At 45.2% G+C, this 57671-nt stretch carries 55 protein-coding genes (2 of these 55 running past the window's edge); 23 read left to right on the top strand and 32 right to left on the bottom strand.

Annotated elements, in window-relative coordinates:
• A protein-coding gene (locus BFP72_RS15050; RefSeq protein ID WP_099599926.1) for a glycosyltransferase crosses the window boundary here: on the bottom strand, nt 1–462 show its 5' end (the start). Its footprint begins 591 nt before the window's first position; the window shows 462 of its 1053 coding nt (coding positions 1–462); its start codon is at nt 460–462; its stop codon lies off the left edge, out of view.
• Between the two features lie 472 nt (nt 463–934).
• Between BFP72_RS15050 and BFP72_RS15045 the strand changes: the two genes are divergently transcribed.
• The gene (locus tag BFP72_RS15045) at nt 935–1339 is read left to right on the top strand and encodes an HU family DNA-binding protein (RefSeq protein ID WP_099599925.1); all 405 of its coding nucleotides are present in this window, start codon (nt 935–937) and stop codon (nt 1337–1339) included.
• Between the two features lie 233 nt (nt 1340–1572).
• Here the strand turns inward: BFP72_RS15045 and BFP72_RS15040 are convergent, their stop codons facing one another.
• The 15 genes from BFP72_RS15040 to BFP72_RS14970 form a co-directional block, all read right to left on the bottom strand.
• Nucleotides 1573–2481, bottom strand: a complete 909-nt coding sequence (locus tag BFP72_RS15040; RefSeq protein ID WP_099599924.1) for a glycosyltransferase family 2 protein — start codon at nt 2479–2481, stop codon at nt 1573–1575.
• The gene (locus BFP72_RS15035) at nt 2478–3431 is read right to left on the bottom strand and encodes a glycosyltransferase family 2 protein (protein ID WP_099599923.1); all 954 of its coding nucleotides are present in this window, start codon (nt 3429–3431) and stop codon (nt 2478–2480) included. The genes BFP72_RS15040 and BFP72_RS15035 overlap by 4 nt, the downstream gene beginning before the upstream one ends.
• On the bottom strand, nt 3428–4462 hold the full coding sequence (locus BFP72_RS15030) for a glycosyltransferase (RefSeq protein WP_158233426.1): 1035 nt from the start codon (nt 4460–4462) through the stop codon (nt 3428–3430). Before BFP72_RS15030 ends, BFP72_RS15035 begins: the two co-directional genes overlap by 4 nt.
• Nucleotides 4452–5837 carry a DapH/DapD/GlmU-related protein gene (locus BFP72_RS15025; RefSeq protein ID WP_099599921.1) on the bottom strand — a complete coding sequence of 462 codons (1386 nt, stop codon included), beginning with the start codon at nt 5835–5837 and terminating at the stop codon, nt 4452–4454. Before BFP72_RS15025 ends, BFP72_RS15030 begins: the two co-directional genes overlap by 11 nt.
• A 125-nt stretch (nt 5838–5962) precedes the next feature.
• Nucleotides 5963–7147 (bottom strand): hypothetical protein, encoded by a 1185-nt coding sequence (locus BFP72_RS15020; protein ID WP_099599920.1) that lies wholly within the window; start codon nt 7145–7147, stop codon nt 5963–5965.
• Between the two features lie 17 nt (nt 7148–7164).
• A complete protein-coding gene (locus tag BFP72_RS15015; RefSeq protein ID WP_099599919.1) occupies nt 7165–7731 on the bottom strand; it encodes an acyltransferase in 567 nt (188 codons plus the stop codon).
• Nucleotides 7731–8843: a DegT/DnrJ/EryC1/StrS aminotransferase family protein gene (locus tag BFP72_RS15010; RefSeq protein ID WP_255397228.1), complete on the bottom strand. Its 1113-nt coding sequence runs from the start codon at nt 8841–8843 to the stop codon at nt 7731–7733. The genes BFP72_RS15015 and BFP72_RS15010 overlap by 1 nt, the downstream gene beginning before the upstream one ends.
• The gene (locus tag BFP72_RS15005; RefSeq protein WP_099599917.1) at nt 8795–9550 is read right to left on the bottom strand and encodes a sulfotransferase; all 756 of its coding nucleotides are present in this window, start codon (nt 9548–9550) and stop codon (nt 8795–8797) included. The genes BFP72_RS15010 and BFP72_RS15005 overlap by 49 nt, the downstream gene beginning before the upstream one ends.
• Nucleotides 9551–9554: 4 nt before the next feature.
• Entirely contained in the window at nt 9555–11270 is a 1716-nt protein-coding gene (locus BFP72_RS15000) for an ABC transporter ATP-binding protein (RefSeq protein WP_099599916.1), read from the bottom strand.
• Entirely contained in the window at nt 11260–12573 is a 1314-nt protein-coding gene (locus tag BFP72_RS14995) for a hypothetical protein (protein ID WP_099599915.1), read from the bottom strand. The genes BFP72_RS15000 and BFP72_RS14995 overlap by 11 nt, the downstream gene beginning before the upstream one ends.
• Nucleotides 12574–12727: 154 nt before the next feature.
• A complete protein-coding gene (locus BFP72_RS14990; RefSeq protein ID WP_099599914.1) occupies nt 12728–14623 on the bottom strand; it encodes a PAS domain S-box protein in 1896 nt (631 codons plus the stop codon).
• A complete protein-coding gene (locus tag BFP72_RS14985; RefSeq protein ID WP_099599913.1) occupies nt 14620–14901 on the bottom strand; it encodes a hypothetical protein in 282 nt (93 codons plus the stop codon). Before BFP72_RS14985 ends, BFP72_RS14990 begins: the two co-directional genes overlap by 4 nt.
• A 230-nt stretch (nt 14902–15131) precedes the next feature.
• Nucleotides 15132–17336, bottom strand: coding sequence for a T9SS type A sorting domain-containing protein (locus BFP72_RS14980; protein ID WP_099599912.1), 2205 nt, complete (start codon nt 17334–17336; stop codon nt 15132–15134).
• Between the two features lie 191 nt (nt 17337–17527).
• A complete protein-coding gene (hslV, locus tag BFP72_RS14975; protein ID WP_099599911.1) occupies nt 17528–18079 on the bottom strand; it encodes an ATP-dependent protease subunit HslV in 552 nt (183 codons plus the stop codon).
• A 101-nt stretch (nt 18080–18180) separates the two neighbouring features.
• Nucleotides 18181–19806: a dihydrolipoamide acetyltransferase family protein gene (locus tag BFP72_RS14970; RefSeq protein WP_099599910.1), complete on the bottom strand. Its 1626-nt coding sequence runs from the start codon at nt 19804–19806 to the stop codon at nt 18181–18183.
• Between the two features lie 184 nt (nt 19807–19990).
• Here BFP72_RS14970 and BFP72_RS14965 point away from each other — a divergent pair, with 184 nt between their 5' ends.
• From BFP72_RS14965 to BFP72_RS14940, 6 genes are all read left to right on the top strand, one after another.
• Nucleotides 19991–20956: a YheT family hydrolase gene (locus BFP72_RS14965; protein WP_099599909.1), complete on the top strand. Its 966-nt coding sequence runs from the start codon at nt 19991–19993 to the stop codon at nt 20954–20956.
• A complete protein-coding gene (locus BFP72_RS14960) occupies nt 20953–21654 on the top strand; it encodes an SOS response-associated peptidase (RefSeq protein WP_099599908.1) in 702 nt (233 codons plus the stop codon). Before BFP72_RS14965 ends, BFP72_RS14960 begins: the two co-directional genes overlap by 4 nt.
• Before the next feature lie 144 nt (nt 21655–21798).
• Nucleotides 21799–22809, top strand: coding sequence for a 3-oxoacyl-ACP synthase III family protein (locus BFP72_RS14955; protein WP_099599907.1), 1011 nt, complete (start codon nt 21799–21801; stop codon nt 22807–22809).
• 59 nt (nt 22810–22868) lie between these two features.
• Entirely contained in the window at nt 22869–24134 is a 1266-nt protein-coding gene (locus BFP72_RS14950; RefSeq protein WP_099599906.1) for a toxin-antitoxin system YwqK family antitoxin, read from the top strand.
• A gap of 472 nt (nt 24135–24606) precedes the next feature.
• Entirely contained in the window at nt 24607–24876 is a 270-nt protein-coding gene (locus tag BFP72_RS14945; protein ID WP_099599905.1) for a hypothetical protein, read from the top strand.
• A gap of 180 nt (nt 24877–25056) precedes the next feature.
• A complete protein-coding gene (locus BFP72_RS14940) occupies nt 25057–25569 on the top strand; it encodes a hypothetical protein (protein WP_099599904.1) in 513 nt (170 codons plus the stop codon).
• Here the strand turns inward: BFP72_RS14940 and BFP72_RS14935 are convergent.
• Nucleotides 25562–26164 (bottom strand): trimeric intracellular cation channel family protein, encoded by a 603-nt coding sequence (locus tag BFP72_RS14935; RefSeq protein WP_099599903.1) that lies wholly within the window; start codon nt 26162–26164, stop codon nt 25562–25564. The two genes, BFP72_RS14940 and BFP72_RS14935, sit on opposite strands and share 8 nt — an antisense overlap.
• Nucleotides 26165–26174: 10 nt before the next feature.
• Complete coding sequence (locus BFP72_RS14930; RefSeq protein WP_099599902.1) at nt 26175–28301, bottom strand: cation:dicarboxylate symporter family transporter; 2127 nt, start codon at nt 28299–28301, stop codon at nt 26175–26177.
• A 186-nt stretch (nt 28302–28487) separates the two neighbouring features.
• Here BFP72_RS14930 and BFP72_RS14925 point away from each other — a divergent pair, with 186 nt between their 5' ends.
• Nucleotides 28488–30890 (top strand): caspase family protein, encoded by a 2403-nt coding sequence (locus BFP72_RS14925; RefSeq protein WP_099599901.1) that lies wholly within the window; start codon nt 28488–28490, stop codon nt 30888–30890.
• Nucleotides 30891–31139: 249 nt separating this feature from the next.
• Here BFP72_RS14925 and ade read toward each other — a convergent pair whose 3' ends face one another.
• Complete coding sequence (gene ade / locus BFP72_RS14915) at nt 31140–32765, bottom strand: adenine deaminase (RefSeq protein WP_099599899.1); 1626 nt, start codon at nt 32763–32765, stop codon at nt 31140–31142.
• A gap of 95 nt (nt 32766–32860) precedes the next feature.
• Between ade and nadC the strand changes: the two genes are divergently transcribed.
• From nadC to BFP72_RS14890, 5 genes are all read left to right on the top strand, one after another.
• On the top strand, nt 32861–33727 hold the full coding sequence (gene nadC / locus BFP72_RS14910) for a carboxylating nicotinate-nucleotide diphosphorylase (RefSeq protein ID WP_099599898.1): 867 nt from the start codon (nt 32861–32863) through the stop codon (nt 33725–33727).
• A complete protein-coding gene (locus BFP72_RS14905; RefSeq protein ID WP_099599897.1) occupies nt 33727–34203 on the top strand; it encodes a YcxB family protein in 477 nt (158 codons plus the stop codon). Before nadC ends, BFP72_RS14905 begins: the two co-directional genes overlap by 1 nt.
• 191 nt (nt 34204–34394) lie before the next feature.
• A complete protein-coding gene (locus tag BFP72_RS14900) occupies nt 34395–35582 on the top strand; it encodes a DUF418 domain-containing protein (RefSeq protein ID WP_099599896.1) in 1188 nt (395 codons plus the stop codon).
• Nucleotides 35583–35672: 90 nt separating this feature from the next.
• Nucleotides 35673–36311, top strand: a complete 639-nt coding sequence (gene def / locus BFP72_RS14895) for a peptide deformylase (protein ID WP_221406527.1) — start codon at nt 35673–35675, stop codon at nt 36309–36311.
• 103 nt (nt 36312–36414) lie between these two features.
• Nucleotides 36415–37155, top strand: a complete 741-nt coding sequence (locus tag BFP72_RS14890) for a DUF5995 family protein (RefSeq protein ID WP_099599894.1) — start codon at nt 36415–36417, stop codon at nt 37153–37155.
• Here the strand turns inward: BFP72_RS14890 and BFP72_RS14885 are convergent.
• Nucleotides 37152–37514, bottom strand: coding sequence for a hypothetical protein (locus BFP72_RS14885; protein ID WP_099599893.1), 363 nt, complete (start codon nt 37512–37514; stop codon nt 37152–37154). The genes BFP72_RS14890 and BFP72_RS14885 overlap by 4 nt on opposite strands.
• Nucleotides 37515–37651: 137 nt before the next feature.
• On the opposite strand from BFP72_RS14885, the gene BFP72_RS14880 reads away from it, so the two are divergent.
• From BFP72_RS14880 to BFP72_RS14860, 5 genes are all read left to right on the top strand, one after another.
• The gene (locus BFP72_RS14880) at nt 37652–38203 is read left to right on the top strand and encodes an NADPH-dependent FMN reductase (RefSeq protein WP_099599892.1); all 552 of its coding nucleotides are present in this window, start codon (nt 37652–37654) and stop codon (nt 38201–38203) included.
• Between the two features lie 39 nt (nt 38204–38242).
• Complete coding sequence (locus BFP72_RS14875; protein ID WP_099600804.1) at nt 38243–38728, top strand: regulatory protein RecX; 486 nt, start codon at nt 38243–38245, stop codon at nt 38726–38728.
• 87 nt (nt 38729–38815) lie between these two features.
• Nucleotides 38816–39325, top strand: a complete 510-nt coding sequence (locus tag BFP72_RS14870) for a hypothetical protein (protein WP_099599891.1) — start codon at nt 38816–38818, stop codon at nt 39323–39325.
• The gene (locus BFP72_RS14865) at nt 39326–40426 is read left to right on the top strand and encodes a hypothetical protein (protein WP_099599890.1); all 1101 of its coding nucleotides are present in this window, start codon (nt 39326–39328) and stop codon (nt 40424–40426) included.
• Nucleotide 40427: 1 nt separating this feature from the next.
• Complete coding sequence (locus BFP72_RS14860) at nt 40428–41030, top strand: LysE family translocator (protein WP_099599889.1); 603 nt, start codon at nt 40428–40430, stop codon at nt 41028–41030.
• On the opposite strand, the gene ppk2 is transcribed toward BFP72_RS14860, so the two are convergent.
• The gene (gene ppk2, locus BFP72_RS14855; RefSeq protein ID WP_099599888.1) at nt 40998–41750 is read right to left on the bottom strand and encodes a polyphosphate kinase 2; all 753 of its coding nucleotides are present in this window, start codon (nt 41748–41750) and stop codon (nt 40998–41000) included. The two genes, BFP72_RS14860 and ppk2, sit on opposite strands and share 33 nt — an antisense overlap.
• Before the next feature lie 148 nt (nt 41751–41898).
• On the opposite strand from ppk2, the gene BFP72_RS14850 reads away from it, so the two are divergent.
• Complete coding sequence (locus BFP72_RS14850; RefSeq protein ID WP_099599887.1) at nt 41899–43236, top strand: saccharopine dehydrogenase family protein; 1338 nt, start codon at nt 41899–41901, stop codon at nt 43234–43236.
• Nucleotides 43237–45270 carry a TonB-dependent receptor gene (locus tag BFP72_RS14845; protein ID WP_099599886.1) on the top strand — a complete coding sequence of 678 codons (2034 nt, stop codon included), beginning with the start codon at nt 43237–43239 and terminating at the stop codon, nt 45268–45270.
• Nucleotides 45271–45361: 91 nt separating this feature from the next.
• Here the strand turns inward: BFP72_RS14845 and BFP72_RS14840 are convergent, their stop codons facing one another.
• The 4 genes from BFP72_RS14840 to BFP72_RS14825 form a co-directional block, all read right to left on the bottom strand.
• Nucleotides 45362–46489: an ATP-binding protein gene (locus tag BFP72_RS14840; protein ID WP_099599885.1), complete on the bottom strand. Its 1128-nt coding sequence runs from the start codon at nt 46487–46489 to the stop codon at nt 45362–45364.
• A gap of 123 nt (nt 46490–46612) precedes the next feature.
• Nucleotides 46613–47461: an HAD-IIA family hydrolase gene (locus BFP72_RS14835; RefSeq protein ID WP_099599884.1), complete on the bottom strand. Its 849-nt coding sequence runs from the start codon at nt 47459–47461 to the stop codon at nt 46613–46615.
• 3 nt (nt 47462–47464) lie between these two features.
• Nucleotides 47465–48508, bottom strand: a complete 1044-nt coding sequence (locus BFP72_RS14830) for a hypothetical protein (RefSeq protein ID WP_099599883.1) — start codon at nt 48506–48508, stop codon at nt 47465–47467.
• Nucleotides 48508–49857, bottom strand: a complete 1350-nt coding sequence (locus BFP72_RS14825) for a glutamine synthetase family protein (protein ID WP_099599882.1) — start codon at nt 49855–49857, stop codon at nt 48508–48510. The genes BFP72_RS14830 and BFP72_RS14825 overlap by 1 nt, the downstream gene beginning before the upstream one ends.
• 205 nt (nt 49858–50062) lie before the next feature.
• Between BFP72_RS14825 and BFP72_RS14820 the strand changes: the two genes are divergently transcribed.
• Entirely contained in the window at nt 50063–50980 is a 918-nt protein-coding gene (locus BFP72_RS14820; RefSeq protein WP_099599881.1) for a TerB family tellurite resistance protein, read from the top strand.
• On the opposite strand, the gene BFP72_RS14815 is transcribed toward BFP72_RS14820, so the two are convergent.
• Nucleotides 50977–51417: a hypothetical protein gene (locus BFP72_RS14815; RefSeq protein ID WP_099599880.1), complete on the bottom strand. Its 441-nt coding sequence runs from the start codon at nt 51415–51417 to the stop codon at nt 50977–50979. The two genes, BFP72_RS14820 and BFP72_RS14815, sit on opposite strands and share 4 nt — an antisense overlap.
• 55 nt (nt 51418–51472) lie before the next feature.
• Between BFP72_RS14815 and BFP72_RS14810 the strand changes: the two genes are divergently transcribed.
• The gene (locus BFP72_RS14810; RefSeq protein ID WP_099599879.1) at nt 51473–52180 is read left to right on the top strand and encodes a YebC/PmpR family DNA-binding transcriptional regulator; all 708 of its coding nucleotides are present in this window, start codon (nt 51473–51475) and stop codon (nt 52178–52180) included.
• A 50-nt stretch (nt 52181–52230) separates the two neighbouring features.
• Here the strand turns inward: BFP72_RS14810 and BFP72_RS14805 are convergent, their stop codons facing one another.
• From BFP72_RS14805 to BFP72_RS14790, 4 genes are all read right to left on the bottom strand, one after another.
• A complete protein-coding gene (locus BFP72_RS14805) occupies nt 52231–52548 on the bottom strand; it encodes a DUF721 domain-containing protein (protein ID WP_099599878.1) in 318 nt (105 codons plus the stop codon).
• Nucleotides 52545–53360 carry a zinc-dependent peptidase gene (locus tag BFP72_RS14800; RefSeq protein ID WP_255397227.1) on the bottom strand — a complete coding sequence of 272 codons (816 nt, stop codon included), beginning with the start codon at nt 53358–53360 and terminating at the stop codon, nt 52545–52547. Before BFP72_RS14800 ends, BFP72_RS14805 begins: the two co-directional genes overlap by 4 nt.
• A gap of 69 nt (nt 53361–53429) precedes the next feature.
• On the bottom strand, nt 53430–54974 hold the full coding sequence (locus BFP72_RS14795) for a glycine--tRNA ligase (protein ID WP_099599877.1): 1545 nt from the start codon (nt 54972–54974) through the stop codon (nt 53430–53432).
• Between the two features lie 176 nt (nt 54975–55150).
• Entirely contained in the window at nt 55151–55951 is an 801-nt protein-coding gene (locus tag BFP72_RS14790; RefSeq protein WP_099599876.1) for a DUF1338 domain-containing protein, read from the bottom strand.
• Nucleotides 55952–56088: 137 nt separating this feature from the next.
• Between BFP72_RS14790 and BFP72_RS14785 the strand changes: the two genes are divergently transcribed.
• On the top strand, nt 56089–56553 hold the full coding sequence (locus BFP72_RS14785; RefSeq protein WP_099599875.1) for an Lrp/AsnC family transcriptional regulator: 465 nt from the start codon (nt 56089–56091) through the stop codon (nt 56551–56553).
• Between the two features lie 314 nt (nt 56554–56867).
• Here BFP72_RS14785 and BFP72_RS14780 read toward each other — a convergent pair whose 3' ends face one another.
• Entirely contained in the window at nt 56868–57293 is a 426-nt protein-coding gene (locus BFP72_RS14780) for a DUF1987 domain-containing protein (protein ID WP_255397226.1), read from the bottom strand.
• A gap of 264 nt (nt 57294–57557) precedes the next feature.
• A protein-coding gene (locus BFP72_RS14775; protein WP_099599874.1) for a Rossmann-like and DUF2520 domain-containing protein crosses the window boundary here: on the bottom strand, nt 57558–57671 show its 3' portion. The gene runs 660 nt beyond the window's last position; the window shows 114 of its 774 coding nt (coding positions 661–774); the start codon falls outside the window, past its right edge; the stop codon is at nt 57558–57560.

Here is a 57671-nt window from a genome sequence, read left to right as displayed (position 1 = left end):
GTGGCTTTGGAGACGTTCTACAATTTGTGAAGTGTTTCCCAAACAGATATCAGCAGTACGAGCGGCTTTGGCGGTTTCGAAATCCTGATTCAAATCGACGATGTGCGAAATGTTGTAGGTGTCCAGCAGGGTAAAGTCAAAGAATACCGAATTGTCAAAAGACCAGATGAGATCAAATGTCAGGTCGCAGTGTTTTTCGATTTGTTTCAACTTGTGACGAATGAGTCGCTGACTCACCCAAGTCGGGAGTTTTCGCAGTCCCTTGACGAATTTGGGGTAATCCAACACCTGTAGGCCTGCAACACCAGAGTCCTTCAACTGCCAGCGGTCCCCCGCAGGATTGGCAAACACTACCCGGTTGTCCCGCTCCGCGAGGTGTCGTGCATAGTGATGCTTCGACACGAAGATATGATCCCAAGGTTCGGGAGAGATCAGTAGGATGTTTTGGTCTCTGAGTTTCATCAAGCTGCAAGATAAATATTACTTGATCAACACAACTTTCCCAAAGTTTCAAACTTTGGGAAAGTTTGCCTCAGTTGTTTTTGTCATAGCCCGACGAGAGATCGGATTATCTCTATCGGTGAGTTCAGGTGCTGGCTCTTTTGTCTTTCTGCGATTAGTAGGAGATAGACCTTATCAGCTAATGATGATTGTGAAAAACGGTACAATCTCAAAAAGGGTGTACAGCCTTTAGTCAAAGGGTGTACATGGTTTGCCCTTTGGTTGCGCAACCTCGGAGGGTTTGTCGTACACCCTTTACCCTTTGGTTGCGCAACCTTTTCAAGACTTCTTCAATACGGTGTGTTTTTTAACGTTTTTTAGCATTTAATGTCGCCTATTTGGCATTATAATGGCTTTGTACAAGTCAAATCCCACAGAGCGCTCGGTTAGGATTTCAAATCAATAAATGTTTAACTTTTAAATTTTATCAATTATGTCTGTAACATATAAAGTAACTGAGCGCGTAGATCCAAGGGATTTGTCGCTCCCCAAAAAGTACTATGCAAGAATCGTCAATGGGGACGATGTGAGTTTTGATGAGTTGGCTGGGATTATCAGCAAGGTGTCCAATCTCAACTATGGTTCTGTAGTAGGGACATTGGCCACCTTGATAGAGGTGATCGAGATGCAACTCATCCACGGTAGACAGGTGAGACTTAGTAATCTAGGTACTCTCTTTTTGACACTGAGTAGCAAAGGTGCAGATACCGAGGAGGATTTTCGCACTGCGAACATTATAGCTGGTAGAATCAGGTTTCGTCCAGGTGCTAAACTCAAAAAGACGGTGAAAAATCTGGAGTTTGAAAAGGCCAGTACATCCTCCGATGTAGCCGAATAAGTACTCACAAAGTATAGGTCATAAAAAGCAAATGCAATGTTGAATACTACACAATGAAACGGTCTCACGATGTGAGGCCGTTTTTTATGGCTTCTTTTCCATAACTTTCTCTATTGACGTCATAGCCCAAAGTGGATCGTGTTATCACCTTAAAGGTGAGAGCTTCTGATTGGTTGCTTAGATTTTGTCTATCACCGAAAGTAGTACTGCTACGGAGATATTCATGTTTTGGGCTATTTCAAGTATTGTACATTGACTGTGATGCAAATGTCATATAGCTTAAAGGCGATTTTTTGTGGTACTATTCTTATATCAAGTGCTTTTTCGACTAGTTGTAGAATAGGTGTACTTCTAAATATTCGCTTGGCCAATCGAAATTTGAGGCTTTTCGGAGCTTCTATTTGAAACCGATTTGGATCAAAATCTGCAATGGACGGGTCTAATGAGCGGAGTTTTTGCTCTTCTATTCGTGATTCTCTCCCACGTGCGATGTAGTCGACGAGGTTTCGGAAGTCATCATGGTACACCCAGGTTTTGGGGGCAGAGAAGGTCGGGATATTGTGATAGTGAAAAGCATCATAGGCTAGCTTGAAGTCCTCCTTGTCTGTCAGTCGACTGTCAAAGCCTCCTATTTTATCAAAGGCCTCTCGAGTGATTGAAAAATTTCCACCATTTATTCTCAATGAATCAGACTGACTTGATGTAGAGTCTTTGGAGTACCATTGGTCCTCCATATATTTTCGGAAGGTGTTGAAAGAATTGGTGAATTTACTATTGTCATAGTAATAGGGGCCCCCAGCAATAACGGGGCTGTCATGTTGCTGATGGATACTCAGATGCTCGTAGACAGCATCGGGATTGGGTCGGACATCGTCATCAAAGAAAACAAGTAACTCTCCCGAAGATTTTGATACCGCGAGATTACGGGCTTTTGATCTTCCAAGATTTTGAGAATGGATTACTTTAACGTTTAAAGTACTTTTTTTTGCAAGCCTATCCAAGGTTTCTCGTGTATTGTCAGATGATCCGTCATTGAGCAAAACGAGTTCAAATTCTTTATGGTTCTGGTTTTCGACAGCATCAACCAGGGACGTGAGTTGAGCACATCTGTTGTATGTCGGTATGATTACGCTAATGGTCATCTTCTGTAGATTGCTTGTTTGCAAACATACAGAAAGAGCCGAATGGTTTTTGGGTTGACTCCATTTTCGGTCACGTTGGTGAGTGCTGCGCGTAATGCTGATCTATATTGTTTCCAGTAGAGCATCTGGCCTATATTATGCTCATGCAAAAGGAAGGGGTTGTTCTCGTACTTTTTTCTTAGGGAGTTTTCATAGTCATTCAATGAAGCCATATCATTACTCTCAATCCAGTTGGTGCCAGTTTCTCGTAGGTCGGTCAAGAGTTTAACAGTGATCTGGTTGATATATAGTCTGCGGAGATCTGACTGCTGTCCTAGTTTGGTCAGGGATTGGTCATTGAGACGATAGTTGTAGAGGGGGGCTGGGATGTTGATGAATTTGTTATTCAAAATCAATTTCCCCATCAAATACAGGTCTTCATTGCCACTGTTGCCAAAAAAATCCGCATAGGGGTTCTTTTTCAGGTAAGTGGCCTTGAACATGACAGAAGGGCATTGCAAAGGGAAATCATTGGGTATTTCGGACAGAATGGATTTGTGATCAGTGGGAAATACTTTGGAGAATAGTACTTTGTTTTTGTTGTCAACTTTATTGAACCCTGTCCCACAGGCAACCAAACCCTTGTCTTGGTCAAAGGCCGCAACCTGTTTTTCTATTCTAGAGGGAGCAGACCAATCGTCACTATCCTGCAGTACGATATAGTCTCCTGATGCTAGGGATATGAGTTTGTTGCGAGTTGCTACGACTCCAAGGTTGGTGGTATTGTGATATTTTTTTACTCTAGTATCACTGTATTGATTGATCAGTGATTTGGTATTATCAATTGAACCGTCATCAGCGACGAGGATCTCAATGTTGTCATAGGTTTGTACTAGCAGGCTGTTCAGACACTGCTTGATGTATCTGGAGGCGTTGTATGCGGGCACGATGATGGAAATTAGTGGCTTCATCTGTCTTTCATGATTCGCTTGAAGGTAGTAGGGTTGGCCCAGAAGTGTCTTTTCTTAAAAGCAGAGAGTATTTTATCTATGACGCGTTTGAGAGGGGCTCGGAGTTTACTTTGCTTGTAGAATTCTTTTTTTAGATAGATCAACCATAGGTAATGCCAAAAGGGAGGTATGAGGTGTGAACTTTTGACTTTACTCCAAATAGAGAGGTGCTCAGCCTCTTGTTCTTTGAGAAAAACGCAAATTCTGAAATACTGTAAGGCTATAGCTTCAGTATATTGAGGGTTGGAGACGTTGGATCGGTGTAGAACCGAAGAAAGATTGTTCAAAGTACTTACTCGTGACTTGAGATGCTGTATTTGCCTTTCATTTTTACTAATGGCTATTTCTTCATGATCACATCTGAAGAAACAATCTTCTTTACTGTCTATTTTGATGTAGCTATAACCTGCTATTAATGCCCTTATGTGAAATTCCCAGTCTTGCCAATTTTTTGCATTCACGTCCCATCCTCCGAGTCTGATCAAGCTATCTTTTTTCCATATGGCGGACGGGGTTGCCCATGGAGTATCGCTGATTAGAAATCTGTATAAATCGTCCTCATCTTTATCTAGAACATTCCATAGGAGGTTGTAGTCCCCAGGTTTCTTTTTGAACCCAAGAATGTTAAACACTACAAAATCAAGAGTTGGATTCAAACGGAAGTGTTCAACTCTTTTTTCCAAGCAAAAATCAGCTAGCAGGTCATCACTATCTAGAAAGATTACATATTCACCTTCGCTTATTTCAATCCCAATGTTTCGACAAGTAGGTGCTCCTTTGGGTTCTCTGTGGCGCTCCACCCACTTGAACCGGGAGTCTTTGTCTACAAAGCTGTGTACTACGACCTTGGTGCCATCTGTTGATCCATCGTCGATGATCAGGCATTCCCAGTTGGTGTAGGTTTGATTCGATACTGATTGTAGCGTCTCAGTGATGAGTGCTTCTCTGTTGAAGGAGGGGATGATGACCGATACAATGGGGCTATTTTCCATACCATTCATTCATTTTAGTACTACACCATCGGGTATACACTTCGTACTCTGTTTGGCTCCAATTTTGTTTTTTTTGATGTTTTGCAGAGTTGGATGTTTTTGCGTTTAATTGTTCGCCAGATGATGCACCAATACTATCAACAAGTGATTCTAGTTGGAGGTCTAATTCCTCAATTCGAACCGTAAAGCTGTTCGATACTTTTCCAAGTTGCATCTCAATCATTGTGTTCCAAAACTGCCAATACCAGCAGTTTCGTTCAAAGGGAGACATGGTTTTCCATTCTTCTTTTGAGAGTGACGGGTCGGCCAGATGTCCGTTTATTCTGTTTTGACTGTATATAGTGCTGGAATAAATGGATTCAACAGATAAACGGGCTCTATATGGCAGGCTAAATTCACGGTCGTCAAACCACCCTCTCCCATACGCGGAGCTAACAAAAGGTTTAGCTTCTCTTAAACACCAAATGAATTTGGCTTTAGGGAAAATGTCATGGTAGATGTCTATCAAGTTAGATATTTTTTGGTCGGATTCTCCGTAGTACTCTGTTGTGATATTGGAAGCTGCATCATACAGCGCGACAATTCTTTTTCTTGTTTCTTCTCTCGTCAATATGCCATGAGCATAATCGGTAGAAAGCTTGATTAGTTCTCCTTTAGGTTCATGTAGGCATTCGATTGATGGGTGTTGATTTAGAGTGTCGGCGAGAGCTTTGCTTCCACATCGTCCTGTTCCCACTACGAAGAATAATTTACTTCCTAGTTCGAATGCATTCTTTCCTTTGGCTAACATTCGTTGACCATTTACCCCACCTACGTTTTTCTCTCCAACAAGTGAATTGTAATGTTGTTGGTTTCTTGATTTTATAATTCTCTGAGGTGCGTTGCCTACGATAGAAAAGGCGGGGACATCCTTGGTGACTACTGTCCCGAGACCAATAATCGCTCCTTCTCCGATCGTCACGCCAGGAGTGATGCATACGTTCATGCCTATCCAGACATTCTTTTCAATTCTAACAGGTTTATATACTCTGGATTCATCATAAGGTAGTACCGATCCTTCGTACTGGTGGTTACTGGTATAGAGTACCAAATTTCTACTTATATGAGTGTTGTCGCCTATGACTACCCCGCCATCAGAATGAATATATGTGTTGTCCCCAAGGTGGACATTATTGCCCAGTGTAACCATTAGGGGATGGGTAATGGTTATGCTTCCATTTAGTTTAATGTCACACCCCTTGCTTTTGATCATGTGGAGAAGGTTTGCATTGGTTTTGGCAAGGGTTTCTTTTTCTGTTTGCTGTATCGTTTGTGTCAAAAGAAACCTGCTTTTATGGAGTAGGGCGATAAGTAGTCTTCTAATCAGGGCTTTCATTTTTGTTATGTTATGAGAGGGTAGTGAGTTTCTTGCTTGACTTCTGCTTTATGTATGCCTGTCAGTTCTTGGTGTACTTTTGGGAGGTTTATTGGGATTGTTTTTCAAGTTTTATCAGAGAACTACTACTCCAACTCTTTTATGGTTGATTGAGTGTGGTAAAGTAAATTGACAATATTTAATGTTTTTTGAAGTACCACTTTCTTTGAGAGTACATGATCAAGTATTTTTCGGTTTTTGATGGTGAGGTCCATCTCTTGAAGATCTTCAATAGTGGTTGAGTTAAAATCCTTTTGAAAGGAGTAAACTTTTAAACCTAAGCTTTTACAATACATGAAGAGCAAGCCTTTTTCATTTAAGAAAACTTTCATGCCCATATACAGGCCCATGAGTAAATTCCCAACTCCTTGTTGATGGATGGTGTTAAGAACCATGACGTGGTTGGACGCGAGCAGCTTAGTGAATTCTAAGTAGGGTATAATCGTAGAGAGTGTATTGATTCGATTATCAAACAATTGCTTGTTGAGGTCCTTTATCACGTTCGCACATTCTTTTTCTCCGTATGATATGGGGCATAATATATCACCATTGTACGCAATGGAATGAAGCTTGTGCAATACATCGATTTGATTGTTGCTATAAAACGATGCATGGCCCACATATACCCCTTTGGATAGTTGGTCACGCTCTGCCGAATAACCTCTAATTAGGTGATCGATGTATCCATAATTGTATTCGACATAGGTTGCCTTCAGCGTTTTTAAATGATTGAGCAAAGGCCTTTCTTGAGGCAGTACGGTTGAAATAAAATCAACTTTACTTAAGGATTTCGCTTTTATGTGTAGAGGATGATGGTTCCCATTTCTTAAAAAATAGAACCATTTGTGGATGTGAGTATGTCTTTCTAGAAGCGCATAAAATTTGTTTTTGATTGAACTTAATTTTTGCTGATGTTGTAAAGTAATGGGTTCTAAATTTTTAGTTTCGTCATTATTACTGCCTAAATAATTTAGATCTGCACCCCAACTAAACCATGCAATAGTTTTTCTTTTCGGAAGTACGGATAAAAACCATAGGTTAGAATGGAAAAGCGAATGTAAGATGAAAATGGAGTTATTGAAAACGAATTTTTTCACCTCTTTGCGCGTGAGAGTAGTGATTTTAGGATGGCTAAACTTTAAGGGGGAGCCAATTTTTTCGGTTAAAACAAGATATATGTTTTGAGAGGGGTTGACTTGTTCGAACTGATCAATTATAAATTCATTGAACAAGGAGTCATTGCAAACATGAACGATGGTCGTTTTGTTCATAGGGGAAGGTGTTAAGTCTATTGGTGTTTTAATGTTATTTCACGTTCAAATTTTTCGTAACCGGTTTTTCTTGATTTTATTTTTTTTAAAGGGGAACCTAGGTAAATGGATTGTCCGTCGCAGTTTCTGGTCACTAAAGATAAAGAACCTATAGCAGTACCCTCTCCTATGGTGGTATTGGGCAGAACAATACTCCCCGCTCCAATGATCACATGTTTTTCGAGTGTTACATCACCATGTGAGACATTGGTGTATTCTTCGGGGACCGTAGGGTTAGTTAAGTAATTTCCACTATAGTCGTCATTGCTTGAATAAAGAGAGACACGCGAAGAGAGTCCAGAAAAACTTTTCATAGTGATTTTTCCCTTCCCGATCAATGAGCAAAAGCAAGCAATGTGTACATAATCTTGAATCTCAATACCTCCTGATCCAGCGGAGAGCACGCAGAAGTCATCGATTCTGACGTGGTTACCTATAGAGATGTTTTGAGTGCCGTATAGGGTAGCTTTGTCTGAGATTAGAACATCCGTCCCATAGCTATGAAGACCTAATTCGGATATTTCAGTTTCGGATAGGAATCCCATTATGTTATATTTTGAATGATCACCTTACAAAGGTGACTAATTTCTTCTTTAGTTAGCGAGTAATAGAGAGGTAAACAAAGTATTCTGCTAGCTATATTGTCGGAGATAGGGGTGTGAGTTTTTGTTACATAATTTAGGCTTGACAATGAAGGGAAGAAGTATCTTCTAGGATGTATGTCATGACTAGAAAGAATGTTTAGCATTCGTTTGCATTCTTTTTGGCTAGAGAAGAGAACTGGGTAATATGAATAATTGGCACTACTATTTGGAGAAACATGTTGTTTTGTAAGATTCGTTTTACTCAGCTCTGAATCGTACCATTCTGAATCAGACTTTCTCTTTGCTAATATTGCATCAATGTACTCTAAATTACAAAGCCCCATGGCAGCATGAAATTCAGAGTTTTTACCATTGATTCCAACACCGTTGAACTTTTCAGGGCCATCATGTCCAAAGTTGCGCATGTATTTTGCTCTAGCTATAATCTCTGGAGACCTGCATATGACAGCCCCTCCTTCGGTTGAGTGAAATACTTTAGTTGCGTGAAAACTGATTGTACTGATATCTCCGAAATTAAGTACCGAACTACCTTTGTAGGTAGAACCAAAGCAGTGGGCAGCATCATATATCACTTTTAGCCCGTGTTTTTGAGCAATAAGTTGAATCTGGTCGATCTCGCAAGGGGTGCCAAATACGTGGGTAGCAAGGATCGCTGTTGTTTTAGGAGTAATAGATGCTTCAATGAGGTGGGGGGAAATATTGAATGTTTTTTCATCAACATCTACAAACACGGGGGTACAGCCCTCCCAAACGATACTTGATGTGGTCGCAACGTACGAAAATGGTGTAGTTATGATTTCTCCACTCAATTGGAGAGTTTTGATAGCTATTTGTAAAGCGACGGTACCATTACTGACGTAGGCCAATTGCTCTACGTTAAGCTTATCCATTAGTTTTTTTTCCAATGCTTGAACCAAGAGGCCGTCATTAGTTAACCAATTCCGCTCCCATATACCTTCAAGGTATTTGTTGTATTCCTCAATAGGGGGTAAAAATGGAATGTTTACCGGTGTTTTTGCCATGCCGTGGTGTTTGACGTTTTGTTTTTCCATTTAAATGTTTCTCTTAAAGGAACTTCTCCTAGAAAGTCACAAAGTTGTTTGTAACTGTCCCTTTCTGAAACATTGATTATGAGTAATTTTTCAGGGGCGTTTTTGAAATGATTTGTAACTTCTTCTATGTGACGTTCATATACTTCTTTGTATGTGGTGGAGTCATATAGTTTCTCTCCGTAACTTTTTTGTAATATACGGAGAGCATAACCTCTTCTTATCCAGTTTAGTTCTTTTAGTTGGTGATAAGATGGTGTATGTCCATTACCCCATAACTTTGAATGAAATGATACTAGGGACTTGAACCACTGGTCAGGATTGTCTCGAATGGAAAGAATAAATTTACTGTCAGGGTATAAGGAATCTAATGTTTTGTAGAAATCAGGAAGGGAAAATGGGACGTCTTGAAAAGCTTCACCTGTCAAGCAATATAGTCTAAGAATGGTTTTACTTTTTAGTAGTTGATCTGTTAGTCTTTGGGCAATAACTTGATCTCCTAGGACAAATCCAAATTCATTTAATGCATGTTCAATAGTGGTTGTGCCTGTTTTGTTCAACCCAATTACGAATGTTTTCTTTTTGTGCTTTCTTGTTTTTTTTATTGAATAGATGATTTTCTTTCGGGTTCCGGGATGCCGATAGAGAATAAGAATGGTGTCAATAAGCCAGTCTATTCCAAGAGCTCTAGTTACTCCAAATAATTTCATTTTTTTAAGCTAGGCGAAATATAGAATCACAATATTTTAATGTGCTCTCTCTATGAGCAATAATAACCATCGTCAAATGGCTTTCGTGTAAACTACGAATGGACTCGGTGATCTCCTCCTCTGTAGTACTGTCCAAAGCAGAGGTCGCTTCGTCAAAGAAAAGTATTTCTGCACCATGATATAATGCGCGTGCGATACCAACTCTCTGCCGTTGTCCTCCAGATATTTTGGCTCCTCGTTCACCAATATTTGTATCTTTTCCTGAGGGGAGTGTGTCTAGCAGCGTACTTAATTGTGCTTTCTGAATGGCGGCCTCAAGTCGGATGGGGTCTACGTCAGATTTAGGGACGCCAAAGGCAATGTTGTCTTCTAAGCTACCATCAATTAAAAAGACGTCCTGTCTCACGTAACCACATTTTTGTTGCCAAATTTCACGGTTTGTGTTATCGACTAATATTTCGTCGATAGAAAAATGACCTGAGGTTGGTTGAAGAAAGCCTAATAGTATATTCATCAACGTGGTTTTCCCAGATCCTGAGGAGCCCATGATGCCTAGCGATTCCCCTTTCTTGATTTCTATAGAGATGTTCTTTAGTACAGGGTTATTTGCATCAGGGTATGAGAAGCTCAGGTTCTTGACGCATAGTTTCTCCTTGAAAAGGATAGGGGTGGTGTTTTTCTCGGTGCTTGAAGTATTCAAATAGTCTTCTAAGTAGTCAAGAGTGTAATGAAAATTTTTGATGTTCATTACAGCCAGTATGAGTCGGTTGATAGAAGGGATTGTTCTATATGCAGCAAGTCCAAATATACTCATGAGGGTTAGTATTTTGTCTGTTTCTTGTAGTTGGAATAGGCCATATAATAGTATGATTAAAACTGCCAGTATAACACATGTTTCTATGAGTCGGTTGGGGATGTTTTGAATGATAAGTACAGTTATTCTCAATGATTTGGCCTCTTTGATTTTACTCAAATATTCCTTTTTGAAATTGGGAAAGATGCCATTGACTACTACGTCTACATACCCAAAAACCACTTCGTATACGGGTTTGACTATTTCTGGACCTAGTTCGTTGAGACGAGTACCATAGGATGCAATTCTTTTCTTTGTTGTTTGGTAAAAGAAAACGAATACAGGTAATACTATTCCGCCAAGGAGTAATAATATAAGGTAGTCATAGACAAGTAGAGATCCAATAATTAGGATAAGAATTAAGAATTCATTGATAAGTTGAAATACATTGATCAACATTTGTTGGGCAAATTGTTGGGGTATTCCGTTGATTCTATTGAGGATTCTATTTGAGTTGTTTTGACTGAAAAACAAATAGCCTCTTTTGAATGCATTCTCGAATACTTGTGATGAGATGGATTCGTGTAGATTCCAACTGAAATGTGCTTGCTTAGTTTGTACCCAAACACCAAACAGGTTTTTGATGAGAATGAACAGTAAAATCATCAGGCACATAGCAACAATAAAGTGTTTCGGATCATTAAATGCTAGTTGCTGATAGAGGGCATGTAGAATGGGTTGCTGTTCAACAAATCCTTTTTTGAGAATGGCAGCTAACACGGGGAGAATGGCAGCAAGGCCTACGATTTCAAACAATGAATTGACTAGAATGGCAAGCGTAAGCAGGATAGATTTTCGGCGATATGTTTTAGGAAGAATTTTATATATTCTTCCTAAAGTTGAAAAAATTGAGTGGCTAGAATTCATTTCTTTTTATTGACATGATGGTTAGAAATACCCCATAAAATGGCATCACTGGGATCTTGTACCTCATCAACGTGCCAAAGTTGAAGGTGCTGACGCCTACGGCGAAAGCAAACATGAGTGCAAAACTAAGACAAAACAAGGGAATGGGCTGGGTCATCGTCCGAAACAAAGTGGGCCCATTGCTTTGGTAGAGGATATAAAAGGTGAGGCATAAAAAACTAAGGCTTTCTAGGGCAGACAGCAGCATCAGTGGGTTTTTGACTTCCCAGGGCCATGGGCGAAAGAGGGTCACAATGATGCCCTGAGGGGCAAGCTTGACGAGGCTGCCTATGCTGCCGTCGAGTTCGCCTAGGGTATAACCCGAGTTGTCTCCCTGCCGGGCTCCCCAGCCGTAGCGGATGTCGTAGGCCGTGACCATGGCGGTCTCGCCGATCTTGTCTAGGGCATAGCGCGAATCGTCTTCGCTGATTTTTTCGAGGGCCATGTAGCCTCCTCCCAAGAATACTGCGATGAGGACCGGGGCGACCATGATTTTGATGGCTGTATTTCGGACTTTGGAGATATACTGTAGATAGAGAAAGATGGATGTGCCTACCAAAAAACAAAGGAGGATGTAGATTTTGATGGAATATATCGTCCATGCCATGAACACAAAAAGAAGAAGGTTGACTAGGGTAAAGCGACCAAAGATCGTCATGCGCAGGACTGCGTAGGTCATCCAGCAGAGTGCAGCGAGGGTGATGCTGTCCTTGAGAATGCCTGAGCCCCAAAATACCACGGAGGGGATGAATAGGATGGCCAGTGCCAAGTGGCGTGTGGCATGTGGAAATAGCTTTTGAAAGACAGTGTATAGTGCCCAATGGCCACTGAAGGCGAAAGCCGCAAAGAAAAGTGCTGTAGCACTGTAGGTAGAGAAAGTGAAGAAGTCGATGAATGCAGCAATGCGAATGATGACCATGGAGGCCTTGTCTCGAAACATCCAAATGTGCGAGCTGTAAGGGAAGGTTTGGCCGTTGTAGTCACCGGCTTTTTGGAAGAATAAATCAATACCAACCGCTGGGTCATCCATGAAGGCCTGCCAGATCCACCGACTGCCGTGGGTGTGGTAGGTGAAAGTGTCCCCTCCCCCGTAGTAGAACTGGTAGATCATGCCGAGAGCAATCGCTCCGACAAATTTGACCAGCAGCCCTGGTATGAAATAAGGTTGAGTTTGGGGAGTGGTGGCATAGGGACGCAGGACATAAGCTACTGCCAGCAGTAGAATCAGGTATAGGGGTGTTATGAGTAGATCCTGATAGGTCAATGTGTTGCGTTGTGATCGTGGATGCTGAGGTTGTGGTCAGACTGGGTTCGAATTTAGTGGTTTTCTGCGGATTTGGAAACACGCCGGGCTAAGATTGATGGCGGCTGATTTTGTAGTGCTTGGACTTCTTGTGTCCAGGAGCAAGTAGGAGGTCTCACGGCAGAGGAAACCGGACAGTGACGGTGGTGCCGTGATTGAGCTGAGAATCGAATGTCATGGAACCCTGATGCTCTTGGATGAAGTTGTAGGTTATGGATAGCCCTAGCCCAGTGCCTTTCCCTGGTTCCTTGGTGGTGAAGAAGGGGATGGTGATCTCGGGGAGGTCCTTTTGGGCGATTCCTTTTCCTGTGTCCGCGAGCTGGATGATGACTTCTTGGTTTGAGCGCTCTGTGGTGATGGTGATGGTCCCTTGCTCCGCTATGGCATGAATGGCGTTGGTGATGAGGTTGATGAAGATTTGATGCATTTTGCCTACGTTGCCTTTGAGGTGTGGGAGATTGGAGGCGTAGTGTTGGTGTACGTGGATGCGACCCTTGAGCTCGCTATTGAGTAGGAGTAGGCAGTTGTCGAGGATGGCATGGAGGTCGCAATCTTCGTCGTAGGATTCTTTGGTGCGGCTAAATTGATTGAGTCCTTTGACGATGTTGATGGCTCGGTCGGCTCCTGTTTTGATGCTATGTAGCAATTTTTGGAGGTCCTTGTCTGCCTTGAGGTCTGTGTGGTTGAGGTAGACTTCTAACCCGCGGTACCCTCCCATGATGAAGTTGAGGGGGTTGTTGATTTCGTGTGCGATACCTGCCGTCAAGATACCTAGTGAGGCCATTTTTTCGGATTGGACCAGTTGGGACTGGGTGTCTTTGAGGTGCTGCATGGTTGCGGTCAACTCTGCGTTGGCTTGCGTCAACTCGAGGGTGCGTTGATCGACGAGACGTTCGAGGTTGTGTCGGTATTGATCGAGTTCTGCTGCGACGCGTTTTTTTTCGGTGATGTCACGCAGTACGGCTTGGACATATTGTACATCGTCCAGTTCGACGATGTTGAGGTTGACAGAGACATCAAAGAGCTCTCCGTTTGGGCGTTGGTGCTGCCAATCAAACATCATGGGGTTTCCCATTTGGATTTCAGCAAAGAGCGCTTGCGCTTTTTCAAAGGAAGGGGCACCGTCTGGTTGAAATTCGGGACTGAATGTATGAGGCTCTTTGCCTATCAAGTATTCTTCGTCGCATTTGAAAAGTTGGTAGGCCATCTGATTGCAATCAAAGTACTGTTGGTCTTTGATCAGAATGATGGCGTCATGTGAGTTTTCATAGAGTACACGGTATTTTTTTTCATTGTCTGCCAGTTTGTTGTTTTGTAGGCGGTAGCTTTCGTTGAGCACCACGTTTTCGTTGATCTGAGACTTCAGGTCTAGCTCCAATTCTTTTTGGGCCGTCATGTCTATCAAGATGCCGGTCATTCGAGTCGCTTCGCCGTTGTGATTGTGCTCGACTATTTTGCCTCTGTTTTGTGCCCAGATCCACGACCCGTTTTTGTGTTTGATTCGTTGGGTCAGTTCAAAAGTCACGTTGTTGTTTTCGATATGCTTTCTGAGCATAGACCGGGCTTTTTCTTGGTCGCTGGGGTGGATCAGCTGTTCCCACACTTCTAGGGTGACAGGGGAGAGTTCTTCGGGGGAGTATCCCATGATCTCAAACCATGCGTCGTTGATGACAAACTCGTAGGTACAGAGGTTCAAGTCCCATAGTCCTACTTTGGTGGACTCTATGGCGAGTCGTAGACGCTCTTCACTTTCTTCCGTTTTTTTGTTGTTGTGGATTTGGATCATGGAGTAAAACACGAAGGCAAACATCACCGGGACGAGTGCTCCCAATATATCCTCGAATTGATCAATGTATAGGAACAGCATGCTGTAATAACCACCCAAGAGAGTCAGAAGGCCATAAAATAGCACGGGGTCTGTCGCCTTGAATTGTTTGTGCCGCAGCATGACCAAGAGAATGGATACTAGAGTGCAGGCCAAAGAGAGCGAATCGATGTAGGGGGTGGTCATGGTTTGCGAGGGCTGGGGTTGGTGTAGGTCGTTTTCCAAATCCAGAGGAGAATCAGTACGGAACTCAACGCGTAAAAGGAATGCTCCAAGGAATCAAGGAGTACTGGCCAGATGAACCCTTCGGCAATGGTGAAGGTCCAGGCAAGAACCAAAATGATGTAACTGGTAAACAGGTACTTCCAGTGTGGAAGGGAGGAAAGAGTTTTGATGTATACGAGGGCAAAGATCAGGACGATAATCCCAATCAGTAGCATCAGTACTTCATTTTCGTATAGCATGGTTTTCTAGTAGTTGAAAGCGTCACTTTAAGATACTTATTGCTTTCTCTTTTTTCTCCTATTTGGGAGAAAATGTTTTGTTGACAGGTTTTTAGCTGTTATCGGTTGCTGGAGGGGCTGTCGTTTGCAAAGCTTTGTGGGCACTCTTGAAAATGGAGCAAACTGTGAAGTTCCTACTGAGGGAGTGTCTTGACCGACAGCTGTAGTTGGGTGTGCGAAGGCTTCCTAAGCTAGGGGGTCACGATCAGTTTGAGGCGGTCGTTGTAGACTTTGGTCTCCAGAGTGAGTAGGTATACCCCCTTTTTTAGCCCTACTGTATTGAGCACGATTTCTTGTACATAGTGTTCGGTTTGGCGTAGGACCAATTGTCCAGAGCTGTCGTATAGACTCACCGTTTTCGGGAGATCGTCAGGTTGGGTGAGCGTGATGGTAAGTTTTGGGTTGGTGCTGCTGACAGGGTTGGGCCCATAGACGAAACGCGGGATGTCATGAGATTGTTCGCTGGGAGGGATTGTTCCGTTGAAGTATTTTTCGGCCAACGCGAAGGCTTGGTGCCCGATCTCGTACCCCATCAAGCGCCCTGCTATATCGTCTACTGGGGGATGGATGCCTCCCCAAATTCTAGATAGGCTGCATTGGTCCGAAGCGTCTTGGTAGCGGGCCCATTGCAGAGTGATGTCTTCGCTAGGCCCGGTTTCAAACACCAAAAAATTGTTTTGCGCGGCAAGAAATTCTCCGACTCCTCCTGGGAAGTACTCACTCCCTGTGAGTAGCGATAGCATCTCTGCAGCAGCTCTCGAAAAGGTAGAATGCCCAGAGACATACCCCGCAAAGGGAGGCGTCACAAAAGTAGGGCGCTGGTAAGGTTGCCAGCGTGTAGCTTCGATCCAGTCGACATGTGTCGCCGTGTCACTGCTCTCGTAGTAGCGCCCAGGGACTTTCCATGCTCTGATTTTGATTTTGTTTTCCAAGTGCCCGTAGGCGTTGAGAGGGTCGTCTGCGGTGATCAGTTCGACCTGGCCTGGAATCAACGGGAGTCCAGCAGGGTGATAGTGCGGGGCATTGGGGTCTGTACTTTGTCCTCTTTCGGCCATGGATCGTATCGCAGAGATTGGACGGATATAGTCGTAGTAGCCTTTGGCTCCCCATGCGGCGATGGCCGCATCGTGTAGCGCACCACTTAGTGCAAAGTAGCTCTTGATGTTCCATTCTAGGGCGTCCATTGTTGTGCCTTGTCCTTGGTACAGCCTTTCAAATTTGTCATGGTCTGTGACATAGTTGAGTAGGACATGCCAGTGCCCTGGTGGGGTTTCAGAGTCTGGACCATCTGCCCAAAACTCAGCCAGTACTCGGGTGTAGTCAGCACGAAGTACAGTTTGTGTAGGATAGGGTTGGCCTGTGGAGGGGTTGGTCGTGTAGCCTGTACTGATGTCTCCACCATTTTCAAAATCATAGAATTGTGGATAGTCACTTGGAGACTTTGGGAGTTGATCCAAAGGTATGTTGCCAATCGCGTTGGGCGAGATGTCCCAGCGGACACTGTCGGCAGGGTCGTGATGCGAGGACCATTGTGCGACGAGCCCAAAACCCCACTGGTAGTCTTGCAGAGAGGGGCGATCAGGGGATAGTTCGAGGTAGGTTGGGGGACCTGGGTCCAAGTGTAGCAAGTAGTCATGGCCGTCTCGTCGCTTGATGCTGAGGGTTGATTCGTCTAGCGCAAAAGGGGCAACTTGCCCCCATTCAGCTCCGACAAATTTGGGTGTACCAGGACCTTCGCTGATGCCAGATTGTCCGACAAATTCATCGAAGGCCAAAGGTTGCCAGCGGTTGGGGTCGGAGATGTTGGAGCTGCCATTGCCGTCCGGATACATCGGGTTGTTGGTCGGTTCGTAGAATCTACAGAGGTAATCGGACGCTTCGTTGGACCCGTCCATGAGCCCAAAGGCGATGATCTGCTCGGCGATGTAATTGCCCAAATCGGCAGGGCTAGTGAGGTAGTTTGTGCTTTGCGTGTAGTCTGTATCGGCGTAGACCGTGCGTAGGAGTACACGTGCAGGAAATTCGATGTGAGCCAGGGCGGGCGATCGCTCAAACCGGTGCTTGAGCAAACGATAATAGGCCATGCTGAGTGCTATTTCTTGTGCTTCGCGTTTGCTCATGCCATCGGGTACTTGCGCCCCTTCGAATGCGATGTGGAACCCGCGATGGGTTTGCCCTAAAAAATAGGGGGTTGCACCAGACTCGTAGGCAGCCCATGCATCGTATTGGGCTGCAGACAGGTGAAATAGGTTGCGTGCATGGACAGTAGGTCGGGCGAGATCGTTTCGTATGGCTTTGAGCAGTAGCTCGTTCCAGTCCCGAGCGATAGACTGAGCGTGACAGGTCACAGGGCGGAGGGTGAAAAGAAGAAGTAAGGAGAGTAGCTGGATTTTCATGAGTCCAAATTAGACAAAATCCGAAAAAGAAAGGCTATAGAACAGAAGGGTCAGTTTTCGCGGAGAGAACTGACCCTTCTTTGTGTTGTTTTGGCTGGAGGACATTTCTTCTTCGGGGAACCGATACTTGGGGAGGGCGTGCGAATTGCTTCGCAGGGCTCTTTGTCCAAGTGTGACCTCCTGTTTTTGGATTAGCCGACGGTCTCTACGACCAAGTTGTGGTTGGTGTAGATGCAAATGTCTGCGGCGATGTTGAGACTCTCTCTGACCATTTCTTCAGCGGTCATTCGGTCTCCGGCGTGTTTTTTCATGGCGAGGGCCGCAGATTGAGCGTACATGCTTCCAGAGCCGATGGTTGCGATATCATGATCGGGCTCTAGTACATCTCCAGTACCTGATACGATCAATATTTCTTCTTTGTCTGCGACGATTAGCATGGCTTCTAATTTGCGGAGGTAGCGATCGGTGCGCCAGTCTTTGGCGAGTTCGATCGCTGCGCGCTTCATGTTGCCTCCGTACGAGTTGAGTTTCTCATCCATGCGCTCCAGGAGTGTAAAGGCATCTGCGGTAGAGCCTGCAAACCCGGTGACGATTTTGCCGTCTTGGAGTTTACGGATTTTTTTGACGTTGCTCTTCGCGACAGTGTTGCCGAGGGTGGCTTGCCCATCTGCGCCGATGGCGACTTGGCCGTTGTGCTTGATGGCGCATACGGTGGTAGATCTTATTTTTGGATAGTTTGACATGTCTTCGTAGTGTTTAGACCCAAGTGAACGAAATAAAAAAGCGACTGTTTCAAATACACTGGGGTGATTGAAACAGTCGCTTTACAATTAAATGCTAGGGTTTACACCAAAATCCTAACGGGATCTTCGATGAAACCTTTCAATGTCTGCAAGAATGCTGAACCTACTGCACCGTCTACAGTCCTGTGATCACATGTCAACGTCACTTTCATGATGTTGCCTGGTACGATTTCCCCGTTTTTGACCACTGGAGTTGCTTTGATGGCTCCTACAGCAAGGATACAAGATTCTGGGGCGTTGATGATAGATGTGAATTCAGAAATACCAAACATACCCAAGTTGGATACAGTGAAGGTATTGCCTTGCATTTCGTCTAGTCCGAGCTTTTTCGCTTTGGCTTTGCCGCCAAACTCTTTGACTTCTGCAGAAATCTCAGCCAATGACTTGTTGTCTGCGAATTTGACGACAGGTACGACCAACCCATCTTCGATGGCCATGGCTACCCCTACACTGATGTGGTGGTTCATGCGGATGCTGTTGGTTTCACTGATCCATGAGCTGTTGACCGCTGGGTGCTTTCTGAGGGCAGCAGCGACTGCTTTGATCACGATATCGTTGAATGAAATTTTTACTGGAGCGATCTCGTTGATGCTTGCACGCGCTTCCATTGTTTTGTCCATGTCTATTTCCATGGTCAAGTAGAAGTGAGGAGCACCAAATTGGCTCGCATTGAGGCTTTTGGTGATGGCCTTTCTCATCTGAGTCGCAGGGATGTCTTCGTAGCTTTCTACGCCAACTGCAGAGGCTACTGCTCCTCCTGCTGCTGGAGTAGCTGCAGGTACGTATGCTTCTACGTCTCTTTTGATGATACGTCCACCGTCTCCTGATCCAGGGATTTTAGCAATGTCAAAACCTTTTTCTTCGGCCATTTTTTTCGCCAATGGCGAAGCAATTACTCTGCCGTTGGGAGTACTAGGAGCTGGTGCAGGCGCAGCACTTGGCGCTGCGGTTGGTGCAGGAGAGGCTTTGGGAGCCTCCGCTACTGGAGCAGGAGCTGCCTCTGCTGCAGGGGCAGCCTTCGCTGCTTCTGCTTTCAACAGAGTCTCGTAATCCGCGCCTTTTTCTCCAATGATAGCGATCACGCCATCTACTGGTACGCCTTTGCCTGCTTCGACAGCAGTATATAGTAGGACTCCATCGTCGTATGATTCGAGTTCCATGGTTGCTTTGTCGGTTTCGACTTCAGCGAGGATGTCACCAGACTTGACGTCATCCCCTACATTTTTGACCCAAGATGCGATGACCCCTTCTTCCATGGTATCACTCATCTTTGGCATTTTGATGACTGTGGCATTGATTCCTGAGGTATCGATTGATTCGGCAGGAGCCGCTGCAGGAGCAGGTGCTGCTGCTTTTGGCGCTTCTTCGGCTGCTGGAGTTGCACTGTCTCCACTACCGATTGATGCGATCAAGTCGTCCACATTTTCACCTTTGTTTCCGATGATTGCAATCACACCGTCGACAGGCACAGAAGCTTTTTCCTCAACTCCGATATACAATAAAGTACCATCATCATATGATTCAAGCTCCATAGTGGCTTTGTCGGTTTCCACTTCTGCTAAAATATCTCCTGATTTTACTGTATCTCCTACTTTTTTGAGCCAAGACGCGATTACACCTTCTTCCATGGTGTCACTCATCTTTGGCATTCTTATTACTTCTGCCATGTTTTTGATTAGTTAAAAATCGAGCCGCTAAATTAGCTTTAAAAGCACCTTATTTCAAATATATCCCGATCTAAAATTGGAAATGCCGTTGGGAGTAATCCCAAAACGTATAGTTTTCAAAATGAATCGAGTAGATAATTCAAAAAATCTAAATTTGAGGCTTGCAACTAAGTAGTTTTTTTAAATGCCACTAATACCAGAGTCAAATTATAAGCGTCCCTCATGGCTGATCAATCGTCATCTGGAGACGATCGTGCCGAGTACATTGCGTAGCATCAAAGGGCCAACCAAGAAAAAGAGGGTCAGAATGGAGACGAGTGATCAAGATTTTTTGGATTTGGATTGTTATACTCAAGGAGCCAAAAAACTATTGATCGTGTCGCATGGACTGGAGGGGGACAGCGAGCGCCCGTATATACTGGGGATGGTGAATAAGTTTTTTGCAGAGGGTTGGGATGTGATCGCTTGGAATTACCGGGGGTGTAGTGGGGAGCCCAACCTTCAGGAGCGATTTTATCATAGTGGAGCTACGTCTGATTTGGATGAGGTCGTGCAGTATGCTCTAGGCAGGGGATACGAGGGGTTGGCACTTTCGGGTTTTAGCCTCGGAGGCAACTTGACCTTGAAGTACCTGGGGGAGTACGAGGTAGACCCTCGGGTCAAAACTGCCGCGGTGTTTTCTGTACCTCTTGATCTGGCGGGATGTGCGACAGAGATCGACAAACGACACAATTGGGTGTATTCGCGACGTTTTTTGAAGGCACTCAAAGAAAAAGTACGGAGAAAAAGTGAACTGCTGGTGGGAAAAGTAGATCTAGTGCGTATTGCCAAAGCAAGATCTGTCTACGTCTTTGACGATTGCCTGACGGCTCCTTTGCATGGGTTTGGTACGGCCGACAATTATTATGCGACCTGTAGCTCGATGGGATTTGTGCCAACTATCAAAATTCCGACACTGGTGGTCAATGCTCTCAACGATCCATTTCTCTCTCCGTCGTGCTATGAGACAACAAATTTTGAAACATCCGACAATGTTTATTTTGAGATGCCTAAATTTGGAGGTCATGTAGGTTTTAGTTCGTTCGGTACACAAGGCGTGTATTGGTCCGAGCAGCGTGCCTTTGACTTTATTTCCAAGACTATTTCATGATTGATCGCTACGCCATATTCTCAGATTTCAAAGACATCAACCAACGGTTTGGATTGGAAGGGGAGGAATTTACAGTGCCCAACTACAATGCTTCGCCAGCGCAGCAGCTTCCTGTGATCGTCAACACTTCCAAGAAGGGGATTTCTTTTTTTTACTGGGGGACCAACAAGCAGTGGTCCAACAATAAGAGTATCTCTCCTAAACTCCTCTCTGCGACGCAAGATAAATTGGTGCAGACGACTACACTTCGTCATGCGCTCGATAAGCGTCGTTGTATCATTCCAGTCAATGGATTTTATCAATGGAAGCAATACAGTAAGAGACGTCAAACCCCGCATTATTTTCATGTGGCTCATGAGCCGATTCTCGCACTGCCGGGGATATGGGAGGAGTACGAAGACATGGATGGCAAGATCAACTATACGTTCAAATTTGTGGAGGTGGCCAACTATGCGAATGTGCCTGAGTTTGGAGAGTCAATGCCAGCTGTGCTACCCAAAGACATGGAACGCAAGTGGCTCGATGATTACAGTTCGACGGACGAACTCCTAGAGATCCTGTCGAGCAAAGAGGGAGTGAACCAGCTGTCCAATCACCCCGTCTCTCCGCATATCACGATGATCAGCAACAATTCGGAGGACCTGATCAAGCCGCAAGCCCAAGTCGATCAACTTGGAAACTATACCCTTTTTGATTAGTCACATTTGATTATTCTTTTTTCTCCTTTATATTATCAATATCTAGCACCTATTTTGCTAGGTACGGTAATGCATTGACTTATTTTGCCTTTTGGGTGGATTGGAGGAGTAAGCCAATTGTATCTAAGGATAAGACGAAATGACATGAAGCAAGCTAGGATTATAGGGACTGGACACTATGTGCCCGAGAATGTGGTAAAAAATGCCGATTTGGAAAAGCTCATGGATACCAACGATGCGTGGATTCAAGAGCGTACGGGAATCAAAGAGCGCCGGCACATCGTGCCTGGGGGCGAGGATACCACCTCGACGATGGGTGCCAAAGCAGCACGGATGGCTATCCAAAATGCAGGAATAGCCGTGGATGACATTGATTTCATTGTGTTTGCTACATTGAGTCCGGATTATTATTTCCCTGGACCTGGAGTCATGTTGCAGCAGCAGCTCGGTTTTCGAGAGGAAATCGGCGCATTGGATGTTCGCAATCAGTGTTCTGGGTTCATCTATTCGCTTTCGATCGCAGATCAGTTCATCAAGACGGGGATGTATAAAACGGTCCTTGTAGTAGGTAGTGAAGTGCATAGTGGAGGATTGGATATGACTACTCGTGGCAGGGGTGTGTCGGTGATTTTTGGAGATGGAGCTGGTGCCGTGGTGATGCAGGCGACAGAGGAGCAGGGGCGTGGTGTACTATCGACACACTTGCACTCGGAGGGCCAACATGCTGAAGAATTGGCGCTGATTGCACCAGCGACGACCGATTGGATTCCCAACTATATCGAACGAAACGATCCAGAGGATATCCGCTATTACCCGTACATGAATGGGAATTTTGTATTTAAAAATGCAGTGATGCGTTTTCAGCAAGTGATCGGAGAAGCACTAACGGCCAATGCGTATAGCGCAGATCAAATAGATATGCTGATTCCTCATCAAGCCAATTTGCGGATCAGTCAATTCATACAGAAGCAAATGAATTTACCAGACGATCGGGTGTTCAACAACATACAGAGATATGGCAATACGACGGCTGCATCTATCCCATTGGCGTTGAGTGAGGCTGTGCAGGAAGGTAAAGTCAAAGAAGGTGATCTGATTTGTTTGGCTGCATTTGGCAGTGGTTTTACATGGGCTTCTGCTTTGATTCGCTGGTAGTTTGATACATATCCCTTGCCCCCATTCATTCGTATAAACCAACTGATATTTCTTTTATTATGCATAGGATTCGACGTGCACTCGTAGTGGTGTTTTTATTGGCAGCATCAACTGCTTTTTCTCAGGACTTTTATTTACAGGTTCTTTCTGATTCTTCATTGGTGAGGTCGGGTAAGAAAACCAACGGGTTCAAGCAGGGGTTGTGGGTGTACAAGGATACACGTGGCAAGTACGTGGCAAGTGGGTACTTTTCTGACGGTACTCCCGACAGTACATGGTACTTGTATGAAAACAATCGTGCGTCGGAAGTGATCGAGCTTGAAAATGGAGAAAAGAACGGGATCTATATCGTATACGATGAATACGGGTCGGCGATTATGCAGACCTTTTTCAAAAACAACAAGTTGGACGGAGAGTACATAGAGTTCTACCCCAATGGCCGAGCGGCACTCACAGGGTACTACCTCGAAGGCAAAAAGGACAGCGTCTGGATCGAGTACAATGAATACAATCGCAGGACATTCGTGCAGCGGTACAAGAAGGATGTGCCAGTCGGACAATGGGAATACTACTATGCCAATGGAGGAGTGTCTATCAAAGAAAACTACCTCAATGGCTATTTGCATGGAGAGTATATCGAGTACAACCAAAACGGACAGGTGGGCTTGCGGGCTACCTATGCATACGGAGTACTCAATGGCCCATACAAAGAGTATTTTCTCGACGGTACACTCAGCGTCGAGGGGCAGTTTGTGTCAGGGCAAAAAAAAGGTGTATGGATCAATATGACCGAAAATGGAGTCGTCTACTCCGTGGGGGAGTACAGAAATGATCTCAAGCAAAACCATTGGAAGTACTTTTACGCTTCTGGCGCCCTAGAACTGGAGGGACAGTATCTTCATGATCAGAAGGTCGGACAATGGATGGAGTATTATGAGAGTGGCAAACTCAAGTCTATCGGAAGTTTCAAGTTAGATTTGAAAAATGGTCCATGGGGGCACTTCTATGAGACAGGTCAGCTCAAGCAAGACGAAAATTGGTCCAACGGCTACTTGATGGAGGTCAGTGATTTCTACACGCCCAAAGGGACAGCTCTGTCCAAAGGCACGCTACACAAAGGTACGGGGATTCGCTACAGCTACTACCCAGATGGTACGCTCAAGTCCGAAGAAAACTTCGTAGCTGGCTATGCCCAAGGAGAGGCGAAGTATTACTATGACAATGGGGCCTTAGAATCTACGGGTCGGTACAAGGACAATAAGGCCACCGGTGAATGGACTTACTACAATAAACGTGGCAAGGTCATTCGGGAGAAACGCTTTTAGATTGTCTAGAGTGATGTTCTTTTTTACATAGCATTATGTTGCCCTTGCTAGAAGGGATTTGGAATGTCAGCAATCCATTCGCCTTTGCGATTGTTGACTTGAGTAGGGTATCTATGCGATGGGACATTCGTCCAGACTCGTCTATGATGATGATGTTAGTTTGGTAGCGGACCGTTTCATTGTCAGGTTGTCCAGTAGGTGCTAGCCAAAAGTATAAAATATAAAGGAGGGTAGACAAAGTGTGTACTGAGAAAGAATTTAAAGTCTATTGAAGTATCATTTGTCTTTGTTGCTGCGCTGTAAGCATAAAGGGTACGTACTAATAAGTCAATTGATGAATTGAAATCTGTGCTTGTCAAGAGACTTGGAGCAGGAGAAATAGTGTCCTTGTTGTTGTAAGGTCTTACCTAATGTTTTATAACTGCAATATTGTTGCATTTGTTGAAATTGATTTTTTAATCTAATCGAAATTATGGTAGAAGTTTTTGTGACAGATATTCGGGATCAGGCTCAAGCAGTACAGATGATGAGTGTTTTTGAAAAAGATTTTGCGGAGTGGGTAATCAATTTTGACCTTAGTGATACAGACCTTACTTTTCCCTGTGGTCACAGTATACTTCGGGTCGAAGGAGAACGGGTGAATCCAGAGCGCATTATCAATACCATGCATGCTGCGGGGTATATATGTGAGATGTTAGAGGATAAAGTATGCCCCCAGACGACTATGCCTCTCTTGGCTTGAGTTACTATGCAGAGGGAGGGCGAAGATCCTTTTTGTTTGTCCCTAGGCCTGGGTCAAGTTCACTTGATGGAGAGGGGACAAATCAAATATGGGAATTCAAGTGTTTTACCGATTATATGCCCTGAGTGACATTGGTATCTTCTTGAGAGCACACTATTATTGAGCCTAAATCAGAAAGATATGCAGCCACAAGAGTATTTCTCCATTCTTCCCCTGTTGTTGTACGGCATAGCCATTGCCGAACTGGTGTCTCCTTGGAGGCGTTTTTTTGAGGATAAGCAGCCTTATTGGCCTTTTATTTTGACAGGAGTAGCCCTGCTAGAAACTGCCTTTCACAACTTCTACCAGTTCTATTCGCACCTCGATGAGAGCTTCCAGTCCTACGGTACTTTCCTGTCGTATCTTATGCCTCCCCTGCTTTTTTTGGCGATTTCGCACGTGTTTACTCCTGAGGATCTCAAGTCCGTCGATACCCAAAAGTACTTCAAGAGCAAATACCGTTTGCTGATGATTCTATTGGGGTTGTTCATTGCTGCACATTTTCAGTACGATGGAGTATTGGAGTCTGAGACGATGTTTCGTATTCTGAGTCTAGTGATCGTGGCACTTGCTGCTGTCACCCGTCAGATCTATTGGATTTATGTGTTGTTTGTTTTGCGTATCGCCGTGTTGATGTATCAAGTTTTTATTTGATACCTGGCAGGGACCATTCGTATTTGACGGCCAATAGTCGGATGACCATGATGAAGGTAATTGGAATAATCAGTGTCAAGTAGTAGGGTAAAGCCAGCGGCAAGAGAAGAACGTAGATGATCACTCCCGCGAGGCACGCTGTGGCATAGATTTCCTTACGAAAAATCAAAGGCACTCGCCCAATCAGTACATCTCTCATCACTCCCCCAAATACAGCAGATATTACCCCCATCATCATAGCGATGCTGTAGTGAATGTCCAGCCCGAGGGTTTTTTGGGTGCCGAGCACGGCGAATAATCCGATCCCAATCGTATCAAATAAGAACATGGTGCGTCGCAGCTTGACGATCCACCGCTTGAACAAATAGCTCAGCAATACCGCAATCAATACCGCATAGAGGTAGTAGGGGTCACCGACCCACCCGATGGGATGGTAGTCGAGGAGGAGATCGCGAATGGTGCCACCTCCCAGTGCGGTGATGAAGGCAATGACCACAGAGCCAAACCCGTCCATTTTGTAATCCGAAGCGGTCAGTGCACCGGATATGGCAAAGACCACCGTACCTACTAAATTGAGTGTATATATGAAATCCATAGTTTGCTTGTTATTCTACCCAGTGAAGGACGTTTCTGATGATGGACCACTTGGGCTCCTTTTTCTTGGTACCTTCGCCCAGTATCCAATAGGAGTATAGCTGATCGATGGTGCCATCGTATTGTTTGAGTTCGATCCATTTGTTGATGAACCGGACCAGTTCGAGGTTGTCTTTGGCCATCATCCACGAGACTGGCATTTTGATGTGTAGGCCTTCGGGGTGTATGATGCAGTATTCGGGATAGACGAGGGTCCAGGCCGACCCCGCCTCTGCTGAGAAAAACATCGCGTCGGCTTTGGAGTCTCCTTCCACAAAGGTACGGACAGATTCCACTTGCTCAAAGCGCGTACCTGGTAGCTCTTCGGTGATTCGTGTTTTGAGGTAGTCAGATTGGTTGGTGGCGAAATAAGCTTCCTCGTTTTGGATGATGTGATTGATGTCTTTGTACTTGTCTCGTTTGTGGTCTTTGATGAGCAATGAGAGGTTCATCTCAGAGTAAGGTTCGGAGAACTCCGCCTTGTCCATGATGTCCACCAAGACAGGTACGCCCGATGCGAAAATATCGATACGCCCCTCGTTGATGGCCTGGGTGATCTCGGAGCGGTCGATTTGAATCCACTGTAGTTTGATGCCCATCTCATAGGCAAATAGATTGATCAGCTCGACATCCAGTCCGACTTTTCGGTTGTGCTCGTTGAAAAACACGTAAGGGAGTGCGTCGGACATATAGCCTACTCGGACGTACCCCTTTTCTTGGATGGCTTGGATGGATGAGGGGATGTAGTATTCGGTAGAGTCGGGTATGACTTGTACCACTCGTGGCGTGGTGATATCCATTTGCATGAATGATTCATATTTGTCGAAAGATTCCTGAAATGACTCCCCGATCAAAAACTTGAATGGCAGCAAGAGAATCAACGAAAGACCTATTGTGATGGCAAAGGCTCGTGTAAGTTTGAGTGCGTGGATTTTGACGAGTCCTCGGGCGTAGGCGATCGCAATGACAGTCAGTCCAAACAAGTGGATGGAGCCAAGTACTACACGGATGCGATCGGTATAGGCTGTACTCACGATGAACAGCTGAAAGATATCTTGAGGCAGTTTGAGCGTGTCCATCAAAAAGGGTATGCCTGTGATAGGAGCGACGAAGCTGCTGAGCAGTGCTGAACCTAAGAAACCAAATTGATCCCCGACGGTGAATGGCTTGCCAGCAAACCACGCTGCGAAAGGCACGAAAACCATGATAACTAGCGTGCCGAGATTGGGAAAGGGGTAGGCCAAGGGTAGCATGAGTTCGGCGGATGAATCGATTTGGTCGTCTTCGTAGTTGTATTTTTTGAAAAGCTCTTTGACGTTTTCGATCAGTTGAGGGAGGAGGATCACGATTTTTCCTGTTGCAAATATGGTCAGCAAGGTGCTTCGAGGGATGTTTAAGAAATCTTTGAAACGGAAAGGTGTCACCGCCGAGACGACAAGCGGAATGAATATCAATCCGAGGATCACCACAGCGACCGTATAGATGACGACATAGACTTGGATGAGACCGAGCTCGTCGAGCGACATCATACCAGCGGTGTGTGCAGCGATTCCAAAAATCCCAAAAGGTGTCAGTTTGACGATGTGTTTGTTGGCGATGTTGAGCGCGTCACCAAATACGTCGAGTGCTTGAATGAATTTGGTGTTGTTGGGGATGGAGTTGAGAGCTACACCGACGATGATAGCGAAGAGCACTACCGCGGGAACTACGTTTTCCGCTAAGGAGCCAAAGATGTTGTGAGGGATGTAAATTCGGATATAGTCGAGCGGCTCGGACAGGGTGACGAGATTCGAACTGAAAAAGGATGAGGACTCCCAAGTAGGGAAAAACATCGGGAGCAAAAAAACCGCACCGAGCCCGCAAATTAATAAAATCACTAAAACGACAGCCGCACTCTTGATGAGTGCCCGTTGTTCACTGAGTTTTACTTTTCCGATATTGCTGAGGAGAGAGACGAGGATGTACGGCATGACCGTCATCTGCATCAATCCGATGAAGGCATCACCGATATAATGGAGAGGTTCAGCGTATTCTCCCAGAAAAACGCCTGTGAAGATTCCTAGAAAAAGTCCAATCAGTATCTTGGTTGATAACTTCATTTTTGACGAATATTTTTTCTAAATTAAATGGAAAGATTCGAAACGCAATCAATCCCTTGGGTAATTGTGTACTGGAGGAATTGCAGGGGTAAAAGATCGGGTGTGAATAGGTTTTTGGAGAAGAAATATAGCACTTTGAAAAAAGTATTTATTTTGCTCGAGTAAACCATGTAAGGATTGATTCTCATGAGAAGGATTTGTATTGTAATCGGTTGTTTGTTTGGCATAGTACTCGTGACCAAGGCGCAAGGTCAGGACTTGTATTTGTCGGTCAAAGGGGAGCCAAAAGAGGTTAAGCCAGGGAGCAGCAGTATCGTGATAGGCAGTATAGACGATGACCGAAAATACTTGGTAATCAACCATCAAGATACGGAAGTGTCAAGTGATTATACTAAAATGAACATGAAGATTTCTGCCAATCTTTTGGATTTGGAATCCGGGGAGTTTTTGTATCATGGCCGGAATCAATCGCTGTATTTTTTTGAGAATAATTTGGCGAGCGTACAGTACAAAGACATCTGGGGACAATATATAGACACGTCAAAATTCTTGGAGGAGGCACTCGGTCAGGCTACCACTGATGTGATTGATCCGAGGACGAGACAAAGGAGGTTTTTGCTATCTCTGCCGGATGGTCAATCGTTTGCTGGTGTACAAAAGGATCTTGTATTATCGATGAATTTTTCCAGTGCCTCACCCGAGACGCGTTTGTGGAGGAGATCTGGAGAGACGCTCGTCGAAGTGGGGCGATACCCGTTTAGTTCGGGGACGCTCTCTACAGATGGTCAGTATTTGACTGGAGTCGAACATGATTATGTGCAAAATAAACATGGGCTCATGATCTATCCTGTGGAAGGAGGAGCGAGCCCCGAGCGAATCACAATAACAGATGGGGTGCCTCTCATTACACTGCTTTCTAAGAAGTATTTATTTTACTCCTACATGAAGACGGGAGGAGACGGAGTGTCGCACAATATCCGAGTACTGGATAGGTATACGCATCAGGTAGTCGAGGATTTCAAAGATGTGGGTGTCAATCTAGTCCTAGACCAAAGGGAAAAGTATTTGGTCTCTCATTTGGGGTCTCAAGGAAAGGCAATCATGATAGACCTAGAGTCCATGCGTATAGTGATGGAAGAATCCGTCAAATACGTGAAGCCAGGAGAATCCTCGACAGAGACATCAATCGTCCTGAAGGTAGGCAAAGGTGAGCAGTTTTTGATATGTAACCCCAATGGAATATTGAACCTGCTGAGTGCCAAACATAAGAAGGTGATCGCTGATATATATGTCAGTGATGGGGAATGGGTCGTCGTGGCGAGAGATGGGCGTGTGGACGGTACGGCTGGGGCTATCGAGCAGTTGGAGTGGCGGTCGTACGATGCAGAAGGCCAGATCACCAAGAGAGGATCTCTCACGACAGCCTTCAGTCAATCGTTTACACCTGGGCTGTTGTCTGCCCTGCTCAAAGATGAGGTGTCGGAGGCGAGTGACCTGTCGCAAGTGATGAGTCAGAGACCTACGGTGCAGATCGTGAATCCAGAGGATGGTTATGTATCCAAAGATGCTCAAGTGACTGTGATGGTCGAAGCACAACCTCAAGGTGACCCCATCGCTGAGATTCTCCTGTATGTGAATGGAAAACTTGTGGAGGGAGAAAGTAGAGGTTTCAAGCCTGTGAATGACCGGTTTGCTCAGAGCTACACGGTCTCGCTAATCAAGGGAGAAAATGTCATTGCTGCCAAGGCAGTCAGCATCAAAGGATATGAGTCGGGTAGAGATCAAATTCGTGTGCAGTATCATGGAATGCAAGCCACTGCAGATCTATATGTGCTTGCTGTAGGGGTGGATCAGTATGTCAACGGGGCGTACAACCTCAACTATGCGGTCTCGGATGCACGGTCTGTGGTGAGGGAACTGCAGTTGCGGTCGGAGGGTATCTTTGATGCGGTGTATGTGGATGTACTGTATGACCAGGACGCCAATCGCCAGCGTACCCTTGCTGCTCTACAAAGCATCGCTTCTCGGGCAAAACCAGAGGATGTTTTTGTGTTTTTTTATGCAGGGCATGGGGTGATGAGTGAGGAGGCTAGTCCGGAGTTTTATTTGGCATTGACAGGAGTGACGCAGCTCTATGGCAAGACGAGTATGCTACAAGCACATGGGGTGTCGGCGAGTGAGTTGAAGCAGTTGACCGTCAATATTTTGGCACAGAAGCAGATGGTCGTCTTGGATGCATGTCAGAGTGGCGGAGCAGTGGAGGCATTTGCGCGTCGCGGAGCGGCCGAAGAAAAGGCCATCGTGCAATTGGCACGATCGTCTGGAGCGACTCTTTTGGCTTCTACAGGTTCTGAGCAGTACGCGACGGAGTTTGACGAACTCGGACACGGGGTGTTTACGTATGCATTGCTACAGGGACTTGCTGGGGCAGCAGATGGCGGTATGCGCGACAAGAAAATCACGGTAAAGGAGCTGGAGGCATACCTCAACGATCAGATACCCATCTTGACTCATCAGTATCATGGCGAGTCTCAGTTTCCTCGTTCTTGGTCTTCAGGACAAGATTTTCCATTGGTCTTGGGGGACTAAGCATGTGGTTTTGGAAGTGGGTACTGAATACATACTATTGAAATGCTGCAGCTATGACTATGGCAATGCAGACGAGAATATAGAGTGTGGTCAGGCCTAGTGCGAAGTTTTGTTTTTCACGATAGTGTTTGGTTCGGAAAGAGGGGAAAGAGTCTTGTTGGGTGTAGGGTTCCTGTGGAAATAATTGATTGAATATCCAACGGACGTATAAACCAAGATACTCTATTGGGTGTAACCTGTTGTTCATTATTAATCCTCAAAGACCTTCATAAACTCAAACTTCTCTCCATCGAAGAAGCCCATGTCGCTCATTTTAGCCTTGGGGATGACAAGTAGCGCCATGAATGATAGCGTCATGAATGGAGAGTCTAGCGGAGACCCTAGGGATTTGGCAAAGGCATCTATCTCTGCATACGATTTGGCAACTTGGTATCCATCCTGGTCTGACATGATGCCTGCGACGGGCAATTTTAGTAGTTTTTGTTGGTCATCCTTGATGGCCGACACACCGCCACGTGCAGCGATGATGAGGTTGACTGCACGGCAGATGGATTCGTCATCGACTCCTACGACGATGATATTGTGTGAATCATGCCCGACCGAGGAGGCGATAGCTCCAGATTTTAGCCCGATATTTTTGATATAACCTATAGATGGTTTGGCTTCTTGGTAGCGGTTGATGACGGCTACTTTGAGGAGGTCTTGGTCGGTGTTGGTTTGCTGTGGGTTGTCGATGAGTAGACTGTCGTATTGGAGCAGGTTGGTGATGAGTTGACCTTCGAGTGCTTCCATGACATTGACCTTGCTGCCTGTAATCGTCACTTTGAAATCTTCAGGAGATTTGGGTAGGCAATCAAAATTGTTGATCACCGATACGGGTAGGGATTCTATCATGCTTTTTCCTTTGTGAGCGACTAGCTGTCCATTGATCCAGGTTTCGAGGACGTTGAAGTCGTCCGGGTTGTCGATGACAATGAAGTCCGCAGGGTCGCCTTGTTGGAGGAGGCCTACTTCCATGCCGTAGTGCTGTACGGGATTGATGCAGGCGGCTTGCAAGATTTTGTAGAGGTCGATCCCTTGAGCGAGAGCTCGTTTGACGAGCAAGTTGATGTGGCCTTCTTCGAGGTTGTCGGGGTGTTTGTCATCCGAACAAAACATCATGTGGGCATAGTGCTCATCGAGCAGAGGAATGAGTGCCTCAAAATTTTTTGCGGCACTGCCTTCACGAATCATGATTTTCATGCCACTGTTGAGCTTGTCGAGGGCTTCTTGGGCGGTGAAGCACTCGTGATCGGTAGAGATACCTGCCGCGGCGTATTGCTGAGCCTGTTCTCCTTTGAGCCCAGGGGCATGCCCATCTACGGGCTTGCCGAGTTTCTTGGCTATGGCCAATTTGTCGTAGACAGTTTGGTCCTTGAATAGGACGCCAGGCCAGTTCATCATTTCGGCGAGGTAGACGATTTCTTTTTTCTGCAGGAGATACTCGACGTCTGAGACGCTGATTTCTGCTCCGGCCGTTTCGAAGGGTGTGGCAGGGACGCAGCTGGGCGCACCGAAATAAAACTTGAAATTCACCTCTTTGCCATTGTCGATCATATATTCGACCCCTTTCACCCCGAGGACATTGCCAATCTCGTGTGGGTCAGAGATCGTGCCGACTGTGCCATGTACGACGGCCATACGAGCAAACTCCGAAGGTACGAGCATTGAGCTTTCTATGTGGACATGAGCATCGACGAATCCAGGTAGTATGAATTGATCTGGAGCGAGATTGGTTTTTTCTATGTTGATGATTCGCCCCTTGGCGATTTCTATTTTGGCAGGATAGATTTCTTTTTGGGCTATGTCGATGAGTTGTCCTGAGATTGTGGTCATGATAGTCGTGTTGTCAGAGGAGGCAAAGTACTAAGGAGTGGCAAAATATTCATACAGCTGGTAGATAAAATAAACGCCTTGTATATTTTTGCCGCGTGAATATCAAGTATCTGACAAAATCGGCGGTCAATGCCTTCATTGATGCTGCCTTGAAAGAAGACCTAGGTGATGGGGATCATAGTACGCTCGCGGCTATCCCAGAGGATTTGGAGCAAGAGGCAAAGTTGCTGATCAAAGGTGATGGTGTGATTGCAGGGTTGACTTTGGCAGAATGGATTTTTCATCGTTTTGACGAAAGTCTGGAAGTGACCCTCCTCAAAAAGGATGGTCAGGAGGTTCAAGAAGGAGAAATCGGGTTGATGGTGAAGGGAAAGGCTCGTTCGATCCTGTCGACAGAGCGTCTTGTACTCAACTGTATGCAACGAATGAGTGGAATCGCGACGTATACGCGCAAGCTTACAGAGATGATCCGACACACGGAGACCAAGCTACTCGATACCCGCAAGACCGCTCCAAATTTTCGCTTGTGTGAAAAATGGGCTGTGCAGATCGGAGGAGGAGTCAATCATCGCTTTGGGCTCTACGATATGGTCATGCTCAAGGACAATCATATCGACTATGCCGGTGGGATCACACAAGCGGTGAGTGCGACCAAGAGTTATTTGAATAAAAAAGGCAAGGAGCTGCGCATAGAAGTAGAAACCCGAAACATCAACGAGGTGCGAGAGGCCTTAGAGGTGGGAGGTGTCGACGTGATCATGCTTGACAACATGCTGCCGTCGATGATGCGTGAAGCCATCCAGATCATCGATGGACAGTGCAGTACCGAGGCCTCGGGCGGGGTGACCGAAAAGAACATAAAAGAAATCGCTGAAACAGGCGTGGACTTCATCTCCGTAGGAGCGTTGACACACTCGTACAGCAGTATGGACATAAGTTTGAAAGCAGTAAACAAAAAATAATGATAGTAAAAACGAAAAAATACCAATTGGCAAATGGCACCTTTATCAAATTGGCTTTTGGCAATTTGATCAAAGACCAATGGTGGGGGGCTCTCATTTACCTAGCCATCTGTGGAGGGTATCTCTGGATACCTAACCTGTGGTGGATCATCGGTGCTTCGATAGCTTTGGTGTTGTATGGTTTGTTTTGGTTGATCCAGTTTGCAGGGATCTCTCAACTCGAGCAGGGCAAATTTATGTTTGAGAAATTGAGCTACGAAATCACGAGTCAACAGATTTTGATCAAATTGAACTCCAAGCAGGGGATGCCCCTCAAATGGGAGAGCATCAAGAAGGCCCAAGTAGCCAAGGATCATTTTCTGCTGGTGATGAGCAAGGCTCAGATGATTCACTTGCCGTTTAGAATCTTCAATTCGCAAAACGAGATCAAGTTTGTCGAAACGATCCTCAAGAGAAAAGGAATGATCAAAGAATAAGCATAGAGGAAATAGGATGTCATGAAAAGGCTGTTTCACCATGGGTGAGGCAGCCTTTTTCGTCTGTGTAGAAACGGGAAATGTACCAATGCCGCAGGGCATATATCCCGAAGGATAGCTGGGGACTTGATGGCTGGAGCTTCTTGATTAGATTTGATTGGGTCTAATGTTTTATCCCTAGTCAAAATAGAATGATGTCGTCTAGTTCACCGCGTATACCAATCATCGATGCGCTCAGAGGGTTTGCTCTTTTGGGGATTATTTTGATTCACTGCATTGAGCATTTTGAGGTTTTCTTGCCGACGAATGCTGATTCATCTTGGGTGACGAGCTATGATGAACAGGTGTATGAAGCGGTGATTTTTTTAGTGAGTGGCAAGGCCTATTCTATCTTTGCCTTGTTGTTTGGCTATAGCTTTTTCATACAGATGAACCGGCAGGAAATGAAGGGAGTGGATTTTCGGCCAATTTTTGCGTGGCGCTTGGTGATCTTGTTGGGCATGGGGCTGTTGCACTCGATGATCTATCGTGGAGATATCTTGCACATCTACGCGCTCATGGGGATGCCAATGATGGTGTTTTATGGGGTGCCTTCTAGGATTTTGTTATGGATTGCAGGGTTATTGATTTTACAACCTGTGTTATTGTATTTGGTCGCCACATCTTTCATGGATCCTGAGTTTGTCTATGCTCCTTACTACGGGGATGGTAATTTCGAAGAGGGAGAGAGGATTTATTCTGCAGGGACGTTGGGAGAAGTACTACAGTACAATCTGTACCGTGCACGGGTCGTAGTATGGGCTTGGACTTATCACAACGGCAGATTCTTTCAGTTGATGGCGTTGTTTTTGGTCGGTTTGGTGATGGCTCGCCATCAATTCTTGGAGCAGCTCAGCCTGTACCGTTCCAAAGTGGTGTTCTTGGGCTACTTTACTTTGTTGATCATGCTTCTGTTCAATCTTTACGTGGGGGCGATCGAAGATTTTGCTTGGACCGACACTCAGAAAGCGCTAGTGACTACTACTGTTCAATCCTACCTCAATGTTTTTTATACCTTGGCGATTTGCAGCGTTTTTGTATTGATATTCCTGTTTTTAGAAAGTAGAATCAAACTTTTCGTCTATTTCTCAGCCTATGGGCGAATGAGTCTGACCAACTACATGTCTCAGGCAATACTTGGAGTCGTATTGTTTTATGGTTTTGGATTAGGATGGTATGCTACGGTAGGAGCGGTGTGGAGTCTTGTGTTGGGGGGAGTGATTTTTACGGTTCAGGCAGCAATCAGCTGGTGTTGGTTGCAGCACCATCGTTATGGCCCGATGGAGTGGCTGTGGAGAGTCTTGACTTATCGTGATTTCAGTATTCCTATCAAAAACTAGCTTGGAGGCAGTGTAGAAATCTTCGTAGAGGTTGTTGGTTCTTGGTCTGAATTCTCTGTATGATTGCCCTCCAATATAAACTCTTTAGATATGTCTAAGTGTCCAATGCTGTGGGGCGTAGTGTTGTTGTTGTCCTCTTGTGTCGGGAGCCAAAAAACGACCCGCCCAATGAAACCGTCCAGTGCTCAATTTTCGACGGCACAAAGCGAACTGATCTTGGAAGCGGGCCCTGACACACCTATGCGTATCTTCAAAATCACGGACACCTCTGATTCGTTGCTCCTTCGTACACCTAGTGAGCGTTTGGAGGTGGATTCTACAGACAGGGTGCTCGAGCAACTTGTCGAGCGGCTGTATGCGACTGTACGAGATAGTCTGTCGATGGGAGTGGGGATAGCGGCGCCTCAGGTTGGGATTCTGAAAAACCTCATCTGGGTACAGCGACTGGATAAGGAAAACTTGCCCTTCGAGGCATATTTGAATCCAGTGATCACAAGGTACTCTTCTCAAAAACAAGATTGTAGAGAGGGGTGTCTGTCGATCCCAGGGAGGATGGATACTACTAGGACACGGTCCTATGCGATCCATATCGAGTATGATCGATTGGATCAGCAGCATGTCTCCGAGCGAGTAGAAGGGTTTACGGCGGTGATTTTTCAGCACGAGATAGATCATTTGAGAGGCATCTTGTATTTGGATCATTTGGAAAAAGAATCAAAGGAGAGATAAGTATCATTTCAGTATATTGTCTGATTAAAAGGAATTGTCTATCATTAGGCTAGCAGAAATTTGAGATCAATTTATTTAGAGGGTTTTACTGAAAATAAATTAGATGCATACCATTGATGACGTAATCGAACGACTCGATCAGATTACAGACAATACCATCGCCGATTATGACCCGCTCGGGTATTTTGCGGCGTTATATCGTAGAGTGACCTTTGAGGTGAAACAGTCCGTGGATCATCGATTTTTTGAGAACTCTCAGAGAATGGAGAAACTTGCGGTGATTTTTGCCAAGCGGTATTTCACAGCCTTGGAGACGTATATGAGCAAGAAGGAACCGACCAAGTCTTGGAAGGCGTCGTTTGATGTTGTGGATAATTTTTGGATGATCGTCTTTCAGCACATCATGACCGGAATGAACGCCCACATCAACTTAGATTTGGCGATCGCTGCAGCGGAGGTAGGGTACGAAGATATGGATGACCTCAAGCGTGATTTTTTTCGGATCAATGACATCTTGGCTTCACTTGTGGATAAGGTAGAGCGAGATCTTTCGGAGGTGTGGCCTACGTTGAGTTTTGTACTCAAAATGGCCGGAAAGGCGGACAATTTCTTGATTGATTTCAGTATGAAGAAAGCTAGAGATGGTGCGTGGGAGTTTGCGCGGTATCTCGCACATGCTCCTCGTTCGCAATGGGACGGATTGATCAATGAGCGGGATCAGCGTGTAGCTGAGAAGGCTAAGTTGATCACAAAGCCTGGGGTTTTCGTCAGTGCTGTCTTTATGATGATACGGATTGGTGAGCGTGGCAATGTCCCTATGAAAATCAAATGCTTGATGGATTAGGAGTTCGTCAACCACTCTAGAGCCTCGTCCAAATCTGCTGCAAAGAAGGTGTTTTTTTCGACGTTGGAGAGAATCACCCGCTGCACTGCGGATAGCCCGAATACAGCGTTTTTGATCCCAATACGCTTGTCATGCAAGGTCTCGAGAAAGCCCTCGACGAGTTGTTTGCTATGGTCGTTGATTTTGGTGTTTTTGATATTGGAGACGATGAAGAGTTGGGAAGGATTGCTACGCAACATACGTTCAAACCCGATTTCTAATATCCATTGGTGTTCGTCAGCGCGTAGGTCTGAGAAGTCATGGTAGAAAATTTTGTTCCCTTTGTGTACCAAGACCGTTATTCGACTGTTGTAGTCCATGATCTGTCTTTTATAGCTGGTGATTATCTCAGAAAGATAGATATAGAACGGTAGAGTTTTTAAAATATTTTGAGATTTTGGAGGTGCTTGTAGCTCTCCTTTATAGATTTAGGGATGTCATCGAGTCAAGATACCTTATGAGAAAAGTAGTTGCATTTGGAGCCAGTAGTAGTAGTCAGTCTATCAACAAGCGTTTGGCGACTTGGGCGGCATATCAATTGGCCGAGGCTCAGGTGCAAGTCTTGGATCTCAATGACTATGAGATGCCGATTTTTAGCGTGGACAAAGAGAAAGTGCTGGGTCAGCCTTCTGAGGCTGTTGCATTCAAAGATGCTTTACGTCAAGCAAATGGCATCCTGATTTCGTTTGCAGAGCACAATGGTAATTTTAGTGCTGCCTTCAAAAATATATTTGATTGGGCTTCACGTATAGAACCTAAAATGTGGCTGGACAAACCGATGTTTCTCCTTGCGACATCCGACGGCAAGAGGGGAGGACAGACGGTCTTGGAGATAGCTGTCAAGGGGTTCCCTCATCGTGGAGGAGATGTTGTAGCCTCGTTTTCTTTGCCTCAGTTCAAGGATCACTTTGAGGATGATCGTGGGATCACGGATGAGGTATTGTTGAGAGAGTTTCATCAGGAGTTGACAAAGTTCTCCGCAGCAATGGGTGAGTTGAGTAACCCTTGATTCTTATCTTTGTAGTTGATTCATCAAGTGAAAAGCGCCTTGCAAGAAAAGAAGAAAATTAATCTCACCAAAAAGGAAGCACTGCTCAAGGCGGCTAATTTTTGTGCCTATCAGGAGAGGTCGCAAAAGGAAGTACGACAAAAGCTCTACGACTATGGTCTGTACCGGGATGAAGTAGAAGACGTGTTGACTGATTTGATTTTGGACGGGTATATCAACGAAGAGCGCTTTGCCAAGACTTTTGCTGGGGGCAAGTTTCGTATCAAAAAGTGGGGAAGAAACCGGATCATCAAAGCACTGCAACAGCACGACGTGTCGGCTTATTGTGTGACACAAGCCCTGAAAGAAATCGAAGAAGGAGACTACCTGACTACTCTTGAAGAATTGATTGCGAAAAAGAGTTCGTCACTTTCTGAGACGGATTTATTTAAGAAGAGGGAAAAGGTGTCTCGGCACTTGATATACAAAGGGTATGAAACCGACTTGGTGTGGGATCTGGTCAAAGATCTCGTGCAGAATGGATAGGGGTGAACTTATTATGAAAGCATACTGTTTCATGTAGAATATCTAAATTTATTGTCAAACATTGAATGCCTGCCGAAAATACCGTACATGACGATCCAATACGCTATTAAAAATACCTTGAATCAAATGAGTTTGCTCATAGCAGCACTCTCCGACGAAGAATACAGTCAAGTTTCCGTATCACTCAATCACTCAACGATTGGGCAGCATGTCCGCCATACCTTAGAGTTTTTTACGTGCTTGTTGGAGCAGTATCCACAGGGAGTGATCAACTATGATCGAAGAAGTCGAGACCCAGAGATCGAGACCATGGCCCGTCGAGCTCTGGATCTGATCGAGGAGATTGGTGTAGGGCTAGATAGGTTGGTTGGTGGAGAGGAGATGGTGCTGGAGCAGTCGGTAGGAGAGTCTGAGGAGTGTATCATCGTACCTACCAATCTCGATAGAGAACTGATTTACAATTTAGAGCACGTCGTGCATCACATGGCTTTGATACGTGTGGGACTTAGGGAGGTCAAACCTATGCTCCATTTGGATGAGAGTTTTGGGGTCGCCAGTTCTACACTCAAATTTCGAGAGGCTCAGGCCAAAGCGTAAATGGATACATTGGTTACCACACCGTCCCAGACACGTCCTAAGCCGAAATCCCTCTATGCTTGGCTCAACTCTAGCGTGATATGGGCTAAAATTTTTCGTTGGGAATTTTGGCCTTTCTCTTTGTTCTACTTTCCTATACTGATCTATTGGGTTTGGGTGACTTTGCGGACACGATCTTTGTTCTTTTTTACCGCTTCCAATCCAGGGATTGAATTTGGAGGGATGCTAGGGGAGTCCAAAAACAAAATATTCGAACGTATCCCAACACGGTATTTGCCTCAGACTGTCAAGCTAGAAGCAGGGATTTCTTTGACCGAAGTAGAAGCACTGTTGACAGAGAAGCAGATTGATTATCCTTTCGTCTGCAAACCCGACGTAGGAGAGAGAGGATGGATGGTTGAGCGGGTGGAGAGTAGCGCACAGCTTCAGCAATACCTAGAGGATATTCAGGTTGATTTCTTGGTCCAGGAGTATGTTGGGTATGAGGTCGAGTTGGGAGTGTTTTATTACCGCTACCCTGATCGGGAGAGAGGCACGGTGAGTTCTATCGTACGGAAGGACATGCTCAAAGTGACTGGAGATGGTTGTCGTAGCGTCAGACAATTGATGCGAGAGGATGCTCGGTCCAAAATGCACATCCGCCGACTTCAGGTCAAAGATCCCGAGCGGTTAGCGTTTGTACCCAACTGTGGCCAAACAGTGGAATTGGTTGCGATAGGTAATCATTGTTTAGGGACCACATTCCTCAATGCCAATTCCTTGATCAACGAAAGGCTCATCACGGTGATTGATCAGCTCAGTCAGAAGATTGATGGATTTTATTTTGGACGATTTGATTTGAGGTGTCGGTCCATCGAAGATTTATATGCAGGAGAGCACTTCAAAATACTAGAACTCAATGGAGCAGGAGCAGAACCTGCTCATATCTATCACCCAGGGTATTCGCTGGTGCAAGCCTACCGTGATATCGTACATCATCTCAGAGTGTTGGCCGACATCTCTCTGCTCAATCATAGTAGAGGTATTCCATATATGAGTTGGAGAGAAGGGCTGCGTGAAGTGAAGAAAATAAGAGCGTACAATAGAAACAAAGTGATTTGATATGGAAGCGGTATACTTATTCATGATAGCACTGGGCTGTAGTTTTGCGGGATCGATACCTCCTGGTTCGATCAATCTCTCCGTGATGCAGTTGGCTGTACAGGGTAAGAAGGGAGGAGCGTTGACTTTTGCTTTGGCTGCTGCATGCATTGAGTTTTTATATGCAGGGTTGGCGGTGCGTTTTCAGATTTATTTGACCGATAATATAGAAATCGCGACTTGGTTCAAGTGGGTGTCAGGTACAATATTGATTCTTTTGGGGCTATTCAATCTGGTCAAAAAAAATAGAGCGAGTCGTACCATGGACAGTGGGGAGAAACGCGCTGGTTTTGCCAAGGGGGTAGTGGTCGCGTTGATGAACCCACTGGCAATCCCCTATTGGCTCACGGTGACTACTTATCTCCAGGCGATGCAGTGGATAGTGCTGTCTAGCGAAAACTACTTGGTCTATGTCACGGGGATCTCGGTGGGGACGATGCTCTTGTTGTTAGCCGTGATAGCACTAGGTACACGGTTTTCAGCTATCCAAAACAATCCCTTTTTGCTTTATCGCGTGCCAGGGCTCATTTTTTTAGTGATGGGGGTATGGACTTTTGTTCAGTAACTGAGGATGTAAGTTGCTTGCTTCATAGTTTTTGTCTTCGTAATCAAACCTGTCCAAGACTTGTCCAATCATGAGTAGTCTTGCCGCTTTTTTGTAGTTGGAGTCGACGCGAACCCACGGAGCATGTACAGTGTGGGTGTGGTCAAGCATGGAGTTGATGTAGAGACTAAATTGATCCCACATATTTTGGGCTTTCATGTCGACGGGACTGAGTTTCCATGTCTTGAGAGGATCTTCATTTCTTGCTGCAAATCGTTTTTCTTGGACTTCTTTGTCTATGTCTAGCCAAAATTTGATGAGATGGATTCCGTCTTCGGTGATCATTTTTTCATACTCATTGACTTGGGACATGAATAGTTTGTACTGTTTTTGGCTACAAAAGCCCATGACTGGTTCTACCACGGCCCTGTTGTACCAGCTCCGGTCAAAAAAGCGAATCTCCCCTGCTGTAGGCAGTTGTTTGATGTAGCGCTGGAAGTACCACTGTCCTTTTTCTTTTTTGTTGGGTTTGCCCAATGCTACTACACGAAATTCCCTCGGGTTCATGTGTTCGATGAAGCGCTTGATGGTGCCTCCTTTGCCTGCTGCGTCACGTCCTTCGAAAAGGATAACGACTCTTAAGCCTTTTTTGACGATGTGTTTTTGTAGTTTAAGAAGTTCAATTTGGTAATGTTCTAAAAGATGATTGTACTCCTTGGTACTTAGCTCGGATATATCCATGAAAAAACGTAACGATTGAAACTTTAAGTTATGAATTTTTAGAATTGAAAAAAGACCTTGCTACAAAAACTCTTGTCCGAGAATACACTCCTTGGGTTTTGTATAAATTGCTGGATAAACAACAACCAATTACCCAAAGTATTGACCTATGACGCAAAAGAAAATAATAGTATTGGGGGCGGGGCGATCGTCTTCTGTGTTGATCGATTTTTTGCTCGATCATGCGGCTGACTCTCAGTGGAGGTTAACCGTCGCGGATATCGATTTGGTTTTGGCCCAAGAAAGAATAAGGAAGCACCCACATGGTGAAGCGATGGCCTTTGATATCAAAGATACAGAGCAAACGAAGCTTTTGGGAGGGTATGATTTGGTCATCTCAATGTTGCCTGCAGCTTTTCATTATACGGTGGCCAAAGTATGTGCACATGCTGGAGTAGATATGTTGACGGCATCCTATGTGAGTGATGAGATTCGAAATCTTTCTGATGTTTTTGAACAAAATGGTGCGGGATTGATCATGGAGATGGGCTTGGACCCAGGGATTGATCATATGTCTGCGATGAAGGTCCTCGATAGAATCCGTCGTGCGGGGGCTGAATTGCGTTCTTTTGAGACTTTCACCGGAGGACTGTTGGCACCTAGTCAAGATGATAACCCGTGGGAATACAAGTTTACATGGAACCCTCGAAACGTCGTACTGGCAGGGCAGGGTTATGTCAAGTTTTTGCAACAAGGACGTTACAAGTACATTCCTTACCATCGGGTGTTTCGTAGGACGGAAGTGATACACATTCCTGAGCACGGTTACTTTGAGGGGTATGCCAACAGGGATTCACTCAAGTATCTGGATGCCTACAAATTGCGAGGGATTCAGACACTATATCGTGGGACACTGCGTCGGACGGGGTTTTGCAAGGCATGGGATGTTTTTGTGCAACTGGGTGCTACAGATGATACGTTTGAGATGCAGGCTGTGAACAACATGACACACCGCCAGTTTATTAATTCTTTTTTGTCGTACAACCCCAGTGATTCGGTGGAACTGAAATTGGCTCATTATCTAAATCTTGACATGGACTCTGAGGAGATGTATAAGCTCAAATGGTTGGGGATGTTTGATGAGGAACTAGTGGGGATGGATCAGGGTACTCCTGCACAGATTTTGGAGCATATCCTCAAGAAAAAATGGACGATTCAGTCGGACGAAAAGGACATGATCATCATGTGGCACAAGTTTGAATACGTGGAAAATGGTGAGCTCAAGAAATTACAGTCCTACATGGCTGTGGAGGGAGTGGATGCTGTTCATACTGCCATGTCCAAGACCGTAGGGTTGCCTCTGGCAGTGTCTGCACAGTTGATGCTGCAGGGCAAATTGACCGTGAAGGGAGTACATATCCCTACCGAAGAATCAATATACAGACCGGTCTTGGAAGCACTCGAAGGCTATGGGGTCAATTTTACCGAAACCGAAATAGAACACTAAATGTATCGATTGTTTGGATGTCTGTGGATGTGTCTGTGGAGTATGGTTTTGCAGGGGCAGGAGTTAGATAGTACAGAGCTCGTACTCGAAGAAGTAACGATTCAATCGGATGTGTTTACACACCAAGTATTGGAATATGGAGGAGCAGTCACCTCCTTGGGGCGTCAAGGGATTACACAGGCAGAGCAAGTCTATCTGCAGCCCATACTCAATTCGGTACCAGGGGTCTATATGCAGTCGGGCTCGCTCAATACCAATCGGATATCGATCCGTGGGATTGGTGCGCGCACGCCTTTTGGTACGGACAAAGTCAAGGCCTATCTTAATGAAATACCGCTCTCTACAGGAGAAGGGGAAACAACCGTCGAAGATATCGATTTTGGAACCTTGCAAAACATCGAGGTGTACCGAGGCCCTACTTCTACGGTATTTGGAGCAGGACTTGGGGGTGCGATACATTTTCAGACGAGGAGACTGACGGGGAACCCTTCTGTGTTTGCAGAGGCCATGGTGGGTTCGTTTGGTTTGCGGAGATACAACCTACAGGCGCAAGTGGCCAACTCGACTAAAAGTCTAGGGATCTTTTATCAGGATGTACATAGCGATGGCTACCGTGACAACAATGCCTATGACCGGTATTCTGTCACGCTCATGGGGCAGACACAGGTTGGGGATCGATCGAATATGACCCTCTATGCCAACTATACTAGTCTACTGGCATACATCCCGAGTTCACTAGGTTTGCAAGAGTATAATGAGAACCCTACAGCGGCCGCATCGAGCTGGGGAGATGCTGAGGGGCATGAGGATGGCTACCGTTACAGGGTAGGGTGGTCTTTGCATTCACGGTATAGTACGCGCATGGAGAGTTGGGTGACTTTCTTTGTCAACGGTAGTTCAGCGGCTGAGATACGCCCTGTGTTTTTGGGCAACCTGTCGACGGATCAATTGAATGCAGGCGTGCGTGCCAAAATAAAACGTAGTTTTTTACCGCGCAATCAGCTTCAAGTCGTGCTCGGGATGGAGGGGTTTTGGGAGTCGTATCGCTACCGTGAGTTTGTCAATGATCAAGGAGAAAACGGGGACAAAACACGAGATTTTGACCAGCAACGAAATTATGGAAATGTTTTTCTTGCGACAGAGTATTACCCTACAGAATCATGGATTGTTTCTGTAGGAGCAAATCTCAATTTGTCTGGCTATGATTTGGAAGATCAATTGCCTGTCGACGGGAGTGATCAGAGTCAGCACAGGTATTTTGGGCCTATCCTATCTCCAAAACTCAGTTTGACGAGAAAGATGACGGAGAAGGTAGCGGTGTATGGATTGGTGGCACATGGGTTTTCTTTGCCGTCGTTTGAGCAGAGCTTGTACCCTGAAGGGGAGCTCAATGGAGATCTTCGTCCTGAGACCGGGTGGAACTACGAGTTGGGGGTCAAGGGAGAAGTCTGGGAGGATCGGCTTTACTTTGAGCTCGTTGGGTATGCTATGCGTACCCAAGATTTGATTGTCAATCGGACATATGAGCAAGTACTGGTAGGGGTCAATGCAGGCAGTGCTCATCACGATGGAGTGGAGCTGCTCCTGGAGCATAGAGTTGTAGATCAGGACCGTTTGCAGGTGAGTCATCGTCTGGCTTATAGCTTGATGGCGTATCGGTTCGATGATTTTACCTCCGAAGGCGAGGATTATTCGGGCAACCGAATCACAGGTGTGCCGAGTTATACGCTGGATTATGCAGTCGACGTGCGTTGGGAGGGCTTTTATGGAAGGCTCAACTATCAGAGGGTGGGGTCAATTTCGGTCCTTGATTCGGGAAGTCTGTACACGGATGCTTACCAGTTGATCAATGCTAAGGTAGGGTACGAGAGGTCGTTGGGCAAAATAAGGGTCAATGTTTACACGGGTGTCAACAATATGACCAACACATTCTATTCGTCGATGCTTCAAATCAATGCTTCTTCGGGGCGTTATTATTACCCAGGCCTTCCGATCAACTATTATGGGGGGGTCAAAGTGGGCTATGTGTTTTAGCAAAGAGCGCGGGATTCCATGATGAATATGTTGGGGAAGTGACTTGGTGGTACCCGAAGCGAAAGATTGTAGGATCCAAAGAGTGCATAAATTACTGCGGGGCGAGCAGAGGAATGGTCACTTCAAAGGTTGTGCCTTCGCCGAGAGTACTATGGACGGTGATGGTGCCTCCGAGTTGTTCGGTGAGGCTTTTGATGATGGAGAGTCCGAGACCATTGGATGGTTCGCCGTTGGTGGGGCGAGCACTGAGTCTGGTAAAGGGCTTGAACATTTTTTGCTGATCGGAGGGACTGATGCCAGGGCCTTCATCTCTGAGAGTGATGCGGGCCTTGTCTTCTACCGGTGTGATGTTGAGATAGATACTTTTGCCACTTTCTGAAAACTTCATGGCATTGGACATGAGATTGTCAAGGACCCGAGAGAGCAAGCCCATGTCCGATTGGAGAGTCAGTGTCTTGTAGCTTCCACTGATTCGTAGGGTCTGTTTCTTGGTGAGAAGAGAGTTCTCAAAATTGATCTTCCAACTCGATAGGAAGTCCAGCATCGTGAAGGTAGTGATTTTGAGATTGGGTTTGAAGTCTTTGGAATGTGAGATATCTAGCAAATCACGAATCATTTCATTGCCGTGTTTGACTACTCCACGAATTTTGGAGATGTAGTCTTTTTGATCATCGTTTAAGTTGTCGTCCATGGAGACGAGTTGGATGAGTCCTTCGATGTTGTTGAGTGGAGTACGGAGGTCATGCGCTACGACGCGCATTAGTCCGTCTTTCTCCCGGTTGAGGTCAGCCATCTTGGCGTAGGAGTTGCTCAGGTGAGCAAAAGCTTCTTCGATTGCTGAGTTTTTGATTTGAATTTCCTCGTTGGCTTTTTGGAGCTCTTCAGATTGTTTTTGATACCTTTCTTTTTGTTCTATGAGCTCAGATCGGCTCGTGTTGGCGCGTTTTTCGAGGACGTATTTTTGCTTGCCGACTTGTTTTCCGAGCATTTTCATGAAAATGTAAAACCCCAGGCAAGTCAGTAGTCCCAAGATGGTGAATAGCAAATCGCTCTGACCCCCAGAGGTCTGCTCGTACTCGAATGGAATCTCAGGAATCTGAGGAACCAACGCCAAGAGCCCTGCACTAAGGGATTCGAGAACCGCTGTGGAATGAGGAACCCAAACCACTGGTATAGACCCATGGAAGAGAAATGTGAAAGTCGAGATGTTCAAAGGCATAACTTTTCTGCTAAATGCTACGGGGGAATACAGAGGTTACGCTACCTATTTTTTTTGCTCAATATATTATAAATAAAGTGGATTGAAAGGATTTTTCGACAAAATAGAAAGTCTCAAATCAGATCAATAAACCACAGCTGAATGGCACACGTGATCAGGAATAATTCCCATGGCTTTGATACGGTCTTGATAGTTTTCTGCTAAGGTGTTGCCTGTCAGGACCAAAGCGGTATCGATCCCGAATTTATTGCCTCCGATGATGTCTGTAAACAAAGTGTCTCCGACCATAAGGATACGCTCTTTGGGGATTTCTTTGATCATGCGAGTGTGCTCGTAGGCAAAGATGAACATGCTGGAATCAGGTTTGCCAAATTTGATGAATTTTCGACCGGTGATTTTTTCGACCATGTCTGCGATGCTTCCTACGGCGATGGCAACCATGCGATCCGACACGGGGTAGGATCGATCGGTATTGGCTACCATGACGGGGATGTTGCGCAGACGGAGGAGGTTGACTAGTTTGTTGAGGTCCGTACGCCAATCAAACCCTTCGTCATCCAAGAAGACCAGGGCATTGACATCTGCGATATTGTTGAGGTCTAGATCCGCGATGGATAGAGCTTTGAGGCCTGTCTCTTCGAGATAGTGGGCGGATTGTTTGGTGCCGAGGTAGGCGACTTTTCCATCTTTGACTTTGGTGCGGAGGTATTCTCGAGCCAGCATGCCTGAGGAGATGATTTTTTCTTCGTTGATCATGGTGAACCCCGCATCTATGTAGCTTTGAGCTAAAGATTTTGGACCTCTAGAGGCATCATTGGTGAGGATATAAAATTCGATGTGATTTTGGATGAGGTACTCAAAGGTCTTCTCGATGTGTGGGATCATCCCACTAGAATTTTTGAGTACTCCGAAGGCATCAAAAAACACTGCGTCATAGTTTCTTACGACATGTTTGAAATCTTTAATCTCCATAATCTATAAATCTAATGCTTTTAGTAGTTTCTCTCCATCGAAGTTGTCGATCTGAGGCAAGTATATCTCGTATGCTTCGCGCTGGAGTTTGGTGGCATATACTTCGTGGAAGAAGTAGCGGCCGTCTTTGATGACGTAGTTGAGTATGAAGAAGCGGTAGGCTTCTTTGATGAACAGTACCTCGTTGCGCGTCAAAGGGTACACTTTGTGATACTCTTTGAGAAAGAGAATGAATCGATCTTCGTTGACAGGATCGATGAGGTAGCTGAACTCTTCTCGGTCTCCGATGGTTGAGCATACTCGGCTGAAAAAGTAAAAATCCATGATGCGAGAACTCATCCTAAACCAATCATAATCCCACCTAGAGTAGAACTTGCCATAGCGATCCACAGAGAAGTTGCCGATGTTCCAGTCTACAAATACAGGGATCGAAGGCCAACTCTCTGCACCCAGTTCGTCTAGGTGACGATGAAATATATCGATCTGATGCTTGATTGTTTCGATGTTGCCGCGATGTTCGTATTTTCCATCTTCGGTTTCCGTGATGGCCAACAGGTGTTGGAGATCCATGCTCAGAGTTTTGGACCATTTGGGCAGTATGTTTCGAATCTGGAAGGAGGCCTTGTGGAATTTGGCCACCTCTTTGCCTAGGCTCTTGATCTGATTCTCGTCCAAAATTTTGGGCAGTAGTTTCTTGATCTTGATGGGGTTGTAAAACACCACCCAAGCATCGATGATGTCGTCAGAGTGTCTGTGGGTGAATAGTTCGTGCCCTTTGGTCAGCGAGCGTGAGATGAACTGGTCATAAGGGGCGGACAAATTGATCGACATGGAGTTGATCAGCGAGTGGTCTTCTAGGAAATTGTCGTAGGTCCCAAAGTAGGATAGCTTGGCGATGATTACCGCTCCTGTCTCTAGTTTGAGTTTGAAGACGTGGTTGGTAGATACCCTTGCACTGATGTCATTGATGGATACGACTTCTCTGGAGTTGTCATAGTGTGCCCAGGCCTCCAGGACGATTTCATTAAAATTGAGTTGTCTGTTCATTAGATGATTTCAAAATATCTTTTTAGTTCCCAATCGGAAACGGTGTTGAGGTATTGGTTCCACTCGTGCTCACGTGTCATGCAGTAGTGCTGCACGAAGGATTCTCCTAAGAGGTCCTTGGCGATTTTGGAGCGTTTCATGGTTTGAGTCGCTTCGTGAAGGTTGGTTGGCAACCTCTTGATGCGTTTGTTGGCGTAGGCATTGCCTGTCGTAGCAGCCGTAGTTAGTTTCATGTTGTTTTTGATCCCGTAGAGCCCAGAAGCAAGTCCAGCTGCCATGCAAAGGTAGGGATTGACATCTGCTCCAGCGACACGGTGTTCTATTCGCGTTGTGTTCTCTTTGTCGTTGAGGATCCGCAGGGCAGTGGTTCGGTTGTCGATCCCCCAGGTGATGGTGGTAGGAGCCCATGCTCCTTCGACTAGCCGTTTGTAGCTGTTGACGGTCGGAGCAAACATCGGTACGAGTACGGGTAGACAGTGGAGTTGTCCAGCGAGGAAGCTTTCCATCAGCGGGCTCATGTTGTTTTTTGCTTTTGTGTCAAAAAACAAGTTGTTGCCCTCGGCATCTTTGAGACTTTGGTGCATGTGTCCAGAGCAGCCTGGGAGTTTTTGGTTCCATTTGGCCATGAAGCTCGGTGTGATATCGTAGGGATTGGCGATTTCTTTGATGGCAGTTTTGAAGAGTGCTCCTTTGTCTGCGGCACGAAGGATGCTGTCTTTGCGGATGGCTGCCTCGAACACGCCAGGGCCTGTCTCTGTGTGCAGCCCTTCGAGCTTGATGTCGAAGGCTTCACATAAATCAAAAATGTCATTGAAGTAGTGACTCCCCTGAGCCAACCGAGTGATGGAATAACCATACATGCCCTCAAAGATCGGTTGGGGTTTGGTAGGGCTTTGATAGCCTGCCTCGGTAGGGTTGATGTGAAAATTGAACCACTCATATTCCATGGCGTACTCTGCAAAGTATCCGAGGTTTTCGGCCTCTGCTACGATACTTTTGAGCAAACTGCGAGGGCATACTGGGGCAGAGGGAGAACCGGCAGAGTAGTCGGCTAAGAAGAAAGGGACGTCATCGTCCCAGGGTACTTGCCGAAATGACGATAGATCGATGGTAGCTTTGCCATCTGGAAAGCCCGTTTCCCATCCCGTGATACTGGATTCGTCGTAGAGTTGATCAGCACTGTCCCACCCATAAGTGACGTCACAAAATCCAAAGTGATCGGCGATATTGTCAAAAAACTTGTCCTTATGAATATACTTGCCTCGTAGAATCCCATCTACATCGATGATGGCAAATTTGATTTTATTGCCAGGATGTTTTTTTACGGCTTCTATGATATCCTGCTCCATTTTTGTTTTCTCTTGCTTGACTAGAGAGGAAAGTTATACCAAAAAAGGAAAAAGAGCTACTGCATAAGGTTTAGTTGGTGAGGAATGTTGGCGAATAAAAAATGGGATAGAATCGAAGGGCTGAGGCTACATATATAAAGTACTCATTTCTCGTGGTATGCTTGTTTTTTGTTAATTTGTGCCAGAATTTCTAATTGCACCGAAGATGACTCAAAAATATATCAAAGAATTGATTGATGGGATTGCGACAGCCAAGCAAAAAAGGAAGACAGATGCCCTTTCTGCCTATGAAACGGGGATGGAGTTGATGTTCAATTCCAAACCAAAATATGATTCTTTGAAAGAAGAATTTGGAGAGGGCGAGCCCGAATTTCGTGTCTTAGCCAATGACTTGGCTACTGAGGTGCTGCAGTGTGGGATTGACTACTTCAAAGCCGCACAGAGGAGTACGGGGTTTACGGGAGAAAATGCATTGGAAATCCTACGTAGTGCCAACGAACTGGCTCTCGATATCCAAATCAAATCTCGTATTGAGGACAACATCCAAGGGGTCAAAGATTGGGTAGAGAATCAGACGTTACAAGAGAGTCAAAATCGTATTTACAATTTTCCGTCGATAGCTCTCAAGACAGCCTTTTCTTTCATGACCTGTGATGGGCATATTGATGAAAATGAAATTGCTTTGATCCGAAAAGTCGCTAGTGAGAGTGAACTATTTGGTCATATCAATGTGGATCAAGAACTGGAGTTTTTGATCGAAGTGATCAATCAGATGGGGATGGGGTTTTTGAAGGATTACTTCAAAGTACTGAAAAATGCCAACATCAGCGAAGAACAGGAGCTCATCCTCGTGCAGATCGCAATGGATACGCTCAATGCGGATGCCAAAGTAGACTACAATGAGGTGAAGTTTTTTAGGATATTTCGTACGCTTCTCACCGTGAGTGATGACCAGATACGCGCGAAGGTTCCGAGTATCAATGACGAATTTTTAGAGACGGATATATTTTCCAAGTCGTATTTGGATCAGTTGTTTGATGATTATTTTGAACATGCGAGTATTCCGGAATTCTCTAAAATGAGCTTGCGTGATAGATCAAAATACGTGAAACCGAAACTTTAAGGGACGGTAAAGATATCTGTCAGAAGGTATCGTTCAGACCGATATGCAAGATCAAATATGAGGTTGTATGTGCCTTCGGGACAGTCGAGGCAATCGATGGTGTAGTTGATGTGGTAGAGTGTGTCTGTATCGGTGGTGTCTGGATAAATGCTGTAGTGGAATACAGAGTCTGGCCTCAAAATAGGACGGTAGTCAGCTAGCAATTGTTGATTGGATAGGGTAGAGCCTGTAGAGCAAGGAGTGCAGCTCAACGAATCTTGGATATGACTGAGTAGGAAGGTGTCCGATGGTGATTGGAGGGCAGATTGAAAGCTCTTCCAGAAGGCATCGACCGGTTGGAGCGCTTGCGCTGAACTCGAAGCAACAGGGAGCTGTGGTCTTTTTTGACAGCTGAGTAGTGTCAATACTAAAATAGTCGTGCGAATGGTAGATTTCATATACTTAGAAATATAGCCTTATTATATATTTGTAGTTCGAATAAAAGCAATAAAAATGGGAAGAGCATTTGAATTTAGAAAAGCTAGAAAACTAAAAAGATGGGGCCAAATGGCCAAAACCTTTACCCGTATAGGTAAAGATATTGTGATAGCTGTCAAAGAAGGTGGACCTGATCCCGACACCAATTCTAGGTTGCGAGCGGTGATGCAAAATGCCAAAGCAGCTAATATGCCTAAGGAAAATGTGGAGCGTGCCATCAAGCGTGCCACAGACAAAGATCAAGGAGATTATAAGGAGACGCTTTTTGAGGGCTATGGTGCACACGGGATTGCGGTACTGGTAGAAACTGCTACGGACAACAATAACCGTACGGTAGCTAATATTCGTAGTTATTTCAACAAGTGCAATGGGAACCTAGGGACTCAGGGGTCTGTGGAGTTTATGTTTGATCATACTTGTAATTTTCGGTTGAAAAGTGAAGGGCTAGATGCGGAGGAACTAGAGTTAGAGTTGATAGACTTTGGTGCTGAGGAGGTTTTTGAAGACGAAGACGGCATGATGGTATATGGTGGTTTTTCTGATTTTGGAGCGTTGCAAAAGTATTTCGAAGAGCACAATATTGAGATTCTTTCTTCTGGTTTTGAGCGTATACCACAGACTACCAAGGAGCTCAGTGAAGAGCAACAAGAAGACGTGAACAAGCTCTTGGAAAAATTGGAAGAAGACGATGATGTCCAAAACGTCTACCACACGATGGCGTGACCAGATGAAGAGAATAGAATGAAAGCGAGCACTGCTCGCTTTTTTTATGTCTATACAAATAGGATTTGTTTGACGATGTGTTTGCCAAACTCCGTATTGACCATGTCCATGACTTTTTGTTTGGAGTTGTTGAGCTCGTGTTTGAGAGGGGCAGAAGAGAGCGTGACGATGAGTACGTCGTTGCGGATTTCGAGATTGGTGGTGCGGTTGGCGATAGCTGTACCCATGATTTTGTTCCATTTGGACACGAGGCTTGCTTGATCAAACCTGCGGTCGATGTTGTAGGATTTGAGCATGGCATCCATGAGATCCTTCATCGTGACTGTTTCTCGTTTTCTTTCTCCTGCAGGGTGTGGCCTTTTCTTCATGGGGTCAATGGATCTTGCCTCAAAAGTAGGGCTAAGTTTCTGTACAAGTCTGGCATCTGCTCATTAAATAACTGAGGTCTTTCGAAAAAGTTCTCTACTGCTACGGAGAAGAACTCTTCTGCGTTGGTGCCGGCATATTCTCGAAACATCTGACTCTTGCCAAGACGGATGAGTTGAATTTCGCGCTGAGCGAGTGATTCCCATTCTTTTTGCAGAGCCGTTTCCTTGTGCCCATGTTGTAGTTGGATAATTCTCCGTTCGAGCCGGAGAGCATGTGCCATTTCGTGTAGACCTAGGTTTCTTCCGTCATCATTGTGAAGGTACCCTTCGACGAAGTGTCTCCAGGACAATACAATGATCTTGAGCTTGGGATTGACTTCTCCTTTGTGGTATCGTTTGCTGATGGTCGAGTAGTAGTCTGTCGGGTAGACGAGGATACGCTTGAAGTAGGAGAGGGTGTTGGGCGGAAAGCCAAACGTGAGCTGAGTCGCACAGGCGGCTATCAGTACTTGCATCTCTTCGGTCACCTGAGGGATCTGTCTAGGGATGAATTCTTTTTGGTAAATGAAGCGCTGTACACGCTGTTCAAAGGTTCGTTTTTGTGCTTCGGTAAGTTGGGTATAGTAGGGAAAGTGCTGTTTGAGAATGCTTTTTCGGGATCTTCGGAGAGGGACACCTACACCTGGCAGGTAGATGCCGAGATTAATTTTTCCACTCAGGACCAAAAGCAGCATAAAGCTTATCGTCAAAGCAAACATGAGGAGAGCGCTCTGAGGGTTTGAGTTTTGTTCGGTCTGCTGTAGCAGAATCATGAGAAATGAGGTTGAGTAGGATGAATAAAACGCCACTTCTACTAGGGGAGAAGTGGCGTTTTCATGGACTTAAAGCGACTTGAGGTGTGGCTTTAAGTCAACTCCTTTTTCGATTTCTGATACGACTTCATCGAGAGTGATACGGCGTTGTTCCATGCTGTCTCTCTCCCTAATGGTAACAGTACCGTCTTCGAGTGTTTGGTGATCTACTGTCACACAGTATGGAGTGCCGATCGCATCTTGTCGTCTGTATCTTCGCCCGATCGCATCCTTGCCGTCGTATTGGACATTGACCGAGAACTTGAGTTCGTCTAGGATCTCTTGTGCCTTTTCGGGTAGTCCGTCTTTGTTGAGTAGAGGGAGTACTGCTACCTTGACAGGGGCGAGGAACGTAGGGATTTTGAGTACCGTACGGCTGCTCCCGTCTTCTAGCGTCTCTTCGGTGTATGAGTTGGCTAGTATCGCGAGGAACATACGGTCCAGACCTATCGAGGTTTCTACGACGTAGGGGACATAGGATTTCTCCATTTCACTATCAAAAAACTGTAGTTTCTTGCCACTGAACTCTTCGTGTGCTTTGAGGTCAAAATCCGTACGTGAGTGGATACCTTCAAGCTCTTTGAATCCCATAGGGAAGTTGAACTCAATGTCACAGGCAGCATTGGCATAGTGAGCGAGGTTCAAGTGGTCGTGGAATCGATAATTCTCCTGACCCAAGCCCAAGGACTTGTGCCAGTTCATGCGTTTTTCTTTCCATGTTTCGTACCATTCCATTTCTGTGCCTGGCTTGACGAAAAACTGCATTTCCATTTGTTCAAATTCGCGCATACGGAAGATAAACTGGCGTGCAATGATTTCATTTCTAAACGCCTTGCCTGTCTGCGCGATACCGAACGGTAGTTTCATACGACCCGTTTTTTGTACGTTCAGGAAGTTGACGAATATTCCTTGTGCAGTTTCTGGTCTCAAGTAGATCTTGCTGGCACCATCGGCTACTGATCCGAGCTCAGTAGAGAACATAAGGTTGAACTGTCGCACTTCTGTCCAGTTTTTGGAGCCACTGACGGGATCAGCGATTCCGAGTTCTTCGATCAAGAGTTTGAGATCTTCGAAATTTTCCTCTTCGATGTCTTTTTTGAATCGCGCATTGATTGCGTCGATTTTTTCTTGGTTCTGGAGCACGCGTGGATTGGTCGCTTTGAATTGCTCTTCGTCAAACGACTCTCCAAATTTCTTGGCTGCCTTGTCGATTTCCTTTTGGATTTTAGCCTCTATCTTGGCGACAAAGTCCTCGATCAATACGTCTGCTCTGTATCGTTTTTTGGAGTCTTTGTTGTCAATCATAGGGTCATTGAATGCGTCCACGTGACCGGATGCTTTCCAGGTCGTAGGGTGCATAAATATCGATGCATCGATACCGACGATGTTTTCGTGCATTTGTACCATGGCTTTCCACCAGTACTGTCTGATGTTTTGCTTGAGCTCTGCGCCGTATTGTCCATAGTCATAGGTCGCACTGAGACCATCATATATTTCACTCGAAGGGAACACATAGCCATACTCTTTGGCATGGGATATGATTTTCTTTAGTTCGTTATCGTCGTTCTTTGCCATAGCCGCAAAGATATATGAATAGACAAATGAGCGATATGATTTGTTTGATTTTTAAACCCAATTCACAAAGGGGAAAGAAATGCCCTCGGTCGAACCATGACGGATCGACCGAGCCACTGATGAAAAAGTCAATTTTGGCTGTGACCAAAATCATTTATTGGGTTGTTGTTTGTTGCTTAATTCAGTTTGGGCATTTTTCTTGTATTCGTACTCTCAAAGATTTTGTCGGCAGACTGAGCAATAAAGCCTTGAAACAGCGAACCATCGCGAGCCGGGTGCCTTCTGGCAAATTCGTAGTAGCAAGAAGGAATGAGTTGGTCCCCCTCATCGAAAGAGATATGTATTTGGTCTGCGAGGATACTGGATTGCTCTAGACAAGCCATAGGACTTCCTTTTATTTCACCTCCAGCACTGTTGAGCTCGAATCCTTCTTCTTTGAGCAGGGTGTTCATGGTTTCAAGCGTAGGAATACTCGTCAGTGCGTTGACGAATATTGTGAAATGATTGGCGCAAAATCCAAAGACGTATAGCCAAGCGGCATATTCAGACTCTTTGAGCAAGGACTGGTATACGGCTTGCGATTTTTCGATCCATGGACGAGAAGGATACGTGATGTATTGGTTCGGGACTTGATCAACGATGCGATTGACTGTGTGTTGGAGTTCTTCCGTAAAGTGCTCCACTATCAATTCGCTGATGAATATTTTTGGTGCATCCCGGTCAGGATGTTCGTAATGCTTGGCTTGTAATTTTTTTGTTTCGAAATCATACTGTCCGCATTCGATGTACCCTGCATCTAGGAATGGACGAGCCAATACTTCGATGTTGGTCTTGGGATGGCCAAAGGTGCGAAACGCAATGTGGTCATTGACTATGGTCTCTCCTCGAGCTTGCAGCAGCTCGTGTATCGCCTGAGCGGATGGAGTTTTAGACACATAGTCTGACCAACATTGGGCTATGATTGTTTGATAATTCATTTGACTGTTACAAATAGAATCAAATTGATTGTTTAGTGCTAGTATTTGATGGTAATGGTTTGTTTTGGCATTATTTAAAGTTAATTTGACTATTTATATGGGTGTATAGAGTCATATGTGCTATATTTATGTAGAAAATGGAAGAGTTGGGTCAAATTAACGAAATAGATAAGGCGATTTTGCGGCGGTTGAGTGAGAACGCTCGAGTGCCTTTTTCGACGGTAGCCAAGGAGCTGGGGATTTCCAATACCATGGTGCATCAACGAGTCAACAAACTGAGACAGATAGGGGTGATTGAGAAGGCAACTTTTCGCTTCAACCCGAAAGCCCTAGGGTATACTACCGAAGCGATCACACGCATCGATGTGGCCAACGCGAAGTTTATTCCCCAAATAGTGAGAGAACTGGAAAAGATTCCAGAGGTTATTGAGTGTTCTAACATCTCAGGCAAATATGCTCTGCTTGTCAAGGTGATGTCACGCGACAATAGTCATTTGCGAGATGTGCTCTATGGAAAGATTCATGATTTGGAAGGAGTGATAGGCACTGATACGAATATCTCATTTGAGACTTCTTTTCAGAAAAACATAGCTCTTTTATAAAAAAAGAGGACTCTGAATGGCTTCAGAGTCCTTGTGCTGATCTAGTTCTATTGAGATTATCGTTTCTTACATTGCGTTCCTTATTCCCATAGCTCGCTCTGTTAGAAGTATCGACATACTTTCATACACAAAATTCCGTCAGAATCACGAAATCTCTAAGAAACTGGATCAAGCCATAACACTAAGTATCGAGCAAACGAACACAAATCCGTAAGTCACGACTGTACCGATAAACACCTGTACTACTGTCTTTTTCGCTGTTTTGAATTTTGGTTTCATCACAATCTTATTTTGGTTTTCTTTGGCCGTCTCAATTAGGCGGCTTTTTCATCTTTGTCTACTATGCCCCCGAGGGTTTTGATCACAGATACTTCCTTGAAGTTGAACTCATACTCAAAAAATGAGCTAAAGTCTTCACCTGCTTCTTTCATGTCTTCATCGTCGCATTCATAATACCAATTGACGACTACTTTCTTTCCTAATTGCTCTACACTTTCTAATTTTCTCAAGATCATGAACAGGCACTTGCTCGAACTAGTATTGAAGTATTCGAATGCCATATTGACCGTCAATTTAGTGACGTCTAACTGTACGTAGCTATCGATGTTTTGTAGCAGTACGTTGTAAAACGCTAATGCATTTTCAGGGCTAGATTTACCTCTGACATCCAACAATTGGTTCTTCGGGTTGAAATAAACCGATGGTGTGATTCTGGATGGTCTGATGAAATATCCCTTCATAGCTCTAGTGTTTAGTAGTTGAGATTCGTGCAGTTGACTATTAGTTTTCCAAAGTTGCGAGACAAACGCCAATAATAAAATACAAGATTTTCGTAATCGTACAATTAAGAAAATCAGCAAGCTATGGTTTTGATTCTGAGTATATGTAGATATAGTGCTATTTATGCTTGTTTTAAGCCTATTTGTAGGTTGAGGGTGTCTTGACAACTAAGAGAAATACCTAGTGCAGGCGGGAAAACTGGTAGTGTGTGACTGTGGGAGTGGTTACCTTTTTTGCGGCTTGGAGTATTCAATATAGTCTGTAAGTCGCTGATACAGTAGTTGTAATGAGGGGTTTTGAGCGAGTAGCTTCAAGTGGTGTTGGATTGTGCTTTGGTC

The sequence above is a fragment of the Reichenbachiella sp. 5M10 genome (genome assembly GCF_002742335.1).
In the GTDB taxonomy this organism is placed as follows: Bacteria; Bacteroidota; Bacteroidia; order Cytophagales; family Cyclobacteriaceae; genus Reichenbachiella.
This window is presented reverse-complemented; position numbering and strand designations above follow the sequence as displayed.

Excerpts from the sequence above, each read along its gene's own strand:
- BFP72_RS15045 (WP_099599925.1), top strand. The coding sequence starts at position 935 with ATGTCTGTAACATATAAAGTAACTGAGCGCGTAGATCCAAGGGATTTG.
- BFP72_RS15040 (WP_099599924.1), bottom strand. The coding sequence starts at position 2,481 with ATGACCATTAGCGTAATCATACCGACATACAACAGATGTGCTCAACTC.
- BFP72_RS15035 (WP_099599923.1), bottom strand. The coding sequence starts at position 3,431 with ATGAAGCCACTAATTTCCATCATCGTGCCCGCATACAACGCCTCCAGA.
- BFP72_RS15030 (WP_158233426.1), bottom strand. The coding sequence starts at position 4,462 with ATGGAAAATAGCCCCATTGTATCGGTCATCATCCCCTCCTTCAACAGA.
- BFP72_RS15025 (WP_099599921.1), bottom strand. The coding sequence starts at position 5,837 with ATGAAAGCCCTGATTAGAAGACTACTTATCGCCCTACTCCATAAAAGC.
- BFP72_RS15020 (WP_099599920.1), bottom strand. The coding sequence starts at position 7,147 with ATGAACAAAACGACCATCGTTCATGTTTGCAATGACTCCTTGTTCAAT.
- BFP72_RS15015 (WP_099599919.1), bottom strand. The coding sequence starts at position 7,731 with ATGGGATTCCTATCCGAAACTGAAATATCCGAATTAGGTCTTCATAGC.
- BFP72_RS15010 (WP_255397228.1), bottom strand. The coding sequence starts at position 8,843 with ATGGAAAAACAAAACGTCAAACACCACGGCATGGCAAAAACACCGGTA.
- BFP72_RS15005 (WP_099599917.1), bottom strand. The coding sequence starts at position 9,550 with ATGAAATTATTTGGAGTAACTAGAGCTCTTGGAATAGACTGGCTTATT.
- BFP72_RS15000 (WP_099599916.1), bottom strand. The coding sequence starts at position 11,270 with ATGAATTCTAGCCACTCAATTTTTTCAACTTTAGGAAGAATATATAAA.
- BFP72_RS14990 (WP_099599914.1), bottom strand. The coding sequence starts at position 14,623 with ATGACCACCCCCTACATCGATTCGCTCTCTTTGGCCTGCACTCTAGTA.
- BFP72_RS14985 (WP_099599913.1), bottom strand. The coding sequence starts at position 14,901 with ATGCTATACGAAAATGAAGTACTGATGCTACTGATTGGGATTATCGTC.
- BFP72_RS14980 (WP_099599912.1), bottom strand. The coding sequence starts at position 17,336 with ATGAAAATCCAGCTACTCTCCTTACTTCTTCTTTTCACCCTCCGCCCT.
- hslV (WP_099599911.1), bottom strand. The coding sequence starts at position 18,079 with ATGTCAAACTATCCAAAAATAAGATCTACCACCGTATGCGCCATCAAG.
- BFP72_RS14970 (WP_099599910.1), bottom strand. The coding sequence starts at position 19,806 with ATGGCAGAAGTAATAAGAATGCCAAAGATGAGTGACACCATGGAAGAA.
- BFP72_RS14965 (WP_099599909.1), top strand. The coding sequence starts at position 19,991 with ATGCCACTAATACCAGAGTCAAATTATAAGCGTCCCTCATGGCTGATC.
- BFP72_RS14960 (WP_099599908.1), top strand. The coding sequence starts at position 20,953 with ATGATTGATCGCTACGCCATATTCTCAGATTTCAAAGACATCAACCAA.
- BFP72_RS14955 (WP_099599907.1), top strand. The coding sequence starts at position 21,799 with ATGAAGCAAGCTAGGATTATAGGGACTGGACACTATGTGCCCGAGAAT.
- BFP72_RS14950 (WP_099599906.1), top strand. The coding sequence starts at position 22,869 with ATGCATAGGATTCGACGTGCACTCGTAGTGGTGTTTTTATTGGCAGCA.
- BFP72_RS14945 (WP_099599905.1), top strand. The coding sequence starts at position 24,607 with ATGGTAGAAGTTTTTGTGACAGATATTCGGGATCAGGCTCAAGCAGTA.
- BFP72_RS14940 (WP_099599904.1), top strand. The coding sequence starts at position 25,057 with ATGCAGCCACAAGAGTATTTCTCCATTCTTCCCCTGTTGTTGTACGGC.
- BFP72_RS14935 (WP_099599903.1), bottom strand. The coding sequence starts at position 26,164 with ATGGATTTCATATATACACTCAATTTAGTAGGTACGGTGGTCTTTGCC.
- BFP72_RS14930 (WP_099599902.1), bottom strand. The coding sequence starts at position 28,301 with ATGAAGTTATCAACCAAGATACTGATTGGACTTTTTCTAGGAATCTTC.
- BFP72_RS14925 (WP_099599901.1), top strand. The coding sequence starts at position 28,488 with ATGAGAAGGATTTGTATTGTAATCGGTTGTTTGTTTGGCATAGTACTC.
- ade (WP_099599899.1), bottom strand. The coding sequence starts at position 32,765 with ATGACCACAATCTCAGGACAACTCATCGACATAGCCCAAAAAGAAATC.
- BFP72_RS14905 (WP_099599897.1), top strand. The coding sequence starts at position 33,727 with ATGATAGTAAAAACGAAAAAATACCAATTGGCAAATGGCACCTTTATC.
- BFP72_RS14900 (WP_099599896.1), top strand. The coding sequence starts at position 34,395 with ATGATGTCGTCTAGTTCACCGCGTATACCAATCATCGATGCGCTCAGA.
- def (WP_221406527.1), top strand. The coding sequence starts at position 35,673 with ATGTCTAAGTGTCCAATGCTGTGGGGCGTAGTGTTGTTGTTGTCCTCT.
- BFP72_RS14890 (WP_099599894.1), top strand. The coding sequence starts at position 36,415 with ATGCATACCATTGATGACGTAATCGAACGACTCGATCAGATTACAGAC.
- BFP72_RS14885 (WP_099599893.1), bottom strand. The coding sequence starts at position 37,514 with ATGGACTACAACAGTCGAATAACGGTCTTGGTACACAAAGGGAACAAA.
- BFP72_RS14880 (WP_099599892.1), top strand. The coding sequence starts at position 37,652 with ATGAGAAAAGTAGTTGCATTTGGAGCCAGTAGTAGTAGTCAGTCTATC.
- BFP72_RS14870 (WP_099599891.1), top strand. The coding sequence starts at position 38,816 with ATGACGATCCAATACGCTATTAAAAATACCTTGAATCAAATGAGTTTG.
- BFP72_RS14865 (WP_099599890.1), top strand. The coding sequence starts at position 39,326 with ATGGATACATTGGTTACCACACCGTCCCAGACACGTCCTAAGCCGAAA.
- BFP72_RS14860 (WP_099599889.1), top strand. The coding sequence starts at position 40,428 with ATGGAAGCGGTATACTTATTCATGATAGCACTGGGCTGTAGTTTTGCG.
- ppk2 (WP_099599888.1), bottom strand. The coding sequence starts at position 41,750 with ATGGATATATCCGAGCTAAGTACCAAGGAGTACAATCATCTTTTAGAA.
- BFP72_RS14850 (WP_099599887.1), top strand. The coding sequence starts at position 41,899 with ATGACGCAAAAGAAAATAATAGTATTGGGGGCGGGGCGATCGTCTTCT.
- BFP72_RS14845 (WP_099599886.1), top strand. The coding sequence starts at position 43,237 with ATGTATCGATTGTTTGGATGTCTGTGGATGTGTCTGTGGAGTATGGTT.
- BFP72_RS14840 (WP_099599885.1), bottom strand. The coding sequence starts at position 46,489 with ATGCCTTTGAACATCTCGACTTTCACATTTCTCTTCCATGGGTCTATA.
- BFP72_RS14835 (WP_099599884.1), bottom strand. The coding sequence starts at position 47,461 with ATGGAGATTAAAGATTTCAAACATGTCGTAAGAAACTATGACGCAGTG.
- BFP72_RS14830 (WP_099599883.1), bottom strand. The coding sequence starts at position 48,508 with ATGAACAGACAACTCAATTTTAATGAAATCGTCCTGGAGGCCTGGGCA.
- BFP72_RS14825 (WP_099599882.1), bottom strand. The coding sequence starts at position 49,857 with ATGGAGCAGGATATCATAGAAGCCGTAAAAAAACATCCTGGCAATAAA.
- BFP72_RS14820 (WP_099599881.1), top strand. The coding sequence starts at position 50,063 with ATGACTCAAAAATATATCAAAGAATTGATTGATGGGATTGCGACAGCC.
- BFP72_RS14815 (WP_099599880.1), bottom strand. The coding sequence starts at position 51,417 with ATGAAATCTACCATTCGCACGACTATTTTAGTATTGACACTACTCAGC.
- BFP72_RS14810 (WP_099599879.1), top strand. The coding sequence starts at position 51,473 with ATGGGAAGAGCATTTGAATTTAGAAAAGCTAGAAAACTAAAAAGATGG.
- BFP72_RS14805 (WP_099599878.1), bottom strand. The coding sequence starts at position 52,548 with ATGAAGAAAAGGCCACACCCTGCAGGAGAAAGAAAACGAGAAACAGTC.
- BFP72_RS14800 (WP_255397227.1), bottom strand. The coding sequence starts at position 53,360 with ATGATTCTGCTACAGCAGACCGAACAAAACTCAAACCCTCAGAGCGCT.
- BFP72_RS14795 (WP_099599877.1), bottom strand. The coding sequence starts at position 54,974 with ATGGCAAAGAACGACGATAACGAACTAAAGAAAATCATATCCCATGCC.
- BFP72_RS14790 (WP_099599876.1), bottom strand. The coding sequence starts at position 55,951 with ATGAATTATCAAACAATCATAGCCCAATGTTGGTCAGACTATGTGTCT.
- BFP72_RS14785 (WP_099599875.1), top strand. The coding sequence starts at position 56,089 with ATGGAAGAGTTGGGTCAAATTAACGAAATAGATAAGGCGATTTTGCGG.
- BFP72_RS14780 (WP_255397226.1), bottom strand. The coding sequence starts at position 57,293 with ATGAAGGGATATTTCATCAGACCATCCAGAATCACACCATCGGTTTAT.